Genomic DNA, 56,008 nt, shown 5'->3' on the forward strand with positions numbered 1-56,008 from the left:
GTTCCACGGCGAGCCCCACATCAGAAAGTGGCCCGAGGAGGATGGTTAGGGTGCGTCCCTCCGCCCAGGTGGCGAGCCGGCGCCGGTCGATGCTCGGCACCCGGCCTGCCTCGTGCGCGGAACTCACGGCCCGACAGAGCGCGGCATAGCCGCGGCCATCCGCGCCGTGGGCAAGCAGGGTCACCCGACCGAGCGGCCGGTGCTCATCGTCGTGGACGGCCAGGTCCGCGCCCAGGCCCGGCCGGATCCCGGCGGCCGCGCACGCCCGCACGTGCTTGACCGCCCCGTACAGCCCGTCCCGGTCGGTGAGGGCGAGGAAGTCAGCACCGGCGGCGGCCGCCTGGTCAACGAGGACCTCGGGCATGGTCACGCCGTAGTGCGGCGAGTACGCGGAGGCAACGTGGAGGTGCGGGAAGCTCTGTCGCATCTGTACCTCCAACCCCTGCTATCGAACGTTTATTCGATATGGGGAGTGTAGGTCTGGGCTCTGACACTGGCAAGGTCTATCTGCTGCGTCGCGGGTTCAGTTCCTCTGACTCGACGACACGGTGACGCCCTACTTGGCCAGAGCGCAACCGTCCTGGCGATGTCAGCAGTTTTGCTCGACCCCATCGGTGTTGCCGGTCTGCATGAGGACCTGGTCATGCCGCAACTTGCTGCTGGCAGCGAGGAAGCTTGTCTATTCGTCAAGTAGCGCGATGTTCGAGGGCCGAGGTAGGTTTCTTTCTCTCTACCCGGGCTGGTCTACAGCTCTGAAAGGGGGCTGGAGGCAGATGCCCGGCCACCCTTATGCTGTGGTCAGCTACGCGCACCTGTGGTGGCGGGGAAGGACACGCTGTGGCAGATCATACGACCACACCACAACCATCCGGGTGGTACCCCGATCCGAAGTCCGAGACGTCCAACCAACTGCGCTGGTGGAATGGAACCGACTGGACCGAGCATGTGAAACGCGATCTCCCTGTGGCCCCGCGCCTCAAGAGAACGTTCCTCATGATCACAGCTTCCAGTGTTAAGCGGCCAGTGTCCCGGTGGCGCTTCGTTGGGAGCTACATCTGTCTAGTCGTCGCGGTCGCTGCAACCGCCTACCTCATCAACCACTATTCGGTCCTGATCCCTAAGCTGTTGAAGTCGAACCCGGCGGACCCGGGTTGGGCGTCGCTCGGATTCTTTATGACCCCGATCATCATCGGTCCGTTCATGGTCATGCCTATGATCGCCTCGATCATCCTGAGGTGGACATGGCTGAACATCACCGGCCTTGCCGTCGTGCTGATGCTGCTTCCGGTTCCCTACGTGTTTGAAGCGCTTGGGATAACCAGATAATAGTGGTCCGTCTCTGCAGGGCGTGAGGTTTGGGGTGAATGGCGAGCCGATGACGGGGGAGCTGGGACCGCCAGTGAGAACCCTTTCTTGGTGCCTTAATGCCTGCCCCCACATGTCGACGCGTTGCCTCGTTAAACCTGAACATTGACTCGGAACGAGTCGTCGTTAACGCGTGGGCCGGGTCGCTTGGGCGCTTCGCGACGAGTGGTCGCTGGCCTGCGGTGAGCGAGGGCCCCCGGATTGAGTGCAGGTATCTAACATCTTCACCAGTCACGGAGGCCCTCATGCGGCACATTAATGTGAACGCGGCCTTTCGTGGGGAAATGCTCGACACCTGACGCGGTCAGAGAAACCGGTTGGGATGAGTTACGCCAAGCGTTTTGAGGGCGCGTGTGAGCATTTCTTCGATTCGTTCAGGGAGGTCGGTGCGTTCCGTGAGTCGATTGGAGATTTCCTGAACGCCGTAGAAGTTGGCGACAAGGTGCCAGGCCTCCTGGTCGTGGTCCAGGCCGACAGGTACCTCTTCGGCGGCCTCGGCCTCGCGGAGTAGCAGCCCGATGCGCGCGACCCAGCCGACATATGGTGTTGGCAGGGTGGCTGGGATCAGTTGGTACTCCCGCATCAGTCGCACTGCGGCCCGCACGCGGACGTCGTTTTGGAACGCGTCGGCCACGCCCCGGATTGAGGCGACGATCGCTTCCATCCCGTGAATGGGTGGGGCGTCGTCGAGCACGTTCGCGAATGGGGCTCGTGAGAACGCGGAACATATGAGGTCTAGGGCGATATCCGACTTGGCGCTGAAGTGGTACTGAACCTGACCCTTTCCGGTTGCTGCGGTCTCGGCGATGAGGCCAATCGACGCGCCTGCGTAGCCACGGTCGGCGAATTCAACGGCAGCGGCGGCCAGAATGCGTTCGCGCATCTCGGCCGACCGAGAATCGTGGCGTGCCAATCGTGCCTCCCGAGATTAAACAAAGTCCGAACCTGAACCGCTGCGGTGTTGACTCCGTGAACGAGGCCACATCCGGACGGACTTCATCGAGCGGTGCTTTACAAGCGTAGCCATGCCCCCCGAACGTCCGCGACTCAAAGTATTGTACGATCGTACAAGTCCCGGCGAGAATAACGTCTCGATGCAATGTGGGGATACCGGGGGGTCCGGGACGATGGCTTCCCCAGTCAGATTGATCTCTGACTGGGGCCGCCAACCCGACTGCGTCACGGGTGAAAGCGAAGAAGACGTTGGGTGTCTGCATCGCTGCAGTTGCGCCGCCGCTTCGAGCCGAACGGCTGCGCGCCTGCGCGACTGGGAGTTACCGAGTCGTAGCCGCGAAAAAGCCCCGGCGTCGCTGCACCTGGGGGAGGTGAGGAATCTGCCGGGGCCAATCCTTGTGGAGTGGGGGGACTCCGTCAATAAGGGTACGAAGGATCGTCTAAATACCGGCTGGGTGGACCCGCGTGTCGATGAATATCTATCAGACCGACTAGCCACCAAAAGAGACCACCTGGAGGTGTCGCCCGAACGTGGTTGCTGTAGACGGGACCGGAAGGGGTATCCGGACTCTCTGCGGGACGTCGGCCGCCTCGATCGAGAGGGGAACGCCTTGCGGGCATTATTCGTGAACGTCAGCTTCGGATGTTCGGAGTTTGCTCACGGGTCGGATCATCGCCATTCGCGGCCAGGCTTCGAGCCCTCGCGCAGCTTCTGTCTCCATTCGAGCGCCCATCGCGGGGCCCCAGTCACGTGGCAAGAAAGCACTGAAGCCGAGGCGCTTGTAGTATGGCGCGTTCCACGGAACGTCTCGGAATGTGGTCAGCGTCACGGCGGGGAGTCCGCGTTCCCGTGCCCAAGAGTCAGCGAGGACAATCAGTTGCGCTCCGATTCCCTGACGCGCATGCTCCGGGTGGACCGTGACCTGCTCAATATGGGCAGCTCCGTCAACCTGCTCGAGGAGCAAGTAGGCGACGATCACTCCGTCGACGAGCCAGACAAACGCTCCATGGTCCGTGACGAAGCGCTGAAAATCCTGCCTGCTGATCGGTTGATCATCGGCGACTATCGCCATATTGATGTTGCGGAACAACACGTCGGCGGCTCGCTCGATCTCGGTGATCTGGAAGTGGTCCTCGAGACTGGAAAGACGTCGCACCGTTCGATTCTCCCACTCCAGCTCAGGACCTACCGCAGGCCGAAGGACAGACCGGCGAGTCGCCCGGTAGTCTCACGCTTGACGTCGGCATGATGCTGGCAAAAGGGGAAAGATGCTCAATAACCTCACTGGTTGGCATGTTCTTGTCATCCTCGGAGTGCTCGCCACCATGGCTCTCGTCGTGGTCGCCATCATCGTTGTCGTCATCCGGCTCGTGAGAAAGAACGTTCGGCACCCGGTGACTTCGTCGCCCGATCCTGTTGAACAAATTCGGAGACTCGCACAGTTGCGTGACGAGGGACTCCTGTCCGAAACGGAATACGAAGCGAAACGTGCTGAACTAGTGGGTCGAATTTGACGCAGCACTGATCGATCGCTCAGCGGGACGAATTTGCGGTGCCACTCACACCAAGTAGCTGGATCCGACATTCATTCCACTCAGGGGTCTCTGGTGGGGTGAACTTGGTACTTGTGTATGCCTAGTACTAGGTCATATGCTGATGGAATGGCACACGATGCGCAGATGCTCAAGGGAGTCCTCTCCCTTCTCCTGCTGCGCCTCGTCGGTGACCAGGACGACTACGGATACGCTCTCGTGGTTCGCCTTCGAGAGGCCGGCTTCACGGAGCTGACAGAAGGCAGCGTATATCCCGCACTGACTCGTCTCGAGTCGGCTGGGCTGCTTGATTCGCGCCTCGTGCGGTCGGCCTCGGGACCGGCACGAAAGTATTACGTTCTCACCGCCGCCGGACAGTCCGAAGGGACTCGCGCACTCGACGCGTGGACCACGCTCACCGCCAACGTTGATCATGTCCTTGAGAGAAGGAATCCAGCATGAACGTTCTCGACCGCGCCCGCATCGTGGGCGCCACCCTGTCCTACGACCTGTGGCTTGACTTCGCCGGTGTCCCGGGCCGGAGACGGCGCGATCTGAGGCGTGAGCTCAGGGCCAACCTGGGTGACGCGACCGCGCTGGTCGGGTCGCGTAACGCCGTCCGAGGTTTGGGCGGCACCCGCGCGATGGCCGCATCTGCAAGCGTTCCAGATCCCACGCGCCCGCACTGGACAGTCGGATTCACGGTCGGTATGAGCCTCCTCGGACTTTCACTGCTCGCCGAGCTGCTCGCTGCACTGAGCTGGCTCGACGGCGCAATGGCTGCAACTCCCGACAGCCCGGTTACCGGGTCGATGACCTTCTTCCCCGGGTCGAGCCTCACTTACAGCCCGTCCGCCAGCGGCTTCAGCCTCTCGATCAACTTCGGCTGGGTTTGCCTGGCCGTTGGCTTCATCGCCTTCGTGCTTGCCGCACGGCCGTGGCGGCTTTTTGCCCACCGCGCGGTGTCGCTCTCGCAGTAACCAACCCTCTACGGGCTGTGACCTCGGGGTGCGCGCGCGAGTGCTGAGCTTTGCTTGCGTGTCTGTTGGCGCCCATCTCGGTAGCGATGGCTCCGCATCGAGTGACTGCGATCCGAGAGTAAGACTCCTCACCGACATCGAGCAATTACCTAGAGGTATTAGGCAAATACATTGCTACCCTAGGAAAAGGAGAAAGGTGGACGCAATGGCACGAATAGGGCTGACGACGCAACGCGTGACCTTCGCAGCGGCTGACCTAGCTGACGAGATCGGTTTCGAGGGCGTGACCGTCTCGGCTGTTGCGCGCCTCCTCGGCGTCAGGGACGCGAGCCTCTACTCACACATCAAGAATGTGCGGGACCTCCGGACGAGGGTGGCCGTGCTGTCGTTGGCCGAACTCGCCGACCGAGTCGCTGCCGCATTGGCTGGCCGTGCCGGCAAGGATGCGCTGGTCGCCTTCGCCAACGCCTACAGGGCGTACTCGAAGGAACATCCCGGGCGATACGCAGCAACACGGCTAGAGCTTGACCCTGAGGTGGCTGCCGCCAGTGCGGCGGGTAGGCACGCGTCGATGACCAGGGCCATCCTCCGGGGCTACGCACTCGAGGAGCCGGACCAGACCGACGCGGTGCGGCTGCTGCACAGCGTGTTCCACGGATACGTGAGTCTGGAACGTTCCGGTGGCTTTCAAAACACGCAGCGGGCAGCGGATGCATCGTGGTCCCGGGCCCTGGACGCCCTCGATATTGTCCTGAACAACTGGCCGCCGTCGGCCTGACGGTACCGTTTAGCGCTCCCCACTACTCGCGTTCCACGGATCAGCGACACAGACAGAGAAGGCATCCGCACCTCATGCTCCAACTCACCGCAACAGACATCCGGTCATCATTCATCAATGCTTCACTCAGGGAACGCAAGGCGCTCACCCTTCCCCGGGACCTCGAAAACCTGCCATGGGACAACCTCGACTACCTCGGCTGGCGGGACCCCAAGATCCCGGGAATCGGATATGTCATCGTTGAACTCGAGGAGGGCCTGGTCGGGATCCTGCTTCGTCAAGCCGACGGGAAGACAAGAACGCGGCCCCAATGCTCGTGGTGCGAAGACGTGCATCTCCCGAACGACGTGGTGTTCTTCAGCATCAAGCGGGCCGGCCAGGCAGGGCGCAACGGAGACACGGTCGGTACTCTCGTCTGCGCCGGCTTCGAATGCTCTGCAAACGTCCGCAAGCTCCCCCCGGTCGCCTACATCGGCTTCGACGTGGAGGCAGCACGACAGCGACGCATCGAAGCGCTGGGAACACACGTCCGCAACTTTGCACGTAGTGTCCGCGACGGAAAATGGGGCCGCCCGCAAGCTAACCCCCAATCAACGCAGAACTCAGGGTCGATTCGGTCAGGTGCCGACACCTCGGCGGGCAGGCCCTCTGGGAAGAGTGCAAGATCAGCGCGCGGAGTGGCTCCCCTGCGATGGGAAGTCATGGCCAAGCAGCCGACCACGGTTGCTTTCACGACCGAATACTGGATCACTCCATTGCAGTTCTGGGTTGTCGAGGCGCTCGATCGGACTGTCAACTTGAGATGCGCGACGCGACAGCACTTCGTTCCGAAATGTCTCCGTCAGCCGTTCGAGACCTTCTGAGTCTCCTGTCGTATCAAACTCGTAGATTGTGATCTCGACGGCCACGAACAGCTCGATCATGCGGAGTCTTTCGGAAAAGCGGATCCTGCTCCAAAACGGCGACTTGGACCATTCGTCAATTTCCGGATCGATGCCGATGCGCGGATTGAAGTGCAACTCTTCGGGCTCAACGTCACGATCGAATGTGAGGCATCCAAGGCGGCACACACCGTTTCGGAGGGTCCGCTCACCCCATCTGAATCGAGGTTCAGCGTCACGGGGCACTCCGACGACGGGCTCGGCCTCCGCGACTCTTGCGGTAGATACGGCTAACGTCCGGTGCCTGTCGATCCGCGCTAGTCGATTGAGCCAGCCCAAGTAGTTGCCGTCCGGGTCGGAGTTGAAGGGCTGCATGGTGAGGAGCATCTCGCGGTGATGCTCCGCCAGCGGCGCCAACCTGTACAGATTTCGCTTCCAAGATGAGGCGTCATCGTAGATCGGGTATTGCAGGGCTGATTCGCCAGGCGGGGGATACTTTCGTGACGTATGCACGGCAGCAGCCCAGACGACATAATCCAGAGCGCTCCGAAGGTTGTAGAGCCATTCCCCGAAGAGTAGCGAGAGCGCGGGCGGTATGGGCGATTCGAGAAGGACCCGCATCTCGTACTCCCTGATCGACATCCGGCGCAGGTCGAATTCGAAGGGGTGAGGCTCTAGAAATCTGTTCCACACGCGCGCCATTTCCGCAGAATGCTCCTTGGCACGTTCCACTCGCAATCGCGCGGGGTCAAACTCGAGAGAGGCCACACCTGAATGCTAGGCGCAAGTCGGAGATGCTAGCGTTTCGGCAGGTGATGAGTACATTGCACCCAAGTCGGTTCGAGCCCCTGCCTGGTTCGTGCAAGCGAGACGGGAACGCCTTGCGATTCAGGGTTGCGTGCCTGGGTACCTAGGATCACTTCATGACCAACCACGGTGAATTCCCGATTGCTGAGTTCGGTTTTCCAGGCCCGCTTCGGGATCGACTGATCGCCGCAATCCTGGCCGGCACGAAGACCTCCACAAGCTCGACCTTCGTGGAGTACTCGGTAGAGGACGAACAGCTGCCGATCGTCGGGAACAAGCAGACGGTTGTGGATTCAAGCGATGCCGCGGTGGCGATCATCCAGACGGTTGCGGTCGAGATTGTCCGACTTGCTGACGTCGGCCTCGAGCATGCGCGCGACGAGGGCGAAGGATTCGACTCCGTAGCCGCCTGGCGGCGCGGTCATGAAGCCTTCTGGCACAGTGCGGAGATGCGTGACTTCCTCAACAATTCAGACTTCACAGTTGATGACGAAACGCTCGTCGTACTGGAGCGTTTTCAGTTAGTCGAGGCGCTCCGCCAGGCCGCACCGTAGTACTCGTACCGGCAGCCCAAGGTGGGCAATGTGAGGTGACTAGAGCCCGTGGATCGAGTAGCGACGATCGATCCCGGCTGAGGCCCGTCCCCAGTCGCTTCCCGCAACGCGGTCCTGGTGTGCTTTAAGCGCAGAACTGTCCTGGAAGCACTCGTCGACCTGCCACACCATAGGATCGACGGTCGGGGCGACACGGAATGAGATGCACCCGGGCTCCGCGCGCGTTCGAGCCACGTGATCCGAAAGATGCTCAGCGAGTACGGCCGCCTGATCCCGATCGTGGCAGGTAAGTTGACCACTCAGGTGCACTTGGCTCATGCCATGAGCGTATATGCCGGCCGGAGAGCCGTGCCGGGAGTGTCGTATCCTGCGTGTCCCGTAAGCCGGACCCTCATGGGCACAGAACCAAGGTCCGTGCTGCGGTGAATGAGCTGTGCATGCGAGAGCGGAATTTGTGCGGCCGAGTGTGGGAATCGACACAAAACGGCCAGGGAGCTTCTAATGAAGAGACCGTCCCGTTTGCCCCGACCGAGATAATTCGCAGTCAGGCGCGTCTACAGGAACGCCCATCCCATGAATAGTGGCCTGAACCTCACGCCCGCCGCCTCCACATCCGAATGACGTTGTCCGCAGCCTCTGCCTCGACCACCACCCGCTCCCGTTCTCGCTCCGCAGCCTGGCGGGCCCGGACTTTCCCTGCCACGTCCAGCAGGTCCCACATCTGTTCACCGGTCACTGACACCCCGCGGGCGCCGATGCGCCGGGTTCGGCCGCGGATCAGGGCGGTGGGTCCGGATCATGCTGCCCCGACCTGCGCCTTCGCGTCCTGGAAGAACACCACAGCGGCATCGGAAACACTCCACCCATCAACCGCGTTCACAAGGCCTATGATCTGCTGCCTGGTTCCCTCCCCCCTGGGATTCCATGACTACTTCCGTTCGCTCGGGGCGCCGCGAAGCAGGCATTGATCCTTGTCTGGATCTTCGGCGATGTTCAGGGTCATCCGGCCAGCCGGTGAGGCGTTGCTCATGCTGTCTGCCTATACCCGGCGCCGCTGCCGGGAACCGCTGACAAGAAGGAGAATTCCCGCAATGAGCATCGGCATCCCCGTGACGAAGAAGAAGCCGCCCCCGAGCAGGTTCCACGATCCCAGGGCAGCGATCGGCAAAGTGCCCTGGGAAACGTAGAACATGACTATCCAAGCGACGCCGAAGAAGCCGCCCAGGATGGCAAGCACGAGCAGTATTGCACCCGTAACCGTGCGCCCCGTCCCTGCGGACTTGTCCATGGCGATGGCGATATTTGACACTGTGGCCCCCAAGATTTTGTTCAGTTGATCAGCATCAGTACCGAGCAAAACGCCAAAGAACGGATGGGAAGTCGCACAGCCCCATCTCAATTTGAAGTCGATCCACAAGAGCGGGAAGAGACAGCTCCTGCGACCCTTCTTGGTCCGGGCCGCGCATGGCTGGGCGACCCCGGTTCCGATGCTCCGATTCGGCTTTCGACTCTCGTGCTCTCGGGCTGTTCGGCCCAGCCTCCACCGACCAAAGTCTGGCGGGACGACTTCCTGTGCCGTCCGTGTCTCCGACGCCACCAGTACACCGACCAGGCCGGGCAATGTACCCCCCGCGGCAGTTTCGATCTGCGCTGGTGCGTGCTGAGGGAACGCCGTGCGCGAGGCCGCCGATTTCGGCGTCGGTCTTACGGCAGGACGGTGATCCGTCCCTCCGTCGTCGCGTCGACGACGCCGAGCGACTTTGCGTGGGCCATGATCGCCTCCGCGTCGCTTGGCGCTCCCGAAGCTGGGACCAGCACTGATCCTCCCGAGAACCCGGCGACGCCGTCGCCGCCACCGACGACGTAGTTTGTTACCGCCACCGAGTACGTGGATGCGACGTCGATTGGTTCCCCGGCGACCCGGACGTCGCTTACGCGTGAGCCGACGGCAGCACTGGGGGAGTAGGAGTAGGAAATCCCCGACACCTGGGGGAAGCCGCCTCCCAGAATGTCCACGTGTCCAACGCCCTGCTCGAGTGCTGCGACGATCCCGGCCCCGGACGCCTGCACGACCATGACTTTGTTATCGAAGGGTGCGATGGAGTACGCGTCCCGCGTGGTGAAGTCCGGCCCTGGTGCCTCTGCGCGCAGGCCACCACCATTCATCCACCCGATCTGGGTGCCGTGGTACGCGCGGAAGGCATCCGCAACCCAGTTGCCGAGAGCTGTTTCCTGGCGGCGGGCGGCGTTCTCAGGGTTGAGCAGCGGGGTCTGGACAGTGGCGAGGACCGTGGAGAGGTTGGCCGCCATATCGGCCTCGTAGAACTTCTCGAGCTGGTGCAGACTCGGGTCCGNTCCGGGGTGACCGTGTGGTCCACCTCGATCACGGACGGGGCGACGATGTACTCGCCGCCCTCTTTGGTGATGTCGAGCCGGATGAGCGAGCCGATGTTCCCCTCGGGAGCCATCAGAGGGACCGCGCCGGAGTAGGAGATGACGGACTCGTACTCAGCCATCTCCTCGCCGAAGATGGCATCGATCTCCGGTACGGCCTGCGCCAACACCCGGTTGTCGTCCATCGAGTGCTGAGTCACTGCCACCACGACGTCCACCTTCTCTGTCGCTGTCATGTCAGCCACGGCGGCCCGTGCGGCTTCGACGGGATCGGTCTCGTCGAGCTGGTCGCTGGCCAAGGTCGTATCGATGGCGTCGGTCAGGCCGATGAAGCCCACTCGCACCTTGCCGATGCGCTGGACCTCCCACGTGCCTCCCGCCACGAACGGCTCGCCCTCAGCGTCGACCAGGTTGGAGGTGATCCACGGAAACTCCGACGCGGCAACGAGCTCGCGGGCGATATCGATCCCGAAGTCGAAGTCGTGCTGGCCGAAATTCGCGAGGTCTACGCCGATCTTGTTGAAGGCGTCGACCATCGGGAACCCCTTGTAAAGCCCGCCGAAGAGCGTGCCTCCGGCCAGATCGCCGCCGAAGACGACGGATGTCGCTGGATTGTCCTCACGCACCGTGTCGATCGCAGCGGAGAGACGGGCGACACCGCCGCGGTCCTGTCCGCCGGAGAGTACCGGTCCGATCTCGTGGGCGTCGTTAAAATACAGCAGGGTCGCGGAATTCGACGCGCGCGGGTTGGCGGCATCGGCGCCCTGATCGGGCGGGGCGGCCTGGGCCTGGGCCGGTGCAGACGCCGCCAGTACTATCGCAAAGGCCGGAATGGACAGGAGTCGGATCAGGGGGCGCGTCAAGGTGTGGTCCCTTCGAATTCGGAGCGTGCGTACCCGACCAAGGTCCCCGCAGGGTGTGAACGTGACCTCTCCTGCCAAGGTCATTTCAACGTCCTAATGATTAACAACTGACTTCACACTTTCCAGCGCGGCGGCTTCCAAAATAGCGGAACTCCTGATGGTCTGGTTTTTACTACACGGTGCAAGAACGGTGACGCCGACCGCGGACTTTCGCGCTCTCCCGGTAGGTCAGGCGGCTCGGGGGCGGGTTGATGAGGGCGTCCACGATTTGTGGGGTGAGGCGCTGCAGGCCGGAGATGGCATTTATTCGTTGGCGCCACAGGGTTGAGCGTAGTTCGGCGAGGTCGTCGCCGTGGGTGGGGATGTACCAGCACCAGATCTCGTTGTAGACCCAGAACGAGAGCGCATCGGCTGCTCAGATGCTGGCGGGTGATGTGCGCGCAGTGTGACCGGCATGGACGACGACCTGGGTGTGCCGAACTGTCAACGATGCTTGGTCCGTATGGTGATCTTGGGCACCGATGAAGGCCCTTTCTGATGCTGCCCGGAGTGCGGATTCGTTCGCTTCGTGTGACGTTGGCCGTCCTCGCACTACCCAGACAGCGCCGGGTTGATCCCATTGCTGACGAGGCCGAGGGCAAGCTAGTTTCAACTGCATGTGCGGCAGATACGTGGTCCCCAATACGACAGACGAGCTGCTGAGCCTCTTCGACGCCACCGGCGCCAACGCCTCCGACTGGAAGCCCTCGTACAGTGTTGCCCCCACGGACCCGGCACCTATCGTGCGCGAATGGATCCACGACGAAACAGTGCAGTAACACAGCCTGAGCGTTGAACGGTTGTCGCGCTAAAGGTACCTGAGGGCGAATCCTCAACGGGCGAGTCATGCGGGCACGTCCTGCCCAAGCGCGATGCGCAACCCAGTCGTCGCGGGGGAGTATCCGCAGGGCGTCCCTCTTGCGGATCGATGGGACTGCCTACCCAAGCTGCGATTGAGCGTTGGATGCGCTGCCTAACGGCGTATCGCTGTGCCGTCGGGCCTCTGGCCAGATAACCTCTGGCCAGATATGTTGCTCTGCCCCTACAGTGAAGTCATGTTGCACTCAACTCGGCAAGGCTCCGGTAAGCCACTCCTGCTGATCCATGGGGTCGGTTCCAGTATTGGCAACTGGAACCCGGTAATCCCGGCGCTGGCCGCTGAACGTGATGTCATCGCCGTCGACCTCCCCGGCTGCGGCGAATCCGCGCCGCTGACCGGCGAAACCACCATTGCCACGCTGACCGATTCCGTCGAAGCCTTTATCCGCGACGCGGAACTGGGTGACCTTGATCTGGTAGGCAGCTCCATGGGCGCCCGGATGGTAATGGAAATGGCACGCCGCGGGCACGCTGGCACCACGGTCGCACTGGACCCTGGTGGATTCTGGAATGACCGCCAGGCAGCGATCTTTGGTACAAGCATCAAGGCATCCGTCGCACTGGTGCGCCGCATCTAACCGGCGCTCCCCTTCCTCACGGGCAACCCTGTGGGTCGCACGGCCCTGTTTGCACAGTTCTCCGCCCACCCCTGGAAGCTGCCACAGGATCTGGTCCTGCACGAGCTTCGCGGGTTCAAGACATCGACCAGCCTGGACCCGGCTCTCAACGCGCTGATTCACGGACCCCGCCAGGAAGGCGCACCGGCCGGTTCACTCAAGGGCAAAGTGGTCATTGGATGGGGGCGGAAGGACAAGGTCACCGTTCCCAGTGAGGCGGCGCGGGCCACGGAGCTGTTCCCGGATGCAACGCTGCACTGGTTCGAAAACTGCGGTCACTTCCCGCACTGGGACCAACCAACGGAAGCGGCGCGCCTGATTCTCGATAGCACCGGCTGAGCTGCGGCTGAGCGCCCGGGCGGAGCCACCTACGGCTGAGTTGGCTTCAGAAAGGTGGAACCGGCGACGGCTGGGGATGATGCATGCAGGGAACAGCATCAGTTTCCCTGCTCGGGCGCGACAGCGGGCAACTTGATCGGAGATGTTGATTCGTGCGCCTCGGCGTCCGGGCCGCCAACCGTGACCGGCACGCCGCCGGAATCCGCAGGGCGGGATGCTGCGGTCGTTGGAGCCGGTGACGGGCCGGTACCGTCCGCTACTTTCTCCACCCGCACAGCCGCATTTTTGAACAGGGGCTGCTTGGATACCGGATCCCACTCTGTCATCGTCAGTTCGTTGGCTGCGGTGGGGTGACCGTCCGGACCGGGTCGTCCCGAATCCCAATAGCCGTAATGAAACGGTGCGAATACCGTACCCTCGCGCACATTGCTGACGCGGGCGGGAACGACAAGTGCACCGCGACGGGAGGTGACTCGTACAGTGTCACCCTCCACGATATCGAGCCGGCCAGCATCCAACACCGAGATCTCTAACCACGCCGACGGTGCCGCGTTGTTGAGCTGCCGGGCACGACCGGTGCGAGTGCGCGTGTGGAACTGGTACGCCGTGCGGCCGGTCGTGTACCGCAACGGAAAGTCGGCATCCGGCTCTTCGGATGGTGGCGCATAGGGTGCAGCCTTGAAAACGGCGCGCCCGTGAGTCTCCAGCGCACGGAACGCCTGCTCACCGGCCGAGGCACCGGTGAGCAGGTCATGGCCGAACGTTTCGCAGTCGTCTGGCTCGGTGGCGAAGACGCCGTCACCGTAGAGTCGAACTGTTCCCTCCGGATGCTCGTCGTTACACGGCCACGGAATGCCGCTTCCTCCTCGAAGTCGCGTGTAGGTGATGCCGGTGTAGTCACACGGGCGGCCTCGGCTGCAGTCCTGCCACGCGCGGAATCCGTCCTCCGGTCCGGCCCAGTCGAGAAGTGGCGCGCCCGAATTCGTGCGAAAATTCATCCGCGCCGAATAGTCAAGAAAAATATCCAGATCGCTCCTTGCCTCACGAGGCGGCTCGACGGCCTTGTCGGAGAGATGCACCGTACGATCCGCGTTGGTGAAAGTTCCTGTTTTCTCGCCCCAGCCCGCGGCCGGCAGCACGACATCGGCAAACAGCGCCGTTTCGGTGAGATAAAGGTCCTGCACGACGAGGAAGACGTTCTCTTGGCCGAGGATGGCGCGGATACGTTCCAATTCCGGCATCGAAATCGCCGGGTTCGTCGCCGAGATCCAGAGAAACTCGATGTTGCCTTGCTCGACATACTGAAAGATTTGCATCGCATGGGTTGGGGGAGCTTGGTGCGCAATGATCGAAATATCAACGTCCCATAGGGTCGCGAGCTCGCGGACGTGCTCCGAATTCTCCCAGTTGCGGAATCCGGGAAGGTCTCCGTCCGCTCCGCACTCCCGGTTGTTCTGCGCGGTGGGCTGGCCGTTCATCTGCAGCACCCCGCTTCCTGGCGCGCCGAGTTTTCCTCGCAGCAAGTGCATATTGTTCACTTGACACGATGCCGCGGTTGCCTGCGCCGACTGGTAGAAGCCCTGCAAAACGGTGGAGAGCACTCGGGCGCTCGTGCCGAAAATTTGTGCAGCTTCTCGCACATCGTCGACCGAGACACCGCAGGTTTCAGCTACTGCGTCTGGCGTCCATGGTTCCACGACGGCCCGCAATCTGTCGACTCCGATGGTGTGGGCCGCGATGTAGGCCTCATCAATCCATCCGTTCATGAACAGTTCCCGGATCAGACCATTCATCAGTGCCTGGTTCGTCCCTGGACGCACCGCAAGGTGCACGTCCGCGACCCGCGCCACCTCAGTCTCACGCGGGTCGATACAGACAATACGTGGCCGGTCGGGCCCGGCGATCCGATCGAGCACCCTCGCCCACAGCACCGTCTGCGTCTCGGCCATGTTGTGCCCGAATAGGAACATCGCATCACATTCGTCGATGTCGGCGTAGCTACCAGGCTGGCCATCCGCACCAAAGCTCTCCTTCATCGCCGCCGCCGCGGTCGCCGTGCACAATCGGGTGTTGCCATCCATGTGCGGGGTACCGATACCAGCCTTGCCGAGAATTGCCAGCGCGTAGTACTCCTCGAGAAATAATTGGCCGCTGGTATAGAACGCGTGGCTCAGTGGACCCTTGTCCGCCAAGAGCTGCCTGCTTCGCTCGACGATCCGGGACATCGCCGTGTCCCAGTCGGTCTCGACCAACTCGCCACCGATCCGGATGAGCGGACGAGTCAGCCGGTCGCCGTTCGACATACCCTGCCAACTGCCGAAGAGGCCCTTCGGCCCGAGTCGCCCATGATTGACGGTGTCGATGGCTCGACCCAGCACTCCGACCATCCGCCCGTCTTTCACCGCGATGTCGCACGCGCAGCCATTGCTGCACAGCGTGCAAGCCGACTGCACCCAACGATCAACGTCGTCCTCACCGAGGCCATCAGCCAACTTCTGATCAACACGCACCGGCCACTTCTCGCCGCGGCCAAAAGGCGTCCTGGTGCCCCAGATGTCGCCGATCCTGTCCACCATCACAACACCCTCTTCCGCTCCGACTTGTAGTCTGCGCCCGCGAGCAGCCCAGATCAACGTCCAGACGAGACTCATCCACAGTGCCCCGACACCGCCGTCGGTGAAGTGAAGCCGACCGTTTCGAGGGTCAAGTAGGCGAATGCCATGTTCTCGCCCCGCAGGTAGGGAACGATGACCTGAGCGACACGATTCATGTTTCGGTACAGCAACCTTCACCCGCACCACCCCTGGCTCACTGAGAAGGCAATATTCAGCGGTGGTTCAATGAGCGCGAGCGCGGGGCTAGCCATCATTATTGAAAGCCCGTGCTGCCGCCATGACGCCGCGCGCTCGACCGGTGGACAGCACCTCGGCCAGGGACTCGTCATCCAACTGGGGATTCATCCCTAGGAGCCACGCACGAGCTACTTTGCCCGGTTCCACCGCGAGCGGTAACTCAACAACTTGGAACGTATCGCACAGCAGCTACTCGCTCGTCTACGGCGGATGAACCGTTCCGTTGGCCCACCGTATGAGACCCCGCGCGTTCTTCGTGACGATCACCCCGAGCAGTGCCTGACCAAGTTGGGACTGCAAAGCACCAACGATGTCGCTGACTCCACGTCGCCCTCATCCGCCTGATATCCGCAACCGTGCCGAGGCTCAGAAACTCCAAAGCCGCGCCCGTCATGGGATCAATTGCAATCGGCGTAGATGAAAAGAGAACCCCAGCACCGCGATGGCGAGTGCCCGTAAGACGTTCCCAAACGCCACCCAGCTGCTCAACGCCGGCTCGAAGCACTGGCGGCGAATTCTGTGCCCCATGAAGGTTCCGCTTACGGACATGCCAGCCAAGACTTGCGTTCGGTTCGATCCGTAGGATTACGCTCATGCTCCCAACCGCTGAACTCGCAGTGCCGACGGCCGAAGACCTTGAGCTCGTTGAACTCGCAAGAGAGGTCATCGACGCGAACACGGACGCCGGGCCCGATGAAGATGGTGCACACACTATGGGCGCGGCAGTTCGAGACGCCGACGGCCGCATGTTCGCTGGGGTGAATCTGTTCCACTTCACCGGCGGTCCGTGCGCCGAGCTGGTTGCACTTGGCGCGGCGCGTGCACAGGGCGGGCGAGAAATCACGACAATCGTCGCTGTTGGCAATCACGGGCGCGGTGTTGTCGGACCGTGCGGTCGTGACCGGCAGGTCCTTTTCGATTACTACCCCGGCATCAGGGTGCTTCTTCCGACCGCCGAGGGTGTTCGTGTCGCCACCATTGAGACCCTGATGCCGTTTGCCGCGTCATGGACTATGAAGGGCGGCACTCAGCAGTTCGACGAAGAGCGTTTCCGCTGACGACCGGCGGAATCGATTGAGGTTCGCCTTGCGGACGGGGAATCCGAGTTTGAGGAGCGACGCTAAAATCCCTGTCATGGGGATTCGTCAAACATTTGCGCGTGCTCTACGGCCAGGCACGCGAGTGCGGATACTGAGTGATCCGATCTTCGGGGGCCCATTCAGCGAGCCCTGCTCCGGGACCGTCCAGTCGTCTGAACGAGCGCACGGTCTCACACCGGCAGCGGCTCGGGAAAGCAAGTTCGTCTATTGGATCGAGTTCGACACGCCGCAGGTCGACAGGGACGGTGACGGCCCATATTCCGCCTCGCAAGTATTGTCCACATACGTCCGTGCGGTCTGATTAGCTGGAACTGCGACTGCGCCCCTAACTACGCGGGATCGTCCGGTAGCCGTTCGGCTTTCGGACGCAGTTCGTCTGCCATTCAAGAACAGCACGCCTGTCGGTGCTGGGATCTACCGTCGTCTCATGGCAGGCAATCAACCGAAACATCCGCGCCACCACTACGCCAAATTCAAAGATCCACCTAATGACCGCGTGCGCATCGAGATGTTCCTGGAGGCAATCAGCGACTACGCGAGCCTCCAAGCAACGTTTCCACTACCGGAGTTTCCCTCCGAAATGAGGATCACATCAGCGACGGTATCTACTGGATTGTGAACCTACACGCGGCGCTCTTACGCAAGTTCTTTACCACAGGCGAGCAAACTGAGGTTCATCGGGTGATCGATGCCGCTCGACGCCAAATGAGGCGCGAGGATGGACGCATATCGACCCATCTCAGCGAGGTGGAAAAGTATGCGCGAGCGGACAGCGTCCCGTCCCGTCTGGCTCAAAGCTTCGACGGAAACGCGACGCCGGTCTGGGAACGTGTGCTCATCGAGCTCTACGGTCGACATCTCCACAACGACTTCGGCAAATGGCACGCATCGAAACGGTTCCCGCACCGAAGCAACACCGTGCCGATGTACGAGTGGTGCGGAGCCGCGGTGATTGTCTTGGACATGCTCGTAACCGTCATCCGCGACGGAGAACGGGCGGGGGTGATCGACCTTGATGATGACAAGGCGGCCTACTTCACCGAAAGCGGAGCATTGAATCGCTAATCATGTGCTGGGCACAGGCGATTGGAGTGAATTGACGACTGCGATGATAAAACCATTCGAGAAAGAGGCCGCGCATGGCGATAGCAGGACCTGGGGATCTTCCCACTGCGTTGGACGTCCTGGAGACTGCTCTTGGCTCGCGTCCCACGCCAATGCAGCTTCGCAAGCTCACGATTCCAGAACTCGATGACTTGGCCGGTCTCTTGGGAGAGTTGTCTGAGGCACAGAGCAAGGACGCAATTCCTGGGGGCGCCTACCTCGTTGGTGGTTGGCTCGGCACCTACTGGAGCGAGCCCTTTCTCCGGGGCGACCTAAGTAGATCCCTGCTTTATTATTCCAACCTCCTAGTCCTTGACCCGCTCGCTGACTACTTTGACGATCGGTCGCGTCTGCCGACGACTCACCCGATTCGAGTGCGTAGGCCAGAGGATGCAAAATTCAACACCGTCACATCCGGTCCGGCAATATGGAGCACACATGGTACATTTATGGCGTTTAGGGACGACCCGGACAGGGCGGTCGCTCGCTTCGCTGCAATAGTCGAAAATCTCTACTCGCTGGAATCGCTAATTAAGAGCGGCGTCGTGGTTCTCCGAAGCCAGTGGCCGATTCTCTCCGATCGCAGAGACGCTTTGGCGACTTCGGTACGGCACGACGTTCGCTCGCAGGCAATGCAGTCACTGGCGCGCCAGCCCTCTACAGCAGATGACGCATTCGCCGTCTGGGACAACCTACGTGGATTGTCATTGAGCTTCTCCGGCGGCGCAATTCCCAGCGACGAGCCGTGGGAAACCCAGCATATTTTCTACTACCTGGCCAAGACCCTCGCCATCGCAGACGCCTCAGGAGCACAATACGTGCCCTCAACCGAGCGAGACCTCGAACTCCTGCGCACAAAGGTGGGCTCGGCTGCGCGGTTCACCCACCCGGGAGACTTTTTGGAAGAAGTGGCCAGAGTGGTCGTTCCGTCATTCGATGTACCAATAGCTCGGGCGGTCGAGATGAGGGAGTCTTCATCAGGCTTTGAGGACTGGCGAAGCACGCTAGATCGAATTCGCCGGGCGGGAGCCGCTGACAATTCAGAGGAACTTCGAGAGAGAGTTCAGGACGAACTGCGACCGGCCGTTCGTGCCGTCGAGGCAGAACTTGGTCGCTCCTCACTTCTCTCGTCACTCGACAAGACGGGATCCGACTTCATCTTCACAGGCGGTCTGGCCGCAGTGGCTGCCACCGTCGGCGGTGGGAACCCCTACGTGGCGGCTAGTGCCGCCGCCGCCTCGGGGCTCGTGAGCTGGATTCGGCGAGCATATGGGCCGCGATCGCAAGGCGGTCCCGATGCCGTGCTAGCTGCTCTCGTGCGCAGATCGAAAAAGAGCTGATTTCCTAAACGATGCATAGGTGCTCGTTACCCAGGCAGTCATCAGGTAGGCGTTTCCCGGTCCGACTCTCGCATTCAAGGTTGGTCTTTGGGACAAACCGCTCTAAGGCTGCCTATATCTTCCCTGCCACGGTCTGCGCCTCGACTACCGCGTGATGCTCGCGTTTATAGTTTCCTGGCCGGTGTCCATGTGCACAGGGGAGAACCTCGAGGCCGGGTATGCAGGGCGGCGCGCGTTCGGCTCCCACTCTGCGACAGGCACAGTCACGATCTGGAGCGGCTTCGGGTCATCAAATACAGGGTGAATCCGGTGCCATCGTCTGCACTTGGCCAAGAACGGTGCGCATCTCACTGAGAACCTCGACTCGTGCGTAGTCCTCCGTGTCGGCGAAGCTTGCGATGCGCTGCAGTTCTCCGCCATCGAGCGGCCGGAATGTCAGGGACGCCATGAACTCACCTCGTTGACGCAGCTTCTGGGGAGCAGGAACGACGACGGGGTCGCCACTTTCGCCGGGCGCCAGGTTCTCTTCGGTCACAGTGCCACCGTACTGGGTAGATACTTGTCTCTCGGCTACACGCCGGGGCTGATGATGCGCTCCATCCAGTCTCTCGGGCGTATAAAGCGAAGAACCCGAGATCGGAGTACAAGTTGTGCGCATCGTTGGACGGGAGCGCGCTGTCGCAGCGTCCCGTAAGACGTTGGTCCACGAAACAGTCCGTTTTGACGGCTGCGCTTCCCTTCCCGTGGACAGCGGCATCGGAGTTTCCCGCTAGTCGAGACCTGCTGAGGCGATTGACATGTCGGTTCGGTGGGCGATGATCGCGGCGTGGGGTCGCTTGCCCGGATCGGTTCGAGTGTGCACCTCGTGAACCTTGAATCCTGCGGTCTTAAGCTGTGCGCTCATCTCGCCGACGGGCCAGAAATACGCGGTGGTGACGGCGTGCGGAAACGGCACGAAGGCGTCGCCCTCGAAGAAGCCGACGAGGAGACTGCCGCCAGGTGCAATGCATCGAGCGAACTCACGTAAGACCGATGTCAACTCATCGGGGGCAAGGTGGATGACGGAGTACCAAGCAAGGACTGCAACTGCGTACCCGTCTGGGACGTCGAGATCGCCAAGTGACCCGATTCGGAATGAGACCGCCGGAAATCTTGCTTTCGCTCGCCCGATAAATTCTTGAACCTGATCGACGCCCTCCGCCTCGACACCGAGCTTCCTGAGGAAATCCGTCCAATGTCCAGGACCGCATCCCGCATCGATTACCGGCCCCCGCAGGTCGCTCGCCCACTGGGCGACAAGCCGCTGATCCGATTCGTGTGTATTCGCCATCGAGCCGAGCAGTGCCGTGTACTCCTCAGCTCGATCGGCATACGCCTCTCGAACCACATTGCCAGTCACGGGATCGAGTCTAAGAGGATCCTCGTTGGGGTTCCGCATTCAGCCCTTAGGTTGGGGGGATGGATGAAGAGGTTCTGGCCGGGGGAAACTCGAGCACGGTCGTGCGGGTAGGCGACACCGTTCACCGCCCCGCCGGACCTTGGACTCCCGCGGTACATCAACTTCTGACCACACTCCTCGCGGCGGGAGTTGCGGAAGTACCTGAGCCCTTTGGCCTGGACGAGCAGGGCCGCGAAGTGCTCTCCTGCCTTCCGGGAATAGTCGGCAACTACCCAATGCCCAGCTGGATCTGGTCGACCACGATCCTCCACGAGGCCGGGTCTTTGCTTCGACGGGTGCATGACGCCAGCGCACCACTCGCGAACTCGGCCACCGTATGGCAGCTGCCGGCCCACGAGCCAGTCGAGGTGGTGTGCCTGAACGACGTCGCACCGTACAACATGGTCTTCCAAGACGGGCACATCACCGGTCTTATCGACGTGGACATGGCCTCCCCCGGGCCTCGGATTTGGGATCTCGCCTACCTCGCCTATCGGCTCGTCCCGCTCGGCGAGTACGCAGACGATGACGCTCCGGGCTGGGATGCTCGCCCCGGCCGGCTCGATGCGCTCATTCGTTCCTACGGCCATGAGTTCGACCAGGCTGCCGTTCTTCGGGCTGCAGCAGACCGCTTGGAGGATCTTGCCGCTTTCACGGATCAACGTGCCGCCGACACGGCTCGCCGTGATTTCGTGGAGCATGCCGCACTATACCGACGCGATCGCGTCCGAATTCTCGAAATGATTGCAAGCCAGTGGGCCTCGTGAACGCAGATATACAGGTAATCCAAGTCAACGATCCGCGCCTGCAACACCAAACCCAGGCGGGGTACGTCGTTGTCGGCGAATCGTGGGGCGCCCGCCTGCGCCTGAGCGATCCGCCCGACGTGACGGTGCTGAACGCGGCGGTCGTGGCGGCAACGGACCAAGGATTCCTGATCGAGGAACTCGACGCCAGCTGGGCGCCTCAGGTCACAGCGCTCGAAGCTTTGAATCACGCCGATTACCCCTACACGCCAGCGACGGCCGTGCCGCAGCGCGACGAGTCCGACGTACTCGAACTGTGGAGATCCGGGTGCCGCCTATTTGGCGCCATAAATGACGGGCAACTCGTGGCCGTCAGCGCACTTTGCCTGACTACCGCGCGCGCAGAAACCGAATTCACGTCCGTCCACCGCTCTTACCGCCGCAGAGGGCTCGCCGTTGCCGTCAAGGCCGCATCAATCACAGCCTCGGCCGACGCCGGCGTCAGGATCTTCGGCACGGGTGGTGCTCAAATCAACTCCGGCAGCATCCGCATGAATGAACATCTCGGCTATGCCGTCGAAGAACGCTGGCTCAGCCTCACGATGCCGCAATAGATCAAGAACACGCGCCCGGATGAGGTTCCCCGTAAGGGACGACAGCGAGTGTCGAACTCGGTGCGGATGAGTTGTGTGCGAGCGCGGAAAGCGACATAGGCTGGGCTCGGGGCGCACCCGCGCGAACTGGATATACCCATCGGCCAAGAACGTCTCCGGCCGGCAGCTGCCGCCACACTCCGGGCAGAGGTGCTTGCCCTTGTCCGTGCGAGGAAACACTGCTCTAGATTCCCGTCAACGCAGCGTATTTCCCTGAGCCGTTCAGTGCGGCGTAGAGCGTCTGGCGCGACACCCCGAGGTCGCGGGCCACCAACGCCTTCGGCACTCCAGCGTCGATCCGCTCGCGTGCCTGTGCGATCTGGCCCAGTGCGAGCTTCGGAGCCTTCTCGTATTTCCCGTCCCGTTTCGCGATGGCGATGCCCTCTGCCTGCCGCTCGCGGATGGTCTTGCGCTCCAGCTGGGCGATCGCGGCGAGAACCGTGAGCATGAACTCGCCCTGAGGGGTATCTGAATTCAGAGCGGGATTGTCGACGAACTCCAGCGCGACGCCCTTCGCTTTGAGCTGTTCGACGAGTGCGAGAAGGTCAGTCGTCGAACGTGCGAGGCGATCCGGTGACTTCACGCGCACCTTGTCGCCATCTCGCACGTAGGCGAGCATCTCCTGGAGCTGTGCCCGATCATGGGCGTTCTTGCCCGAAACCTTTTCGGAGTACATCTTGTCCACCGCGCCGAGCGCTTCTACCTGCCGCACTTCGTTCTGGTCGGCGGCGCTAACTCGCACGTAGCCAACGACCTGTCCTTTGTGTCCAGTCATGTTTTAGATCCCCCGTCGCTTCTGTCCAATTATATAGGACATTCACCCTGATTGACGCGACTCTCGGGCGATCTGGACCTGCTCAATTGGGTACACCCTGGTGGACATTGGGGGGTCGTCTGAGGCCGGGAGAACGTTGGCGTCGCATAGCTCCGGCGCCACTCGCGCGGTCATTCTGGGGTCGAGACCGGGATAGTGGCGGTCAGTACTTCGGCGACGTGGGGTCCGGAACTTCGGGCGGGACGAATCCCGCGTCACTCGGGTGGTGGTAGAGGCACCTAGTCGCAGTCTTGGCGGTCGACCGATTGAAATACTGCTCGAGCCGGACAGTGCCCGGGCGGATCTGATCGAAGACACCCAGTTGCGCTCCTTGCTGTCGGTCGAAACCGGAGATCTGAATCTTGTCTCTCATCATCAAGCCGAGCTTGCGACTGATCGGATAGAGCACCTCCTTCGCGACCGCGAAGGGCGCGCCGGCCCAGCGTCCAGCGTCGTAATCGAGTGGCGGAATAGAGCTGACGGGCGAGTCTGACGTTATGAGCGAGCGATTGGTGAATCGCACCAAGTCCCATGGACGGTCCATTAACTGAGGCATCCACTCTTCGGCGAGCGTCGCGATCTGGTGTGCATGCATGTCGGTGGATGTCATCGCGGAGCCGTCGCCGTTGGTCCCGATGGCGCCCGAGGCCTCCAGAGCGCCCCGATACCGGGGCCCCTCACCAGCTGAGCTGCAATGAAGAATGACAACTGTCGACGTTCAAAAAAGCTCAGCGGCCACTGCCCGTCGATGATTCTCTTAAGAATCGCCGCAGCGTCACCCTCGACCACGGCAAGCGCGGTTTCGAGCGCGAGCGGTCCGGAGAGATGGTCGGGTGCAAGCCGGTAGAAGTGGGTCTTGCTCGCGGCTTTTCTCACGGGCGTCGAGAACCGTCTTCCATCAGACACCTGCACGGCGACCAGCCGCTCTGACCGGGCGAATCCTCGCAGGTAGAACTGCGGAACAACATGGTGGCGTTTTGGATGGTCGGGCACGGTAATCCGGTCACGTCACGAGCGCGTGGCAAATCAAGCGTGGAAAACGAATTACGCGGGCACGATCATTCCTTAGAACAGACAGGAACATGACACTCAGCCCACCCCTCTAGCCCAGGTCCGTCTCCGTCCGTATGCTTCAAGGATGACAGACTTCAGCACAGGCGACCGGGTCAGTTGGGCGACGTCTCAGGGGCGAACTCAGGGGGAGGTAATCGAGAAGAAGACGAGCGATTTTGACTTCGCGGGCAAAACGTTCCACGCCTCGAAAGATGACCCTGCATTTATCGTGAAATCTGAGAAAACGGATGCCGAAGCCGCGCATAAGGCTGGTGCCCTTCGCAAGCTGTCGCCACGTTAGGGGCAACTCAGCGCGCGACCGTGGCCAGCACCATGCGCCGCCTGGGTTGGTGAGCATCAGCCCCAAACGCTGGCGCACCACCACGGTCAGCCAAACCGAGGACGCCTATCCGGTCGTCGCCGTCAAACGGCAGTGGGATACCGGGGCTCTGAACCAGGTCTGGTGGGCGATATCACCTACCTGAGGACCTGGGAAAGGTGGCTGTATTTAGCCACCGTGATCGACGCGCACTCGCGCCGCGTGATCGGCTGGGCCATCGCCGACCACATGCGAACCGACCTCATCCAGGACGCCCTGATCATGGCCATGGCGCTCTGCGGTGAGCGGCCCGAGCAGGTGATCTTTCTTTCCGATTGCGGCACCAAATACGCGTCAGCGCAGATCACCGCGTTCGCTAAAGCGCAGCGCATCACCCGGTCGATGGGCTCCACCGGGGTCTGCTGGGACAACGCGATGGCGGAAAGTTTCTTCGCCACGCTCCAGACCGAGTTCTACCACCGACGCGTCTAGCCCAGCAACAACAAGGTATCCCGGGAAGTCGGCGCCTGGATCGAAGACCGCTACAACCGGCGCCGCCGGCATACCTCCCTCGGCCAGATCAGCCCCGTCGACTTCGAACTGTAATACTCAAACCAGAACGCGGTCTTCGCTAAAGCCGCGTAACCCCGTGTCCACTAACCGTGGGCAAGGCCACAAGGCGCTCGCTCAGCGAACCGGACCGGCGATCCGCTCGTCGTGACAAAAACTCGACCGGCTCAGCCTGTCGCTGGAGAACCTCCTCGATCTATCGAACTCCCTCCAGGAGTTCGGAGACACGGGCCCCACGATCTACCGGCGCCGGGCCAAACCATGAGCCTCGGCCGTCCGCTGGAGAAAGAGTCAGCAGCTCATCGACCTTGAGCAGCGACATTCCCGCTGGGGACTACTCCCCGATTCGGCAAATCGGGAGATCGACAAGATCGGCGACTTCGGACAGGCGACGGCGGGGGTCGTATCCGATGTCGCATCGGACGTCGGAAATGCCGTCTCTGATGGCGCCGAAGCAGTAGGCGACTTCGTCGAGGATGCGTGGCCATGGTGACCTTGCCCCGTCGGCCTGAAAGAATAGGACCATGACAGACGCCACCACGTCGATGCCGAGCATCGCCGAAGACGTCCAGCTGATGCTCCAGCAGAGGCCGGGACAGCTCGAACCCGACCAGATCATGCCGGGCGCCGGCGCTTTGATCGAACTCGCGCTCGAAGGACGCATCCGGACAGACCCGAAGGCCGGATTTCTAACCGAGCCCGCTGACAACGCCCGCCTCGTGGTCGTCGACGACTCGCCGACCGGGTCCGCCATGTTGGATGACGCCCTTGCAGCGGTATCTGCTCGGCGACGACCCCCATTCGCCTACAAGGTGCTTCAGCCGGTGACTGTCGCCGTGGTGCCCCACCTCTATGTGGCACGCGTCGAGCGCGGGGTCGTACGCGAAACCGGCGGCTATCCGACCGGACGTGATCGACTCGAGATCGCCGACGAGTCTGTGTTCTTCGAGCGCAAGTCCGTTCTGGCGCGGGCGCGGACCCTGCCAGCAACGGTATCGGATCCCCGAATCGGGGCGGTCATCGACCTGCTGCGTAACAACGGCACGTACCGTGGAGAGTCGGGTCTGCTGTCGATCATCGCCGGGGACTGTTACCCCCCAGCGACGAGGGACGTCATCTCGTCGATACTTCGCGGCGTCCGCCATATGTCCACATCGCAATGAATGCGTGACCGTACGACTTTCCACGGGAGAGGATGAACATGACCGATACCGAAACGATGACCCCCACGTCTTCGTTACCCGCGACGCCGGCGTCCCCGAATGTGGATGACATCGGTTTCTGGGTGCACGAACTGCAGTATCTGTTCAGCATCTCGCCTGCAGACAGCGCGGATCGGCAAGGGCTTCGGTGTTCTCGGTTCTCGGGGTCGGTGTGGGCGTTCTCAACATGGCTACCGGCGTCAACGGGATGTCGGACGGCGACGTCAGCTCAGACGACAGGTGGGCTCTCGCCGATGGTGTCGCGGGAATGATCACGAGCATCGGTTCGTTCTTCCCTCCGCCCGCGGGAGAGGTATTTGCAGGTGTCGGCGCGGCCTATACCGCCGGACGCTGGGGTCGGATCGCGAAGGCCAATGAAGAGGGCGGCGACGTCATCAAAGCCATGATCGGGAGCATCGGCGCGAACCCACGGAAGGGCGCCACCCACACCCGCGCTGACATCCTCGACGAGCTGCTCATCGACGATGTGGCGGCCCTCGGTGCGTCCCAATATCCCGGCGGGTTCCAGTCTCTAGGACCATGCCCCATGTTGCCCCACGTCAATTCGCCCAGGCGACCATCCATACGGGTTTTGTCTAGCAGCCGGGAGACCAGTCCGACAGACCCCCGAACAAGTGTGTGAGTCGCAAAGCTAAGCGGCGGTATCGCGTTGGCGCATTGTGGCCGGTCGTGCGTGTTCCCAGTCTTCCTCGTCAGTCTCAGCGCAGATCGTCGAGACCGGTATCGCTGGCGTAGGCGGTGAGAAATACGCGCGTGGCCTCCGCTGCTTGGGCCCTCATTGCGGTGGTCGTCGGGATGGCCTCGTCGCCCAGGAGCATGGCTTCGTTGACCAGCGCGGCGAGTACCAGCCAATTCAGGGTCGTGGCTGCTACTGCTGGGCTCGGTGTGCTCAGGAGTCCGCGCTGTACGAGCTTGGAGATGACGATGGCCAATGATTGGATCGATCGTTGGGGACCGTTTTCGAATAGGGCTTGGGCCAGTTCGGGGAAGCGGCTGACCTCTCCGCTCACTAGGCGTCGTAGGCGGAGCAGCCTCGGTGTCATGACGATTCGCATCTCGGTGACCTGTCGAACAAGACGGTCGTCTTTACCGTGACCGATTCGAACATGGTGACGCAGACGTTCTCCGCGACGACCAACGCCAGTGGAGTGGCCAGCATCACCGTGCCGCTCGCCTCGAGCGTGTACGCGGTCAAGGCCGAGTTTGCTGGCAACGACTACTACCTGGGATCTGCGACTGCTGCCGACACGCTGGTTACCGTCCAGGCCACCGGGGCCAAGGTGACCGGTGGCGGTTGGACATCCATCTCGACGGGCCGTACGTCATTCGGGTTCAACGTGATCCCCGAAGCCACCGGCTTCAAGGGACAGTTCCAGTTGCGCGCCAAGGCCGACAAGGCCAAGTTCCACGGCAACACCGCGATCAGCCTGGTCGTCTCAGGGAACACGGCGACGTGGACCGGCGGCGGGAAGTGGAACGGCACCGCGGGCTACACCTTCCAGGTGTCGGTCGTGGACAACGGGGCCTCAGGGGGGAAGAAGGGCGACACGATCAAGGTCGTGATCAAGAACCCCTCCGGTACCGTGGTCTTCACCACGGGTTCGACGCCGGTGGCCCTCAGGGGCGGCAACATCACCATCCACTGAACCGAGGAGTTGTGCGGCCAGTTGGGTGCTGGCCGCACAACCTCTGCGCGGGTGACGGCAATGGCTCTGACTGCGGGCTCAGCGCGGCCAGCGACGCGGAACATGGGCGGTTCTGCGCCGACACCGTCTGACCGAAGCGTAGAGACGACCAACGCCACCGCGGTGACCTATACGGGAAGCGCGCGCAGCGCCACAGGGGTGGCGCAATAATCGCTGTCCAATCGTGGCGGGCGCCTGCCGCGGGATCCTCGGCACAACGCGTGTCCAATCTGGTCGTCGGGCTTGGTGACCGCGAGGGATGCTGCGGTTGCATAGTTGGGTGCAGATGACCCGGCACGGGTACGCCTTGTCCGCGCGGACCCGGTCTGGGCATCCTTGGAAGGCAACACGGAAACCTTCAGTTCGGCGAGCAGTCGGGGTAGCGCGGGGGAGTCCCCGGACTCGGCAACGGGGTCAGCGACAAGCCTTAGGAGCGTGGGCCAGTCGTAGCAGTGTCTAAAACGCCGGTCGCGTTCCCGGGCTTTGGTATGGGGTCTGGAAAACTACTTGTGAGCGATTCGGATGGTCTGTTTCCCGCGACGAAGCTTGAGCATGTTGACCTGGTCGTGGATGACGGTGTTGAGGCTGGCGCGAATGTGAATAAACGGTTTTGAGTGTTCGAGCCGGCGGCGGTGATGTTGGTGCCACATCGCTGGTTGAGTGGTTGCCGCAGAATCACCTCTCTCCCTTCATCGCGGATATCGTCGAAACCCAGCTCGACCTGACGAAGGTTTACGCGTCGTATGCAAAGTCGAAGGGACAGCCGCCGCATGACCCCGGGCTGATGGTGCGTGTCCTGCTCTACGGGTATTGCGTCGGGATCCGGTCATCGCGGGAGCTGGCACGGGTCCGCGTGGATATGGTCGCGTTTCGCTGGTTGGCCGCGCAGCAGGCCCCAGATTTTCGTTCCATTGCCCAGTTCCGGAAACGCCACCTCTCCAGCTTGGGGAACGTGTTCTTGCAGGCGTTGGAACTCGGCCGCACTGCCGGGATGGTGTCGCTCGGGCAGGTCGCGTTGGACGGCACGAAGGTGTGCGCGAACGCGTCCCTGCGCAAGGCGATGAGTCACGGTCGGTTGACAGAGAAGCAGAAGGTCCTCGCCGCTGAAGTCTCCGCGCTGCTGGCTGACGCGGACGCGATCGGCGTTGCCGAGAATGCGCGGTTCGGGAAAGACAAACGCGGCGATGAGTTGCCGCCGGAGCTCGCGCGGCGGGAGTCCCGCCTGGTGAAACTTGCCGAGGCGCGCGCTGCATTGGAGGCCGACGCGGCCGCTCTGGCTCGGAAGGACGCGGATAAGAAAGCCCGGGACAAGACTTTAGTGTCGGGCTATTCATGCATGGCTACGACCTATCACAAGGCGAAATAATCCTGCTTAAAGGGTACGTAACCCCGTCGGCGAGGTCCTTACGCGGTTGGCTATTTCGCGAGGAATGCGAGTACGTGCTGGTTCCATTCGTCCTTGTGCGAAACGGTGACCCCGTGCGGGGCGTCTGTGATCACGACGAGTTTGCTGCCGGCAATGGCCTCGTGAGTACGTTTGCCACTCACCTCGAATGGCACGATGGTGTCGGAGTCACCGTGGATGACCAGAGTCGGCACCGTGATTTTCGTAAGGTCGTCGCGGAAGTCGGTAGTGGAGAATGCGGTTACGCAGTCGAGCGTCCCCTTCGGCGATGCCAGTTGAGCGATGTCGAGATTATAGGCAATCTGCTCGGAGCTAACCTTTGGAGTGTTGACCGGGGACGGCTTGCCGGCGGTGAAGAACATCTGCAAAAATTCGTGCAGGAACGCCGGCCGGTCTCCGGTCAAGCCGTCGTGGAACCATTGAGCCAAATCGGCGTCGACGCCCCCGTCAGGGTTGTCATCCGATTTCCAGAGGTAAGGCGGCACGGCGCTGGCGAAGACGAGCTTGGCGATGCGGGCGGTGCCATAGGTACTGACGTATCGAGCGAGCTCTCCACCGCCCATCGAGAATCCGACGAGGGTGACCTCCCGCAGATCGAGGGTATCGATCACGGCCTTCAGGTCGGCGGCGAACGTGTTGTAGTCGTACCCATCCCAAGGCTGTGACGACTGGCCGAACCCGCGACGGTCAAAAGTGATGACCCGGTAGCCGGCCTCGACCAGTGCGGGTACCTGCCCCTCCCAGGACCTACTACTCAGGGGCCAACCGTGGATCAGTACGACGGGCTTACCGGCTCCGACGTCTTCGTAGTGCAGTTCGACGTCGGGACCGTTGTGATCCGGGGCGGTGATGAAGGGCATGGTCTCTCCTCTTAATCGGGGCGGTTCGTTGGAGGCAATCGAAATGTGCTATAGAGACAATAGGGGTTCGCTGGGAGAACGCTGAGCTGATGAGCACAGAGGCAAACCGTGTCACCATCACCGCTCCGCGGAAGGGGCAGCTTAAAACCGTCGGACGCCGAAACGAATTGCCTGGCGAGCCGCAGCCCTCCACGCACGGCGCACTTCCTTGCGGACGCTGCTGAAGTACGTCTTCTCAACCGACGTCAGTGCGAACACTTAGCTCTACTATCCATGGCGTCCTGGATTAAGAAGTGAGGTGTTTTTGAGAAACCCGGTTCAACCCTGTTTCCCAGGATGACAGTCTCGTGTTAGGTGTTGACCATCCGCGTTCACGGGCACCACTAGCGGACTGCAAGGGCGATATATAGAATCTCCCCATGGCAGCTGCTCCAGTGCCTGCCGGTTTGGACGGAAAAGCGTCGGACACCATGTTGGCGCTAGGCCGTTTTTTCACTCGGTGGGACCAAACAGATGATGGGCGCGCAGTGTTCCGTGAAGGCGGGCGCAAGGGCGATGTGTTCTACCGCGACCGGTGGAGCCATGACAAGGTGGTGCGTTCCACCCACGGGGTGAACTGCACGGGGTCGTGTTCGTGGAAGGTTTACGTTCGGGACGGCATTATCACTTGGGAGTCGCAGCAGACGGATTACCCGTCGGTGGGCCCCGACAGTCCGGAGTACGAGCCGCGGGGGTGCCCCCGTGGTGCGGCGTTCAGTTGGTACACCTACTCACCCACGCGGGTGCGGTATCCGTACGCCCGTGGAGTTCTCGTCGAAATGTACCGTGAGGCGAAGGTTCGTCTCCAGGACCCCGTGCTCGCTTGGGCCGACGTTGTGGACGACCCTGAACGACGTCGTTGCTACCAGCAGGCGCGAGGGAAGGGCGGGCTCGTCCGGATTCCGTGGCAGGAGGCGATCGAAATCGCCGCCGCCGCCCACGTCCACACGATCAAGAAGTACGGTCCGGATCGGTGTTCCGGGTTCTCCCCGATCCCGGCCATGTCTATGGTGTCGCACGCGGCGGGTAACCGGTTCATCCAGCTCATCGGCGGGGTGATGACGTCTTTTTACGACTGGTATGCCGACCTTCCCGTGGCCTCTCCGCAGGTGTTCGGCGACCAGACAGACGTGCCTGAATCAGGTGACTGGTGGGATTCCACCTATCTGATGATGTGGGGATCAAACGTTCCCGTGACGCGCACGCCTGACGCGCACTTTATGGCGGAGGTGCGGTATCGCGGCACAAAGGTGGTCGCGATCAGCCCCGACTATGCCGACAATACGAAGTTCGCCGACGAGTGGCTGCCCGCCCAGGCCGGCACTGACGCGGCGCTTGCGATGGCGATGGGGCACGTGATGCTCAAGGAATTCTTCGTCGACCGGCAGGTGCCCTATTTCAGCGGCTATGTGCGCCGCTACACAGATCTGCCCTTCCTTGTCCGGCTCGAGGAGCACGCTGGCGGTGGGCTGGTGCCCACGAAATTTTTGATGGCGGCTGACTTGCCCGACAAGGCGCATATTCCGGATGCTGCGTTTAAAACGGTCTTGCTTGACTCAGCCACTGGCGCTCCCGTGGTGCCCAATGGTTCCATCGGCTACCGGTACGGTGAAGCGGGTAAGGGCAAGTGGAACCTCGACCTCGAGGGTGTCGACCCGGCGTTGAGCCTTCTCGACGAGTCCGTCTCAGGCCAGCCCCCGGAGACCGCTGAGATCCGGATGCCCTGCTTCGAGGCACCCTCCGGGGAGGGGTCGATCGTGACTCGCGGCGTTCCCGTCCGGCGAGTGGCCGGGCACCTGGTAACTACGGTGTTCGACCTGATGCTCGCTCAATACGGGGTTGGGCGTCCAGGACTGCCGGGCGACTGGGCGACCGACTACGACGACGCGTCGACGCCGTACACGCCGGCCTGGCAGGAGGAGATCACGAGCGTGCCGGCCGCCGCGTGCATCCGGGTGGCGCGAGAATTTGCCCGCAACGCTGAGGAATCGAAGGGGCGGTCCATGATCATTATGGGGGCCGGTATCTGCCAGTGGTTCCACGGTGACGCCACCTACCGTGCGGTTCTCTCGCTCGTGATGCTCACCGGATGCATGGGGCGAAACGGCGGCGGATGGGCGCATTACGTCGGCCAAGAGAAAACCCGTCCGATCACGGGATGGATTTCTCTCGCTAACGCTCTGGACTGGAGTCGACCGCCGCGCACCATGATCGGTACCGGGTATTGGTACATGCACACCGACCAATGGCGCTCAGATGGGTACTCGGCCGACTCGCTCAAGTCCCCTCTCGCTGATGGGCACTTCGACGGTATGCACACCGCGGACACGATCGCGCAGTCGAACAGGCTCGGTTGGATGCCGTTCTACCCTCAGTTCGACCGCAACCCGCTCGACCTCGCCGACGAGGCGCAAGCGGCGGTGGATGCGGGGGAGGCGCCCGACGCCCCCACCTGGATCGCCGATGCCCTCAAAAGCAGGCGGCTGACCCCCGCCATCGACGATATCGACGCTCCCGAAAATTGGCCGCGCACCCTGGTGCTCTGGCGCTCCAACCTTTTCGGCTCATCTGCCAAGGGCAATGAGTACTTTTTGCGCAACCTTCTCGGCACTCACAACAACGTGATGGGTGCCGACCACATGAACGCTGCCCGACCGCGTGATGTGAACTGGCACGACGAGGCTCCGGAAGGAAAACTGGACCTGCTCGTCTCAGCTGATTTCCGGATGACGTCAACCACACTGTTGTCGGACATCGTCTTTCCGGCTGCAACTTGGTACGAAAAACACGACCTTTCCTCTACCGACATGCACCCCTTCGTGCACGCCTTCAGCCCCGCAATCGACCCACCGTGGGAGGCGAAAACCGACTTTGACACGTTTCGACTGCTCGCCGAGGAGTTTTCCCGGCAGGCGGTGACGCACCTCGGCACCCGACGGGACCTGGTCAGTGTGCCGCTGCAACACGATACGCCGGGGGAGATAGCGCAGCCGGGTGGAGTGGTGCGCGACTGGCGGAACACCGATATACCGGCGGTCCCCGGTCAGAATATGCCTGTCTTCTCGATCGTCGAACGGGACTACACCGCTATCGCGGAGAAGCTAGCCACGGTTGGACCCCTCGCGGAGGAACGCGGTTTCACCGTGAAGAACATCACCTATCGGATGGGGCACGAGATCGAGCGGCTCGCCCGAAGCAACGGGGTGATGCTCGGTGGCGCGGGGAACGGCCGCCCGGCCATCGATACCGATGCGAAGTTCGCCCAGGCCATCCTGAGCTTTTCCGGCACCACCAATGGCGAACTGGCCGTGCAGGGGTTTCGCGAACTGGAAGAGCAGACCGGCATGAAGCTCGTCGACCTTGCCGAGGGATCCGAAGAGAAGCGGGTGACCTTTGCGCAGACGCAAGCGGGGCCCGTCCCTGTCATCACTTCGCCTGAGTGGTCCGGGTCGGAGACTGGTGGGCGTCGATATTCCCCGTTCACGATCAACGTCGAGCGGCTGAAACCCTGGCACACCCTCACCGGCCGGATGCACTTCTTCCTCGACCACGACTGGATGCGCGACCTCGGGGAGGCCCTCCCGATTTACCGACCACCGCTGGATATGCAGCGCCTGTTTGGCGAACCTCGGTTTGGCCCGAACGGAACCACCGAGATCACAGTGCGCTATCTGACTCCGCACTCGAAGTGGTCGATCCACTCAGAATATCAGGACAACCTTTTTATGCTGTCTCTATCGAGGGGAGGACCGACGGCTTGGATTAGCCCCATGGATGCGGCGGCCATCTCGGTCTCTGACAATGACTGGATCGAGTGTGTCAACTTCAACGGCGTGTACGTGTGCCGCGCCGTGGTCAGTCATCGGATGCCCGCGGGAGTCGTTTACGTTTACCACGCGCAAGAGCGCACAATCGATGTACCCAAGTCGGAGGCGACGGGCCGCCGGGGCGGAATTCACAACTCGCCCACCCGCCTGCTCGTCAAACCCACCCACCTCATTGGCGGGTATGCGCAGCTGTCGTACGCCTTCAACTATCTGGGCCCTACCGGGAACCAGCGTGACATGGTCACCACAATCCGAAAGCGTTCCCAGGAGGTGCGGTACTGATGCGCGTGATGGCTCAAATGGGCATGGTGATGAACCTCGACAAATGCATCGGGTGCCACACCTGCTCGGTGACCTGCAAACAGGCGTGGACGAATCGCGCCGGAACCGAATATGTCTGGTTCAACAACGTGGAAACCCGGCCGGGGCAAGGGTACCCGCGTCGCTACGAGGACCAGGAACAGTGGAAGGGGGGTTGGCAGCTAAACAAGAAGGGCCGACTTGTGCTGAAGGGGGGCGGACGCCTGAAGAAGCTTTTCGGAATCTTCGCAAGCCCCGTGCAGCCCGAGTTGAAGGATTATTACGAGCCCTGGACCTATGACTATAAAACACTGATCGACGCACCGCTGGGAGACGACTTCCCAGTGGCCCGCCCGAAATCCTTGATCACGGGCGAGGACACCAAAATCAGTTGGTCGGCGAACTGGGACGACGACCTCGGCGGCGCCCCTGAGATGGGTCACCTTGACCCCATCGTGGAGAAGGTGCGGAGGGAGTCGGAGGACAAGATTAAGTTCGCCTTTGAACAAACTTTTATGTTTTACCTTCCGCGGATCTGTGAGCACTGCCTCAACCCTTCCTGCATGGCATCGTGTCCATCCGGTGCCATCTACAAGCGCGTGGAAGACGGCATTGTGCTCGTCGATCAGGACAAGTGCCGCGGTTGGCGCCAGTGCATCACCGGCTGCCCGTACAAGAAGATCTACTTCAACCACAAAACCGGCAAAGCCGAGAAGTGCACCTTCTGTTATCCGCGGGTGGAAATTGGCCTCCCCACAGTCTGCTCCGAAACGTGTGTCGGGCGCCTCCGCTATCTCGGCTTGTTCCTCTATGACGCCGACCGCGTCACCGACGCCGCAGCGGTGACGGATGTCACCGACCTGTACGAATCGCAGATGGACGTGCTCCTCGACCCGAACGACCCCGAAGTGGCCGCTGCCGCCCTTGACCAAGGCATTCCCAGCGATTGGCTGGACGCCGCACGGAAATCGCCCGTGTACGCTCTCGCGAAGGTGTACAAGGTGGCGTTACCGCTGCACCCGGAGTATCGCACGATGCCCATGGTCTGGTACGTGCCCCCGCTGTCTCCCATTGTCGATCTCCTGAGCGAACAGGGCCACGATGCCGAAGACAACGGCAACCTCTTTGGCGCCATCGACGCGCTGCGCATTCCCGTCGAGTACCTCGCCGAACTTTTTACCGCTGGCGACACCGACAAGATCACCGAGGTTTTGCGCAAACTCGCGGCGATGCGCGCCTACATGCGCGGCATCACGATGGGACAAAAACCTGACCCGTCGATCCCAGCGGCTGTGGGGATGACGCCAGGCAACATGTATGAAATGTACAGGTTGATGGCGATCGCAAAGTACGACGAGCGCTACGTTATCCCCAAGGCGCACGTCGAGCAGGCGCATGACCTGGAGGAGATGGGCTGCTCGGTCGATTTCGAGGGCGGGCCGGGCATGTACGAAGACTCGCCGTTCGGGGAGGCGAGTGGTCGACCGACGCCCGTCGCCGTGGAGAACTTCTACGCGCTCAAAGATCGGCAGACCTCCGACACTCCCGCCGGCGAGCAGTCGCTCCGGGGCCGCGTAAACCTCCTCAACTGGGACGGCAACGGAAGCCCCGTGGGTTCTTTCTCCGAGAAACGCGACCAGCCGCGCGCTGCACCGCCGTCACCGGCTGATTTGCGCCCACCGACGGATGGCGGTGCGCTGTGAGGCGCGACCGGGCTGCAGCTCATAGCCTGGCGCAGCGGGTCTTCTACCAGGCAGCCTCGTGGTGCCTGTCGTATCCGGACGCTCAACTCGTGGGAAGGTGCGAGTTGATGCGGTCCGCACTGGCCGAACAGGGCCCGGCAGCACCTGATCTCACCGCGGTCATCGCGTACCTTGAGAACACCGCGATCGGCACCCTTCAGCGCTCCTACGTTGAAACGTTCGACCTCAGTAAGCATCATCCGCTCTACCTGTCCTATTGGACGGATGGCGACACCCGGCGCAGGGGCGACGTGCTGGCTGCGTTCAAGCAGGTGTACCGGGGGAGCGACTATCTGACCAATACGCACGGTGAGTTGCCCGACTTCTTGCCGCTGGTGCTCGAGTTCGCGGCTGTGGCCAGCCCAGTAGCAGGCCGGGACCTGCTCATCCAGTACCGGCCCAGCGTCGAAATGCTCCGGCTTTCACTCACGGAGCACGGGTCGCCGTACGCCACCGTGATGGACGGCATTTGCGCCACACTGCCAGGCCCCTCGCCCGCCGACCGGCAGGCCGTGCAAGCCATGGCCGGCGTCGGCCCCCCCGCCGAAAGTGTCGGACTTGAACCGTACGACCCGCGCCTGCTTCCTTTGAACGCGAGCTCGTGATGTGGGACGTGCTGCTCTGGGGAATTCTCCCCTATGTGATGGTGGCGATCCTGATCAGTGGAACTATCTGGCGCTACCGTTACGACCAATTCGGTTGGACCACCCGCTCGTCCCAGCTCTACGAATCCCGGCTCCTGCGCATTGGATCGCCCATATTTCATTTCGGGTTCCTCGCCGTCATCGCCGGGCATTTCTTCGGCCTGGTGATCCCGATGTCCTGGACACTCTTTTTTGGGATGAGCCAGGACTTCTATCACCTCAACGCTCTGCTGGTCGGCGGCGTTGCGGGGGTCTGCACTCTCGGTGGCATTGTGATCCTGATCTATCGGCGCCGCAAAACCGGGCCGGTCTTCATGGCCACGACCACCAACGACAAGATGATGTACATCGTGTTGACCGCCGCGATCGTCCTGGGGCTCTGGACCACCCTCGCTAGCGTTTTCAGCGGCGAGCATGGCCACAACTACCGTGAAACCGTGTCGCCCTGGTTTCGTTCGCTTTTCATTCTGCAACCAGATATCGCGGCCATGGCCGCAGCTCCGTTCTCCTTCCATATTCACACCCTCGTGGGCATGATTTTGTTCGTCGTGTGGCCCTTCACCCGGCTGGTGCACGCCTTCACCGCACCTCTGCACTACCTGTTCCGGCCCTACATCGTCTACCGGTCCAGAGATCAAGAGCCCGGGCAGATTCGGCCGGTGCGCCGCGGGTGGGCGCCCATCGGAACCCAGGATCGCACCCGGGACAAACGCTGATCGGAGGTGCGGGTGATGGGCACACCGATGGGCTCGAAAATGACTGCACGGCGGAAGGCACACCACAGCAAGGGTGTGAACCTCACCCTCGCGACTCTCACCTCCGTCGTGTGCTTCTGGGCGTGGACGAGTGTCTCGCCGCTCGGCATCCGCTATACCGAGTCGATGAATCTCTCGTCGGCCCAGACGTCTGTACTCGTGGCGATGCCCATACTCGTCGGATCGATCGGCCGCATTCCAGTGGGCGTGCTCACCGACCGATTCGGCGGACGCCTCCTATTCACACTGGTACTGCTTGCATCCGTCCCCGCCCTCTTGCTCGTCGCGCTTGCCGGAACCCTCAACGCATTTGCCTTCCTGGTCGTGGCAGCGCTGTTGCTCGGCGTAGCCGGAACCGTGTTCGCCGTGGGAATTCCATTCGTGAGCCAGTGGTACCAACCATCCCGCCGAGGCTTTGCAACCGGCGTCTTCGGGGCAGGGATGGGCGGCACCGCAGTGTCGGCCTTCTTCACTCCACGTTTGGTGGAATGGCTCGGATACGTTCCAACTCACCTCATCATCGCGACGCTCCTCCTCGTCACCGCAATATGCGTATGGACACTTATGGCAGAGGCCCCCGGATTCACGGCCAGCACTGATCCATTCCTTCCCAAGCTCACCGCGGCGGCGCGGCTCAGCGTGACGTGGCAGATGAGTTTTCTCTATGCGCTGGTCTTCGGCGGATTCGTCGCTTTTTCCACCTACCTGCCCACGTATCTCCGCCAGATATACGATTTCGACCTCACTGCCGCGGGGACACGAACGGCTGGGTTTGCGGTTGCCGCCGTTATTCTCCGCCCCATCGGCGGAATTCTTGCCGACCGCATCGGTCCGAAGCCAGTGGTAATCGGGTCGCTGGCGGCGGTGGCCGTTCTCGCTTGGGTGGTGAACCTCCGTCCCGATGGCGAGATCCCCGCCGGCCTCACCTTTGTCGCGATGGCGTCTGCACTCGGTCTCGGTGCTGGGGGAGTGTTCGCCTGGATCGGGAGGAGCGCACCGCCCGCCAGAGTGGGGGCGGTGAGTGGCATCGTCAGCGCTGCCGGTGGGTTAGGCGGATACTTCCCGCCACTGGTGATGGGGGCCACCTACAACGCTGCGGAAAACAGCTACGCGATCGGACTAATTCTCCTCGCTGGTACCGCTCTGGCCGCTCTGATTTTCACGATCCTTTTTGTGAAAAACCGACCGTCTGCCACCACGACTCAGTGACATTTCCAAAGACCTACGCCCGCTCGTTGGTGTCGCCCGTCGCGTTGTTTGACGGTGGCGGGGTCACCGTCGATGACGTCGACCGGGTTTGTTAAAGCCTTGTCGGAAGTTTCCGGTGCGAGGTAGATGGCGTGACGGCGTGGATGGTGTCGTTGGCGAAGTGTGGGTTGGACTGGCCGGCAGCTTCGAGGTGCTGCGGATGCAATCGGTCGTATCGGCTGCGTTCATCCCGATCATTGTCCCGGGTGGAGATGTTTCGGTCTGGCGCTGGGAGCACCGCGAGTTTGAGCTCACCGACGCCGAAGTGTGTGCTGCCCGATAAGGCGTATCGCGATGTGCGATCCGGTGTCCATGTCGACGTTTGTGAGCATGCGGAGCATTTTGAGGTGGGTGTCGGCGAGCAGGTGTGCCTCACCGATGACGAAGGGTATGAGCTAAGTAGGGCATCCGCTCCGCGAGCGATGTTGTGATGCAGCGACGTAAGTGGCGCTTGCAGACTGGCTTCATGACGCTCTGCCAGCGAGCGCCCGGGTCGACCTTTGCACGTCCGATTAGCTCTGGCAACTCGAAGTCCACTGGTGTGACAGGCCCGATCGAGGAGTGGCGCCGGCGGCGGTGCCGCGACAGAAGTCTCGGCCAAGGGTGGTGGCGGTGGTGGAGGTCTTCTATTTCTTCGGACAGATCTCGCCATCGTTAGGCGTTTCCTGGTCGTGGCGACAGTTCTTCGGGAAATGATTTCCACCCCCAATCGACGCCGGCGATGGCGGACGGCCGATGTCGACGAGGCGGACCATGCGGGTGATGGTGAAATTGATCTCTATTACGCCAATCGATTCATACGCCAGGCCCTCGTATTCGATGCTTCCTGGTGGAAGAAGGTCGACGCTTTTTTCAAGCACGCCCTGTCCATCTTCAGATCCGCGTCTTCTTGCCGTAGCCGCTGCAGCTCGGCCCCTTCAGACTCCATCACTTCGGCCCGTCGGGTTTCGTTGCGTGCCTTGAACGCGGTCACCATGCGGCCCAGGGTTGCCTCGTTGACTCCGCTCTCGGGTGACGGTCGCGATCGCTTTGCCGGTGGTGATGATCAGCTTCACGGCCTCGTCTGCTTACTCAAAAGTGAACTCCCGACGTGATCTTTCCACAGTGAACAGTGTGTCCTGTGAGTTGTCGGCCACCAAGGACAGGGCCACTCTTGACATATAGGGCCTGTACGCACAAACTCTATTGAAGAATACTCGTTTATGTTTTCGCTCCGATATGTTTTCGAAACTACCTCCTAGTAAGGGACTTTGATGAATAAGAAAACAGCAGTGTTTTTTGTGCCCGCGTTTGCTATTGGTGTCGCCGTATTGACGAGTGGTCCAGCCTTTGCAGCCACTGGTGACGCGTCCTACCAGGGGACGCTCGATGCGATTAACGGCAGCAACGGCAGCGGCACCATCTCCGTTGAGGTTTCCGGTGACCAGGCCACAGTCACCCAGACCGTCAAGGGTCTGGCCGAGACCTTCGACGGTAAGCCGTACCCGCACGTCCAGCACATCCACATCGGTGCGAAGGGGGAATGTCCCACCACGGCAGCTGACACCGATGGAGATGGTGTGATCAGCACGACCGAAGGTCAGCCGTCCTACGGAGAGATTGGCACAACGTTGTCCACGAGTGGCGACACGAGTCCGGCGGCCGGAACTGATCTAACGCTTGCCGGGATGGGTGCAAACTACGACTACAACCGAACCTTCACTCTGGATTCCGCCACCGCGGCCTCGCTGGAGGCAGGCACGGCGGTTGTGGTGGTCCACGGGCTAGACCCGGCCACGTTGACGAAAGCAGCACAGGACGCAAAGAGTGACTTGGTTCCGAGTCTGCCCCTGGCAGCAACGTCGCCGGCTCTGTGTGGCGCCCTGAGCGCGTCGCAAGCGAACATGCCTGACGGTGGCGTGGAAACCGGCGGTGGCAGCACTTCAAGCGGTGCTGACATGGGCCTTCTCGCCCTCGGTGCCGGGTTCCTGACCGCGGCAGGTGGCGCGGTGATGATTCGTCGGCGTCTTGCCGCACGAGGCTGAGATCGGTTCGATCCCCGGTGATTATCCCGGCTGAAAATCGTCGTCGCGGTAGCCGACTGGCTACCGCGGCGGCGGTTCTGCTCTTCACCGTCGGCTGTACGGCGATCGGTTTCGCCCTGTGGGGCAACCCTCCTCCTCCACGGCCGCCTGCCTCGGCTGCCGTGTCAGCCCCATCGCAGGAGCCCGTCTCCGTTACACCCTCACCGGAGCCCATCTCAGTTCCGCCGACTCCGCGGGTTGACCAGGTTGTCGGCCCGACCTTGACCGACTCCGAGCCCACTCAGATCAACGTCCCCGCGATTGAAGTGGACTCTGTCCTGATGCAATTGGGACAGAATCCTGATGGCACGGTGCAGACGCCGTCGTTGGACGAGGCCACGCCGGCCGGCTGGTACACCGGTTCGCCCACCCCTGGCGCGATCGGACCTTCCGTCATCCTGGGTCACGTCGACTCCAGGGCGCAGGGGCGCGCGGTGTTTTACCGACTTGGCGAGATGCGTCCCGGCGACGAGATTTTGGTTACCCGAGCCGATGCGACAGTGGCGGTATTCGTGGTCGACGGAGTGGAGAAATACCCGAAAGATGACTTTCCGCAGTTCGCCGTCTACGGCAACACCGATCATGCGGGATTACGGCTGATCACCTGTGGTGGAGAGTTCAACGAAACCACTCGTACGTACCCAGATAATGTTGTTGTCTACGCCAGCTTGGTGTCCAGCCATGCGGCGTAGCAGGGCTATGACGCGTACCACCAGGCCCGACTGGCTGCTTGCGATCGCGGTGGCTTCCACGGCTTTGCTGGTTGGATGCGCCACCACCTCCTCTGGCGCCGTGGACACAATGGCCCCCGGAATGTCCATGCCAGGCACGTTACCCTCCCCGATTCCGCAGTCGAGCTCGGCAGGCAGCGCGGACGCAGGACCGTCCGCAGCATCACAGATGATTTGTGGCACCGAAACACGCGACAACATCACACGTGCGCTGGCTCTCGCCGCTTCACCACACTCCGTCGACAGCTGGATCAATCGGCAATACACCTGCACGTACCATTTGACTGATGGAGAATTCGTGATCTCGGTGCAGGAATCCTCGGACGCAGCGTCTGCCCGCAGCTACTTCGACACAATGCAAGGAAACCTTGCCCCAGTCCAACCCATTGAAGGACTCGCGAATCTCGGATTGCCTGCTTACGAAACCAAAGGCGGCGTGGTCGTCTTCCTTAAAGACAACATGACGTTACAAGTTGACGCCAGAAAGTTGACGGATAAGATCGGGCCGCATGGCGTCACCCGCACCGCGTTTTCCTACCAAGTAGCTACTGCCATCCTGGGCTGCTGGACCGCACACTAGTCCGTCCGCGCGTCGAATTAGCCAAGCCCGGGCCGCCTATAACGGGACTCGCGTCCTATGATCCAGCCGGGGGTTGGTGGGGATCTGTCTGGGCACCAGGGACTTTGTCCTTGCGCATGCCAGAGGCGTAACAGTGCGAAGACCATGCCGCTTGGAGAAGGATTGTCGCCCAATGCGCCTTCGTGAATCGCGAAACGGGGTTCCAGAAGATCACGGGTGTACATGGTTGACTGGGCCGTGCCCATTCCTCGTACCCGCTGTTACCGTGATGATGTCCTCATCGACGAGAACTTTGCGCTGGCCGATGTGTCCGAACATTTTGAGTTGCCCAACTCCGTGGTTTGGGCGGACCTCTGTACCCCGGATGGTGCCGACCTCGCACTACTAACTGAGGAGCTGGGTTTGCACGAGTTGGCCGTCGAAGACGCCACGAAACTGCGTCAGCGGCCGAAGCTCGATCACTATCCCGATCACTCGTTCTTGTCTGGTTATGCTGTCGGCTTCGATCCGGCCTCGAAAGCGGTTACCACCGACGAGATTGCCGCTTTCATTACGGCCCGTGCACTGGTTACCGTGCACAAGGAGGAGAGCATCGATTTGGACGCTGTGGTTGCCAGATAGGACTCTTTCCCGGACTTGGCGAAGCATGGTGTCGCCTTCCTGTTGCACGGACTGTTCGACTAACTCGTCGACGGGTACTTCGAGGCGGTAGAGGCCCTCGACGAGGAGATCGAAGAGCTCAAGAACCAGCTGTTCGTGCCCTCGGCCGACCAGGAAGCCCTGCAACGGAGTTCTTTCGCGCTCCGGAAGAGCCTGGTAACGCTTCGGCGGGTGATCCTGCCGATGCGCGAAGTGGTGAACACGCTCCTCCGCCGCGACCTTCACCTTGTGGCCGACGAGATGGGTCCTTACTTTCAGGATGTCTACGACCATGTACTGTGCGCTATGAAATGGACGGAGAGCCTGCGCGACCTCGCCACGAGCATCCTCGAAGCGAATTTGGCCCTCCAGGGAAACCGGCTCAACGTGATCACCAAGAAGGTGACCGGTTATGCCGCCATCATCGCCGTACCGACGGCCGTCACCGGCTTCTACGGCCAAAACGTGCCCTACCCCGGGTTCAGCGAGATTGGAGGCTTCTTCAGCTCGGTAGCGTTGATCGTGGGCTTCTCCACGCAGTTGTTTTTCCTCTTCAAACGCAACGACTGGATCTCGGATCCTGACCCGCACTCACGTGCGGTGCTCTCCCGCCCCATCCTGATCGACGCCCTGATGGCACGCCGTCTTTGGGCTCTGCTCACACACTTTCTCGCACGACTGAACGGTGGGTCACGACCATGGCATTGATTGACAACGGCATCTACGTAGCCGGACACCGCGCCGAGAGCCCCCGCAGGCTTGAGGAAACGTACCAAGCCCTCAGCGAGAACGCTGGCATGGCGTAGATCGGACTCTACAGACCGGACGCCACCGAGATACGGTCGGTTGCCAGCGAATTCGATCTCCGCCCGCCGGCCATCAACGAGCCAAGCTCGAGCGGTACGAATCCACGTTGTTCCTCGTCTTGCGCCCCGCACGATACATCGACGAGAAGGAAGAGGTGGAATTCGGTGAGCTTCACCTCTTCATCGGCGAGGACTTTGTTGTCACCGTTCGCCACGCGGAAGCGACGGCCCTCAGCCGGATCAGACATCGCCTCGAGGCGAATCTCCCGCTTCTTGCGAAGGGTCCACAAGCCGTGCTGTACTCCATCCTCAACGAGGTAGTCGATGAGTATGCACCCGTCATCGCCGGACTCGAGAACGATATCGACGAAATCGAAAACCAACTCTTTGACGGCGACCCCAGCGTCTCCCGACGCATCTATGACCTCTCCCGGGAAGTTATCGAGTTCCAGCGCGCGGTGCACCCCCTCCTTATCGGGATGCTCCAAGCGCTCCTCCGCGGCACGGAAAAATACAGGGTCGAACTGGAGCTCCAACGTTCCTTCCGCGACGTCTTGGACCACGCCATCCGCGTCGTCGATCGAGCGGACTCATTCCGCGCCATCCTACAAAACGCACTAACCGTGCACTCCACCCTGGTGAATCAACGGCAGAATGACGAAATGCGCCACATGTCTGAGACGAGCCTCGCTCAGAACGAACAGGTCAAGAAGATTTCCTCCTTGGCGGCCATCCTCTTCGCCCCAGCCTTCGTTGGCACGGTCTCATGAACTTCGACTTCATGCCCGAACTGCACTGGACCTTCGGATACCCGATCGCACTCGGAGAGATGGTCTTCCTTGGCGTCGCCCTGTACGTGGTCTTCAAGAAAAAAATGGCTGTGACCCGCGCTCGAGGCCGACAGCACTTCGAGCTCAGATCTTTGCCCTGAGCGTGCGGCGCTCGCTCGTGTGTGGCTCACAATAGAGGTGTTGTTCGCATTCGATAGATCTGCTCTCACGGTCTTGTGACCGGCGCGGGCGGGATGGAAGATCACAGTGGATTCATTGGACGTTCCGGTCATCCCGGCGAGCGTTGCCAGTCCCGACCGTTCGGCGGCTCCAATGAGCGGCCTCGCGCGGTGGCTGCTTCGGAACCGCGTGCAGCCCCTCGGGCCAGAGAGCCCCGCAGATACCGCGACGAAGCGTCCCTGGTGGATGGTCATGTGTCTGACGGGCGTCGACTACTTTTCGACGTTGTCGTACCTGCCGAGCATCGCCGTGCTCGCTGCCGGGGCACTGGCGCCGTTGGCGACCCTGTTGATCGTTGCACTGACCCTGCTGGGGATGTTGCCGATGTACCGGCGGGTGGCGAAGGAGAGCCCGCACGGCCAGGGTTCGGTGGCGATGCTCGAGCGGCTCCTCCCGTTCTGGAAGGGCAAGTTCTTCGTGCTGGTACTTCTGGGCTTCGTCGCAACGTCCTGGATCATCACGATCACCCTGTCGTCGGCGGATGCCACGGTCCACCTTCTTGAGAACCCATATGCGCCCAGCTTCCTCGAGGGGCATGCCGTGACGATCACGATCGTCCTGCTCCTCACCCTCGGCGGCGTCTTCCTTCTCGGTTTCAGCGAAGCTGTGGCGGTTGCCATCCCGCTGGTGGCGGTGTATCTCACCCTGAATGCCGTCGTCATCGGCGTCGGCCTCTACGACGTCCTCACGGATCCAGCCGCTCTCGCCGGATGGACAGACGCCCTCACCTCCCGCGGCGGGGGGTTCGGTGATCTTCTCGGTCCCGCCATCATCGCTTTCCCGCTGCTCGTGTTGGGTCTGTCCGGATTCGAGACCGGGGTGAGCATGATGCCCCTGGTTGCCTCGGCAGGGAAAACCACCGAGGAGCGCCTGGCTTCACGCATCCGCAACACCCGCAAGCTCCTGACCGCGGCGGCCCTGATCATGAGCGCCTACCTCCTCTCGAGCACCTTCGTCACCACCCTCCTCATCCCCGAGGAAGCTTTCGAAGACGGCGGCGAAGCCAGCGGCCGCGCACTGGCGTACCTGGCCCACGAACTCGTCGGAAACACCTTCGGCACCGTCTACGACGTCAGCAGCATCCTCATCCTGTGGTTCGCGGGGGCGTCCGCCATGGCCGGCCTGATCAACATCGTCCCGCGCTACCTACCGTCCTACGGCATGGCCCCCGAGTGGAGCCGCGCCGTACGCCCCGTGGTCCTCGTCTACACCGGCATCAGCATCGTGATCACGATTGGCTTCAACGCCGACGTCAACGCGCAGGCCGGCGCCTACGCCACCGGCATCCTGGCCATGATGGTGTCCGGCGCCATCGCCGTCACGATCTCGGCGATCCGACGCCACCAGCGCCGAGCCAGTATCGCATTCACCATCCTGACCCTGATCCTCCTCTATGCCCTCGGCGAGAACATCCTGGAAAAGCCCGACGGCATAGCCATTTCGGCGTTCTTCATTCTGGGCATCATCGTCGTGTCACTCGTCTCCCGGGTTTCACGCACCACCGAACTGCGGGTGGAAACGGTCGAACTGGACGAACAAGCGCGGCGCTTCATCACCGACTCGCTCGTCTTCGATGGCGCGTTGAACCTGATTGCGACAAAGCCCAAACCGGGCAAACAGACCGATTATGCCGGAAAGGAGACGGAGCAGCGGGGGATGAATCCCGTGCCGGGTCGTGCCGACGTACTGTTCCTGGAGATCGAGGTGGTGGATCCGTCTAGTTTCAGCGAGACGCTCCATGTTCGCGGTGAAGAAGTCAACGGGCTTCGGGTGCTGCGAGCCCAGAGCCCCGCGGCTCCGAACGCCATCGCCGCCATCCTCTTGGCATTGCGCGACGCATCCGGAGTGCGACCTCACGCCTACTTTGAATGGTCAGAGGGCAACCCCCTCGGGCATCTCCTGCGCTACCTCCTCCTCGGCCAGGGCGATACCGCACCCGTCGTGCGCGAAATCCTTCGCCAGAGCGAAGCTGATCCGGCACGCCGACCCGGAATCCACGTCGGCGGCGGCTGACGGCGCCCCGTACGGCGACGGTTCAGAGAAATCTGCACGGTCAGGAAATCGTGACTCACGCAGGGCGGTTCGTCTCCCCGTCGAGCCAGAGCGTATCGGATGCGTCGTTGTGGACGGTGCCGGTGCCCACCTGCCTGGTGTCGATTTTGTCGCCGCGCATCGGGCGTGGCCTTCAATGACGGCAGAGGGCTCACCTACTCGGCCTTCGGATACCCGGCGGCGGCACCGTTCACCGGCAACACCCTGCAGTCCTGCTCCGGCACCGCCACGGACGCCCCATTCGCCCAGTTCGAATCGCAGGGCATCCCCTGCGACATGACCGGTGGATCATCCGGCGGCCCGCGGTTCATCGGCAGCGGTTCGGCCGGCTATCAGAACTCGGTCAATAGTTTCGGCTACAACAACGTCGCGAACACCATGCTCGTGCCGTACTGGGGATCGGTGATCGAGAGCGCCTATGCTGCCGCCGCCTGAACCTGACCGGCATGACGAACCCGGCTCCGGAGCCGTCGCGCACGAGAATCTGACCGCGGACCCGTCCGACGCCCCGGATGCGCGCGGCGCGACCACGAGCGATCCGTCTCAACCCGGACGGCACTCGCCTTTCGGATGAAGTACCGGGGCAACCAGAACCGACGGACGTACAGTAGAACCACCTGCGGGACAGCACCGGCAAGTCGGGGGTCCGCCGCATACCGCGGTATGCGGCGGACCCGTGCTGTCATCCGGGGTCGAGGCCACGGGGACAGCCAGGGAGCCGATCGCAACCTCTCAACTTGTTCCGCAGCGGTGACAGGGATCGGGAACCGTCGAGGATCATTGACTGCTGAGGGTCTGGGAATGGCTCGAAGACCGCCCGCTTGATGAGGCGGTGCGCATCGAGGGTCGCAAGGAGCACCCACGAGAGTGGCATCGGCACGAGGAGATCGACAACCGCTTGAGCAAGGATGCGGCCAGGACCCACGCGGAGCTGTCGGTCGAGGGTTATCAGAGCTTTCGTTTGCGACGTGCTGAGGGGTGCCTGGGTGTAGGGAGCGCGGTTCGTGTCGGACCGGAACAGGGATGAGTAGTCCTCGGTGGCCACGGATGCGTGCTTCGCCAGGGTGACCCGCGCGACCGGCTTGTGGCGCATCGACGTCTTCAGGTCCATCTCGTCATAGCTCCCGCCCGGGAATAACTCAAACGACGCCAAGTACCCGAGATGTTGACCATTGCTGGGATGATGCCGAGGAGTGCGAGCACGGCGATGATCTTGCATGAAGAGTGTGATCAGAATCGGCGGGCACGTCAGGAGAAGAAAAACGAGGAAGGCCGTGGTGATCGGGTTGGCGAGATCAGGCTGTCGTCTATCCCGTCAACTGAGCGCCCAACCACGCTGCCAACGAAGGCCGGGGCGGCAGCGGCAACCGTCGGACCCCACCAAGTCTCGGCCCGGTATTCGCTCGTCCGGGCTCGATCGCGATGGACGCAAGGCCCGCACTCAATGTGCATCTTGTGAAGATCCCATGACTTCATCGTGCACCCTCGACCGGGAGATGCGTAATTCCCGTTCCGTGCTGGTCGCTGACGAAAGCGATGGGCAGAGTGCGCAACTTTCGGTGACAGCAACGCCTTGATAGGCAGCTCCCGACGGTGAGACACTGGAGACTGTGAACCTCAACGATGAATTGCAGGCCGTCGAAAAAGTGGTGGATCGACTCACGAAAAGATTCCCAAATGTGCCACGGTCGAGCGTTGAAAGAGCTGTCCGCGAGGAGCATCAGAACTTCTCCGGCCGCCCGATACGTGACTTTGTTCCCGTTCTCGTCGAACACGGGGTCAAGGAACGCTTACGCAAACAGTGAGCCACGGTTCAGCGGGATAGTGCGCGACCACCAGTGGTGCCCGTTGCGCCTTACTGGACATCCCGGATCATGAACACCGGGAAGTCGGCTGTTATGGTTTCGAATGCCGAGATTGGCTCCGACTGATCGACCGGAATGTGCGGTCGGGCGCCGGGTGCTTGCGCCAGGTATGACTTGGTAATCGGTGCGCGGGCATCCGCGCGAACCTCTTCAAGTAGCACCGGTCGCCTGCGCCCCGCGTGGATGACGGCGCTCCCATTCGCGGCCCGCACATTGCGCACCCACCGCGAGCCCTGGCCCAGCATCGAAACCACGTACTCACAACCTTCGTAGCGGGCCACCACGAGCGGCAGGGTGAGCAGGGTGTGCGACTTCGGATTGACGGTCTCGAGGCTTACCGTGCCGTGGCCAACGATACCGAGCGAGAACACCATCGCGCTTATTCGGTTCAGGAAACGCGCCCACCGGTTCGGGCGCCCGCCGGCGTACATGCGCCGTAACGAGTCTCCACGGATCATGTCGGGTCGCCGCTGATCTTGAAGTGGGTGTTGTGCACGAATTTTGGCCTGAGTGGTGTGCCTCTCTCGTTTTCCGACTGACACCATCGTTGCGGCTGTGTCGCTCGGGCGAGCTGACAGTACCATCGCATCATGGCGCGACCATTGCCAGTGAATAGCCGATACCGAAACCGTAGAGGACGGTACACCGTCGCCGATCTTGATGACGTGCACCAATGCCAGGGCGCGACCGCGGCCAAGGGATGTCCTACTTCAGCGAATCGACGATCACCAGCTCGATCAGACAACGAACCCTCACAGCGTTCTCGCGATCGGTGGTAGGTCGATCTGTATGCTTTGCATATGACGGCGCCGCAGATCTATGTCACTTTCCCCGGTACAGCGCGCGAAGCGCTCCGCTTCTACGCGGATGTTTTCAGTGGAGAGCTCACCCTGCATACCTACGAGGATTTCGGTCGCAGCGACGGCCCGCCCCACAACATAGCTCACGGAGTGCTCGAGGGCGTAGTTGTATTGATGGGATCCGATGCAGCCGCAGGTGAAAAAAGTGTTCGGCTTGATGGCGTCAAGCTCTCATTGCTGGGCGCCGCCGAACCGGAAATTCTCCACGAGTGGTTTGACAAACTCGCGATGGGCGGCCAGATCGTTGACTACCTTGCCCCAAAGCCTTGGGGTGCTTCGGATGGCCAAGTCATCGACCGTCATGGACTGCACTGGCTCATCGGATACGAACTCGGGCAATGAGCGGCCCACAACGCTCGATCGTGGAGAGCGACAAGGTCCTCGTGGGGATCGATCTGGATGTCCCTCCCTGTTGAACCCCTCCGACAAGTGTTCTCGATCGCTGCTGATCTCCACCGAGCTTGCCCCCTGTCGCCCTCTTGGAGTGCCTCGAAGCGGATGCCGTGCCCGGCCCGTCCGCGGCGGCCCGACCGGTCCCGACCGGACATGCTCGCCGTCAGAGACCTGATCACCAACGGTGGCCAACAGTAAGTCGTGATCAACGCACCGGCTGTCCGCGAGTGCCCACCCGCATATGGGCGTCGAAGCCGGGCAACTTATTGCATCGGGTGCACCCCGTATTTCGCCTCGAGCGTGGCATCCGTCACAATCTCTGGCCTGGATATGCCGCGACAGGTCTGGCAGCGCATCACGCCGGGTCAGCGAAGTACCGACGACCACGGCGAGAGGCACCCAAAGCCTGAGCGAGGCTGTGAAGTCGCGAAGCCGAGGGGTGCCTGACGGCAGGCTGAGAGCTTAGGGCTGCGAACTCCACACCTAAAGTTCCCTCAAAACAAATCTGCCGAAGTTCACCTGTATCACCCCGTTACGCGGACAACGAGTTGTCCTGACTCGAGCCTGTCGACGTGCACCGGCATCGGTGGCGGCCAAGTACGGATGACTTTGCCAGCTATAACTGAGCATCTGTCCAGAAAGTGAGTGCAAGCTGGAGGTTTCGTCCATGCGGCTTCATCTGGCCGTGAGTCCACCGATCAAGGTGCGCCGAGGATCGTGTAGCCCGGCCGCATCGCATTTGGAAGTCATGCGCTCTGCTTCACCCCGTTCACCTCTGACCGCCCGGCGAGAAATGAACGCCAAACGTAGACGTTCGCGCACCAGATCCGTCGCTGTCGGCACCGGAGCAGCTCTCGGTCTCCTCGGCCTGATCATGGGAATCGGTGCGGTGTCACAGGCATCCGCGGTAAATTCTGCCGGCATCGCCGCGACGACGGAGCTCTCCGAAAGCACCGGTTTGCATCACGAGCAGCTCAGTGTCTACTCCGCCATAGCCACAAAAACCGCCCATGACCGGGCGGAGAGCACCCTCAGTGACGCCGGAACGGTGATCACGGCCATGGCGAACAAGGTGGATCCGACCCCACTGGCGTCATCCGTCGCCGCGCTCGGGGACTACAAGTCGTTGGAGACGGACACCGTCATCGAGCTCACCGAACAGACTCAGGAGGCGGCCGACACGGCCCGTTCGGCTGTGGCCGAGGTAGACCGAGCCGCCGCCGAGGCCGCAGCAGCGGCCGCCGCCGAGGCCGCTCGCGCCCAGGCCGAGGCTGCCGTTCAGGCTCAGGCTCAGGCGGACGCCCGGGCCGCGGCCGCGGATGCGTCGCGCGATTCCGCTCCAGCTGCTGAGTCCCAGCCCGACGCCGGCGGCACCACGCCCGCCGAGGCGAAGGCGACGGCCCGGGCGATGGCAGCCTCCAAGTACGGCTGGGGCGAGTCCGCGTTCTCCTGCCTCGTACAGCTCTGGAACAAGGAATCCGGCTGGTCGTACACGGCCAACAACCCCAGCGGCGCCACCGGAATCCCTCAGGCCCTGCCCGGGAGCAAGATGGCCACGGCGGGATCCGACTGGGCCACGAACGCGACGACGCAGATCTCCTGGGGTCTCGGCTACATCAAGGCCGGGTACGGCACTCCGTGCGGAGCCTGGGCGCATTCCGTGACCAACAACTGGTATTGACCGCACCTGACCTGACCCGACCGGGGCAACGGATTTGGGGGTGAGCCGCAGGTCGAGGTGGAGGGTCATGCTCCTGGCTGCTCCACAGTCGAACGGGTGGAAGGCTCAGTGTGCGTTGAGGCGGGCCCCTGCATCGATCGTCGTGCGCGGTGCGCGAGCCGGGGCCCCCGCACGCCGCTGACTCTGGCGAGCGACCTCACGCAGGTCCCACAGATTCTCCCGGGTGACGGAGACAGTCGGGCATCACCTCCCCATGCCGGACCCCTGCACCGGGGTGCCATCCAGCAGTGACGCATCGGCGAGGATGACCCTGCCGGGGTGCACGGAGAAATACCGGGGGAGCCGGTCGAGTTTGGCGGTCAGGTCGACCAGCAGGTCACACTGATCCGACCATCGCACGTCGGCGGCCAGCTCGGCCTCCCGTCGACGGCGCGGCGGAAGGCGCGCGCGACGATGCGCCATGGCTGTTTGGCGATCGCGTCGATCATCTCGCCCAACAGGCTCAGGGCCAGGCCGGCGTACCGCACGGTGCCCCGGCCGCGGTAGGCGTTCGTCATCGACATCAGGCTGACCCGGTCGGCGCCAAAGAAACCTGTGCGAGTCAGCCGACTGCTCCCGGCCGTCTGCGTGCGATGAAGAACGGTCGCACCGACACCAGGTAGAAGGCGACGAGCGCGGCCAGCAACCCCGATGCGGATGCCCCGACGGCGACGCCCCAGAGCAGCCGGGGCCCGTTGCCGGGCACGATCACGCCGGTGATGTCGGCGTTCACGGGCGGCTCCGTGGGCATCATCGCCGGAGTCGGCGTGCTGGTGTTCTCCGGCTCGTTGGTCGTTCCTGCGCGCTCGCCTGGAGCGGGAGCAGAGGTCGGGGCTGGATCCACGTTCTTGGCAGGTGGGGCTTCCGACGGTGCCCCCGCCGTCGCCGACGGTGGAACGACAGCCGGCGTGGACTGTGGCCCGGCCGAGGGGGCCGGCTCTGCCGGGGGAGTGGTGGCGGGTTCCTCAGGTGCTGGCGAGGGGAACTTGGTCGGAGTGAGAGTGGGAGGGGGCGGCGGAGTCGGTGTCGGTCCGGGGGTGGTTTCACCCTCGGTCAGGGCCACACACCGTGACTCCCCGTCGACATCGACGATCGGCACGGTTTCGCCCGGGCACTCGTCGGCGGAGACGCGCGTCGCACTCGGCATCACGGTGCCGAGCGTCAGCAGGAGAGCGATCCCGGCCGTCAGCCCGGTCGCGGCAATCAGGGTGGTGAGTCGTCGATACACAGCTGATCCAGGTTCCGTTCGATGGTGCCGTGATTGTTCTGGTTGAACCGAGTCTGCCCTCGGTCCCCGGACGCGTCCAGTGCCCGGGACCACCGAAGTGGCATGTGTGCCCGTCAGCTCGAATCGGGTCGCCGCGCCTGAGCCCCGGGCGGCCCTCGACAAAGCCGAGGGTCGGCGGCAGAATCGGACGAGGCGGACCCGCAGGAGGTATTCGCCGGGTGGGAGCCTCATGTTCACGAATCGGAGCGAGGCCGGCCGACTGCTGGCCGAACCACTGATCGAACGACTGACCGAGCTTGAGGCGCACGACCCGGTGGTCTACGCCCTCCCGCGGGGCGGTGTGCCTGTGGCGATCGAGGTCGCTCGGCGCCTGCATGCCCCGCTGGACCTCATCCTGGTGCGCAAGATCGGGGCCCCGGGCTATCCGGAGGTCGCGATGGGGGCGGTCGTCGACGGTGCTAGTCCGCAGGCGATCGTCAATGAGGACGTGCTCGCCGCCACCGGGGGCGACTCGATGGGTTTGGCCCGGGCCCGCCGTCGCGAGCTGGCCGAAATCGCACGACGTCGCACCCTCTACCTCAATGACCGCTCGCAGATCAGTCCGCGGGGCCGTGTCGCCGTCGTCGTGGACGACGGCCTCGCGACGGGAGCCACGGCCAAGGCAGCCCTCGCGGCCCTGAAAGGGCAGGGCGCCGCACTCACGGTGCTCGCGGTCCCGGTCGCACCCGCCGAGCTGCTCGGGGAGATGCGGCAGTATGCGGATGTCATCGTCGTGCTGCACGCCCCGCAGGAGTTGTGGGCAATCGGGCCCTTCTACACCGACTTCCACCAACTCTCAGACAACGAGACCGTCGCCCTGCTGCAGGAGGCGTGGGCTGAGGCCGACGCCACTCCACCGACAGACGGCCGGACGAACTGACGGTCATATGACGGATGCTTTTCCCGCCGGTACGGTCCCGAACCGGCAGAATGGGCAGGTGCACCTTCTGGCGAGTCGAACGGGAAACGGGGAGATCCTCGTGCTGTCACTCGACGCCGAGGGCAACGTCGCGGGGCCAGCACTCCGTTTGCCTTCACACGAATTCCCCGGCTATGTGCTCGGTCAGGAGCGAGACCGGCCCCGTTGGGTGTGGGAGGACACGGCCCGCATCTACCCGCTGCTCCTGGCGGCCGGAATCAGGGTGCACCGCGCCCACGACTTGCGCCTGTGCCACGCGATCCTGCGCCAGTCGTCGCTGACCCAGGCAAGCGCGCTGGCCCGGGCGGAGCCGAGCCGCTGGGATCGGGCGGTGGCCTTCGAACCGGCCGCGTCCGCATCCGGGGTGACACTCTTCGACCTGTTCGACAGCGACGGTGACAGCGCCGCCGGCAGCGACACCGAGACCGCCGCCGACGGCGTGACCGGCCGCGACGCCGGCAGCGCGGCCGCCGGGTTCGGTACGCAGGCGGAATACCGGCGCCAGCTCGACGCGGTCCGCGCCTCTGCGGAGCCCGGCCGCCTCCGCCTGCTGCTCGCCGCGGAATCGGCCGGGGCGCTGATCGCCGCCGAGATGCAGTTCGCCGGCCTGCCGTGGCGCACCGACGTGCACGACGCTCTGCTGACCCGCGAACTCGGCCCCCGCGTCGCCCCGGGCATCCGGCCCGAACGCCTCGAAAACCTCGCTCGGCGCATCCGTGACGCTGTTGGCGAACCCGGTCTCAACCCCGACTCCCAGCCCGATCTGATGCGGGCACTGCAGAAGGTCGGCCTGAAGGTGACGTCCACCCGCGCCTGGGAGCTCAAGGAGCTCACCCACCCTGTGATCGATCCGCTGCTCGAATACAAGAAGCTGGCCCGGCTGCTCAGCGCGAACGGCTGGTATTGGATGGACACCTGGATCGTCGACGGCCGGTTCCATCCCGAGTACATCCCCGGCGGGGTGGTGACGGGCCGCTGGGCCACTCGGGGCGGGGGAGCCCTGCAGCTGCCCAAACAGGTGCGCGGCGCAGTCGTCGCCGATGCGGGCTGGAAGCTCGTGGTCGCGGACGCCGCGCAGCTCGAGCCGCGTATCCTCGCCGCCCTATCGGCCGACACGGCCATGGCCCAGGCCGGCCGAGGGACGGACCTGTACGCCGGGATCGTCGCCGGGGGCGTCGTGGAGACCCGCGACCACGCCAAGGTGGCCATGCTCGGGGCCATGTACGGCGCCACCAGCGGGGAGAGCGGGCGCCTCCTGCCCCGGCTCGCGAAGGCCTTTCCGAGGGCACTGGCCCTCACCGAAACGGCCGCACGCGCCGGGGAACGCGGCGAGAGCGTGACGACACGGCTTGGGCGTTCCTCCCCGCGGCCCGGGGAACGCTGGCTGGCCACCCAGGCCAAGGCCTACGACCCCGGGGCGACGGATGCCGACGAGCGCCGGGCCCGTAGTCAGGCGCGAGACTGGGGCCGCTTCACCCGCAATTTCATCGTTCAGGGCAGCGCCGCGGAATGGGCGCTGTGCTGGATGGCGGAGGTGCGCCGGGAACTGCGAATGCTGCCCCAGGGTGCCCAGGGTTCCCAGTGGGCCCAGGGTGCCTCCGGGTCGGAATTCGACCGGGCCCCGCACCTGGTTTTCTTCCTGCACGACGAGGTCATGGTGCACACGCCCGCCGCGCTGGCAGATACCGTCGAGGAGATCATCCGGCGCGCGGCGGATACCGCCGGCCGGCACTTGTTCGGCGATTTCCCGGTCGATTTCCTGCTCACCGTTGCGACGGTCGACAGCTACGCGCAGGCGAAGTAGGTGCAACCACCGCAGAGGCGACGGCAGCTCCGACGGTGCGTGTCGCCCAAGTCAGGCGACGGATGCCGGTCGTCGTCCGCGCTTCGGCCGCACATCGTTCAGACCGTGCCGAAAACCCGCGGCGTGGCCGTCCTCGAGCAGCGCGTCGACGTCCCGAAGCCAGTCCAGCGCAGCGGCGGACAGCGCGGCCCGGGCGGCGCCCGCCAAGCGCTCCGCGCCCGTGGCCGCGGCGTCCATGGTCGCAGTCTCGGTAGTTGACTGCCACCGCCGGCGGTACCGGGCAACGATGCCGCGCGCATCGATGCCAAGCACCTGAGGATCAGGGAGGGAGATGGCGATCAGGACCCGGTCGACCAGGTCGCTCCACTCGTTGCCGGGAGCGCTCTCGGTATCGGCCAGCCAGTGGAGCGCCTCGGCCTGGCCGAGCGCGGTGATTCGGTACAGCGGTAGGCCGTCTGCGGTGCTGCCGGCCGATTCAACGGCCGCCTGTTTAACCAGCCGCTCAAGAGTGCCGTAGATCTGCCCGACGTTGACCGCCCGCCGACCGGCCGTTCGAGACTCCAGCTCGCCATGAAGCTGGAAGCCATAGGCCGGACCGA

At 62.6% G+C, this 56,008-nt stretch carries 59 protein-coding genes and 4 pseudogenes (1 of these 63 cut by a window edge); 41 read left to right on the forward strand and 22 right to left on the reverse strand.

The window, feature by feature from the left end; all coding sequences use genetic code 11:
* The coding region (locus E3T25_RS02060) for a PHP domain-containing protein (protein WP_134371838.1) at positions 1-427 on the reverse strand (427 nt) is incomplete at its 3' end.
* Positions 428-837: 410 nt separating this feature from the next.
* Here E3T25_RS02060 and E3T25_RS02065 point away from each other — a divergent pair.
* Positions 838-1,326 (forward strand): DUF2510 domain-containing protein, encoded by a 489-nt coding sequence (locus tag E3T25_RS02065; protein WP_241980535.1) that lies wholly within the window; start codon positions 838-840, stop codon positions 1,324-1,326.
* Positions 1,327-1,669: 343 nt separating this feature from the next.
* Here the strand turns inward: E3T25_RS02065 and E3T25_RS02070 are convergent, their stop codons facing one another.
* Both E3T25_RS02070 and E3T25_RS02075 read right to left on the reverse strand, forming a co-directional pair.
* Positions 1,670-2,248 carry a TetR/AcrR family transcriptional regulator gene (locus E3T25_RS02070; RefSeq protein ID WP_134371842.1) on the reverse strand — a complete coding sequence of 193 codons (579 nt, stop codon included), beginning with the start codon at positions 2,246-2,248 and terminating at the stop codon, positions 1,670-1,672.
* Between the two features lie 691 nt (positions 2,249-2,939).
* Positions 2,940-3,476: a GNAT family N-acetyltransferase gene (locus E3T25_RS02075; protein ID WP_134371844.1), complete on the reverse strand. Its 537-nt coding sequence runs from the start codon at positions 3,474-3,476 to the stop codon at positions 2,940-2,942.
* Between the two features lie 112 nt (positions 3,477-3,588).
* Between E3T25_RS02075 and E3T25_RS02080 the strand changes: the two genes are divergently transcribed.
* From E3T25_RS02080 to E3T25_RS17240, 5 genes and pseudogenes are all read left to right on the forward strand, one after another.
* Complete coding sequence (locus E3T25_RS02080; RefSeq protein ID WP_134371846.1) at positions 3,589-3,834, forward strand: SHOCT domain-containing protein; 246 nt, start codon at positions 3,589-3,591, stop codon at positions 3,832-3,834.
* Between the two features lie 147 nt (positions 3,835-3,981).
* Positions 3,982-4,314: a PadR family transcriptional regulator gene (locus E3T25_RS02085; RefSeq protein ID WP_134371848.1), complete on the forward strand. Its 333-nt coding sequence runs from the start codon at positions 3,982-3,984 to the stop codon at positions 4,312-4,314.
* Positions 4,311-4,832 (forward strand): hypothetical protein, encoded by a 522-nt coding sequence (locus E3T25_RS02090; protein WP_134371850.1) that lies wholly within the window; start codon positions 4,311-4,313, stop codon positions 4,830-4,832. The genes E3T25_RS02085 and E3T25_RS02090 overlap by 4 nt, the downstream gene beginning before the upstream one ends.
* 205 nt (positions 4,833-5,037) lie before the next feature.
* Positions 5,038-5,610 carry a TetR/AcrR family transcriptional regulator gene (locus E3T25_RS02095; RefSeq protein WP_134371852.1) on the forward strand — a complete coding sequence of 191 codons (573 nt, stop codon included), beginning with the start codon at positions 5,038-5,040 and terminating at the stop codon, positions 5,608-5,610.
* Positions 5,611-5,684: 74 nt separating this feature from the next.
* Positions 5,685-6,149 (forward strand): annotated as a pseudogene (locus E3T25_RS17240) (FBP domain-containing protein); the annotation flags it as partial.
* 126 nt (positions 6,150-6,275) lie between these two features.
* Here E3T25_RS17240 and E3T25_RS17245 read toward each other — a convergent pair.
* Positions 6,276-7,259 carry a hypothetical protein gene (locus E3T25_RS17245; protein ID WP_241980549.1) on the reverse strand — a complete coding sequence of 328 codons (984 nt, stop codon included), beginning with the start codon at positions 7,257-7,259 and terminating at the stop codon, positions 6,276-6,278.
* Between the two features lie 155 nt (positions 7,260-7,414).
* Between E3T25_RS17245 and E3T25_RS02105 the strand changes: the two genes are divergently transcribed.
* Positions 7,415-7,852: an ASCH domain-containing protein gene (locus E3T25_RS02105; RefSeq protein ID WP_134371856.1), complete on the forward strand. Its 438-nt coding sequence runs from the start codon at positions 7,415-7,417 to the stop codon at positions 7,850-7,852.
* Between the two features lie 39 nt (positions 7,853-7,891).
* Here E3T25_RS02105 and E3T25_RS17250 read toward each other — a convergent pair whose 3' ends face one another.
* The 3 genes from E3T25_RS17250 to E3T25_RS02120 all read right to left on the reverse strand — a co-directional run bounded on the left by E3T25_RS17250 (position 7,892) and on the right by E3T25_RS02120 (position 10,162).
* Positions 7,892-8,170, reverse strand: a complete 279-nt coding sequence (locus E3T25_RS17250) for a putative quinol monooxygenase (protein ID WP_134371858.1) — start codon at positions 8,168-8,170, stop codon at positions 7,892-7,894.
* A 721-nt stretch (positions 8,171-8,891) separates the two neighbouring features.
* A complete protein-coding gene (locus tag E3T25_RS02115; protein WP_241980536.1) occupies positions 8,892-9,161 on the reverse strand; it encodes a cell division protein CrgA in 270 nt (89 codons plus the stop codon).
* A gap of 395 nt (positions 9,162-9,556) precedes the next feature.
* Positions 9,557-10,162: a 5'-nucleotidase C-terminal domain-containing protein gene (locus tag E3T25_RS02120; RefSeq protein WP_134371860.1), complete on the reverse strand. Its 606-nt coding sequence runs from the start codon at positions 10,160-10,162 to the stop codon at positions 9,557-9,559.
* Positions 10,163-11,765: 1,603 nt separating this feature from the next.
* Between E3T25_RS02120 and E3T25_RS16610 the strand changes: the two genes are divergently transcribed.
* The 3 genes from E3T25_RS16610 to E3T25_RS17260 all read left to right on the forward strand — a co-directional run bounded on the left by E3T25_RS16610 (position 11,766) and on the right by E3T25_RS17260 (position 12,983).
* Positions 11,766-11,927 carry an SOS response-associated peptidase family protein gene (locus E3T25_RS16610; RefSeq protein WP_166785022.1) on the forward strand — a complete coding sequence of 54 codons (162 nt, stop codon included), beginning with the start codon at positions 11,766-11,768 and terminating at the stop codon, positions 11,925-11,927.
* Between the two features lie 276 nt (positions 11,928-12,203).
* Positions 12,204-12,605 carry an alpha/beta fold hydrolase gene (locus tag E3T25_RS17255; protein ID WP_241980537.1) on the forward strand — a complete coding sequence of 134 codons (402 nt, stop codon included), beginning with the start codon at positions 12,204-12,206 and terminating at the stop codon, positions 12,603-12,605.
* A 30-nt stretch (positions 12,606-12,635) separates the two neighbouring features.
* Positions 12,636-12,983 carry an alpha/beta fold hydrolase gene (locus tag E3T25_RS17260; RefSeq protein WP_241980538.1) on the forward strand — a complete coding sequence of 116 codons (348 nt, stop codon included), beginning with the start codon at positions 12,636-12,638 and terminating at the stop codon, positions 12,981-12,983.
* 98 nt (positions 12,984-13,081) lie between these two features.
* Here E3T25_RS17260 and E3T25_RS02130 read toward each other — a convergent pair whose 3' ends face one another.
* Entirely contained in the window at positions 13,082-15,559 is a 2,478-nt protein-coding gene (locus tag E3T25_RS02130; RefSeq protein ID WP_134371956.1) for a molybdopterin oxidoreductase family protein, read from the reverse strand.
* A gap of 71 nt (positions 15,560-15,630) precedes the next feature.
* A complete protein-coding gene (locus tag E3T25_RS17610; RefSeq protein ID WP_255453037.1) occupies positions 15,631-15,753 on the reverse strand; it encodes a hypothetical protein in 123 nt (40 codons plus the stop codon).
* Between the two features lie 675 nt (positions 15,754-16,428).
* Between E3T25_RS17610 and E3T25_RS02135 the strand changes: the two genes are divergently transcribed.
* The 4 genes from E3T25_RS02135 (at position 16,429) to E3T25_RS02150 (ending at position 19,379) form a co-directional block, all read left to right on the forward strand.
* Entirely contained in the window at positions 16,429-16,893 is a 465-nt protein-coding gene (locus E3T25_RS02135) for a cytidine deaminase family protein (RefSeq protein ID WP_134371862.1), read from the forward strand.
* Positions 16,894-17,362: 469 nt separating this feature from the next.
* Positions 17,363-17,554, forward strand: coding sequence for a hypothetical protein (locus E3T25_RS02140; RefSeq protein WP_134371864.1), 192 nt, complete (start codon positions 17,363-17,365; stop codon positions 17,552-17,554).
* A 62-nt stretch (positions 17,555-17,616) separates the two neighbouring features.
* Positions 17,617-18,000 carry a hypothetical protein gene (locus tag E3T25_RS02145; protein ID WP_134371866.1) on the forward strand — a complete coding sequence of 128 codons (384 nt, stop codon included), beginning with the start codon at positions 17,617-17,619 and terminating at the stop codon, positions 17,998-18,000.
* A 152-nt stretch (positions 18,001-18,152) separates the two neighbouring features.
* On the forward strand, positions 18,153-19,379 hold the full coding sequence (locus tag E3T25_RS02150; RefSeq protein WP_134371868.1) for a hypothetical protein: 1,227 nt from the start codon (positions 18,153-18,155) through the stop codon (positions 19,377-19,379).
* A 289-nt stretch (positions 19,380-19,668) separates the two neighbouring features.
* Here the strand turns inward: E3T25_RS02150 and E3T25_RS02155 are convergent, their stop codons facing one another.
* Together E3T25_RS02155 and E3T25_RS02160 are read right to left on the reverse strand one after the other, a co-directional pair.
* Positions 19,669-19,914: a hypothetical protein gene (locus E3T25_RS02155; protein WP_134371870.1), complete on the reverse strand. Its 246-nt coding sequence runs from the start codon at positions 19,912-19,914 to the stop codon at positions 19,669-19,671.
* Between the two features lie 234 nt (positions 19,915-20,148).
* Positions 20,149-20,778: a class I SAM-dependent methyltransferase gene (locus E3T25_RS02160; protein WP_241980540.1), complete on the reverse strand. Its 630-nt coding sequence runs from the start codon at positions 20,776-20,778 to the stop codon at positions 20,149-20,151.
* 59 nt (positions 20,779-20,837) lie between these two features.
* Between E3T25_RS02160 and E3T25_RS02165 the strand changes: the two genes are divergently transcribed.
* Together E3T25_RS02165 and E3T25_RS02170 are read left to right on the forward strand one after the other, a co-directional pair.
* Entirely contained in the window at positions 20,838-21,584 is a 747-nt protein-coding gene (locus E3T25_RS02165) for a phosphotransferase (RefSeq protein WP_134371874.1), read from the forward strand.
* Complete coding sequence (locus E3T25_RS02170; RefSeq protein WP_134371876.1) at positions 21,572-22,177, forward strand: GNAT family N-acetyltransferase; 606 nt, start codon at positions 21,572-21,574, stop codon at positions 22,175-22,177. Before E3T25_RS02165 ends, E3T25_RS02170 begins: the two co-directional genes overlap by 13 nt.
* 223 nt (positions 22,178-22,400) lie before the next feature.
* Here the strand turns inward: E3T25_RS02170 and E3T25_RS02175 are convergent, their stop codons facing one another.
* From E3T25_RS02175 to E3T25_RS17620, 3 genes are all read right to left on the reverse strand, one after another.
* Complete coding sequence (locus E3T25_RS02175; protein WP_134371878.1) at positions 22,401-22,991, reverse strand: recombinase family protein; 591 nt, start codon at positions 22,989-22,991, stop codon at positions 22,401-22,403.
* Between the two features lie 202 nt (positions 22,992-23,193).
* A complete protein-coding gene (locus E3T25_RS17615) occupies positions 23,194-23,640 on the reverse strand; it encodes a DUF4238 domain-containing protein (RefSeq protein ID WP_134371880.1) in 447 nt (148 codons plus the stop codon).
* On the reverse strand, positions 23,637-24,023 hold the full coding sequence (locus E3T25_RS17620) for a DUF4238 domain-containing protein (protein WP_166785021.1): 387 nt from the start codon (positions 24,021-24,023) through the stop codon (positions 23,637-23,639). The genes E3T25_RS17615 and E3T25_RS17620 overlap by 4 nt, the downstream gene beginning before the upstream one ends.
* 145 nt (positions 24,024-24,168) lie before the next feature.
* On the opposite strand from E3T25_RS17620, the gene E3T25_RS02195 reads away from it, so the two are divergent.
* The 5 genes from E3T25_RS02195 (at position 24,169) to E3T25_RS02210 (ending at position 26,817) form a co-directional block, all read left to right on the forward strand.
* On the forward strand, positions 24,169-24,384 hold the full coding sequence (locus tag E3T25_RS02195; RefSeq protein ID WP_104101798.1) for a hypervirulence associated TUDOR domain-containing protein: 216 nt from the start codon (positions 24,169-24,171) through the stop codon (positions 24,382-24,384).
* A gap of 49 nt (positions 24,385-24,433) precedes the next feature.
* Positions 24,434-24,568: a hypothetical protein gene (locus E3T25_RS17625; protein WP_255453036.1), complete on the forward strand. Its 135-nt coding sequence runs from the start codon at positions 24,434-24,436 to the stop codon at positions 24,566-24,568.
* Positions 24,547-24,894 carry a DDE-type integrase/transposase/recombinase gene (locus tag E3T25_RS02200; RefSeq protein ID WP_166785927.1) on the forward strand — a complete coding sequence of 116 codons (348 nt, stop codon included), beginning with the start codon at positions 24,547-24,549 and terminating at the stop codon, positions 24,892-24,894. The genes E3T25_RS17625 and E3T25_RS02200 overlap by 22 nt, the downstream gene beginning before the upstream one ends.
* A 602-nt stretch (positions 24,895-25,496) precedes the next feature.
* Positions 25,497-26,135, forward strand: a complete 639-nt coding sequence (locus E3T25_RS02205; RefSeq protein ID WP_134371884.1) for a GPP34 family phosphoprotein — start codon at positions 25,497-25,499, stop codon at positions 26,133-26,135.
* 211 nt (positions 26,136-26,346) lie between these two features.
* Positions 26,347-26,817, forward strand: a complete 471-nt coding sequence (locus E3T25_RS02210; RefSeq protein WP_134371886.1) for a MazG-like family protein — start codon at positions 26,347-26,349, stop codon at positions 26,815-26,817.
* Between the two features lie 76 nt (positions 26,818-26,893).
* On the opposite strand, the gene E3T25_RS02215 is transcribed toward E3T25_RS02210, so the two are convergent.
* Entirely contained in the window at positions 26,894-27,250 is a 357-nt protein-coding gene (locus E3T25_RS02215; protein ID WP_134371888.1) for a TetR/AcrR family transcriptional regulator C-terminal domain-containing protein, read from the reverse strand.
* A 36-nt stretch (positions 27,251-27,286) separates the two neighbouring features.
* On the opposite strand from E3T25_RS02215, the gene E3T25_RS02220 reads away from it, so the two are divergent.
* On the forward strand, positions 27,287-27,841 hold the full coding sequence (locus tag E3T25_RS02220; protein WP_134343055.1) for a post-COAP-1 domain-containing protein: 555 nt from the start codon (positions 27,287-27,289) through the stop codon (positions 27,839-27,841).
* A gap of 649 nt (positions 27,842-28,490) precedes the next feature.
* Entirely contained in the window at positions 28,491-29,246 is a 756-nt protein-coding gene (locus E3T25_RS02225; RefSeq protein WP_134371890.1) for a transposase, read from the forward strand.
* Between the two features lie 50 nt (positions 29,247-29,296).
* On the opposite strand, the gene E3T25_RS02230 is transcribed toward E3T25_RS02225, so the two are convergent.
* Positions 29,297-30,145 carry an alpha/beta fold hydrolase gene (locus E3T25_RS02230; protein ID WP_104101834.1) on the reverse strand — a complete coding sequence of 283 codons (849 nt, stop codon included), beginning with the start codon at positions 30,143-30,145 and terminating at the stop codon, positions 29,297-29,299.
* Positions 30,146-30,564: 419 nt separating this feature from the next.
* Between E3T25_RS02230 and E3T25_RS02235 the strand changes: the two genes are divergently transcribed.
* The 6 genes from E3T25_RS02235 to E3T25_RS02260 all read left to right on the forward strand — a co-directional run bounded on the left by E3T25_RS02235 (position 30,565) and on the right by E3T25_RS02260 (position 38,983).
* The gene (locus E3T25_RS02235; protein ID WP_134371892.1) at positions 30,565-34,293 is read left to right on the forward strand and encodes a nitrate reductase subunit alpha; all 3,729 of its coding nucleotides are present in this window, start codon (positions 30,565-30,567) and stop codon (positions 34,291-34,293) included.
* The gene (narH, locus tag E3T25_RS02240) at positions 34,293-36,014 is read left to right on the forward strand and encodes a nitrate reductase subunit beta (protein WP_104101839.1); all 1,722 of its coding nucleotides are present in this window, start codon (positions 34,293-34,295) and stop codon (positions 36,012-36,014) included. The genes E3T25_RS02235 and narH overlap by 1 nt, the downstream gene beginning before the upstream one ends.
* A complete protein-coding gene (gene narJ / locus E3T25_RS02245) occupies positions 36,011-36,658 on the forward strand; it encodes a nitrate reductase molybdenum cofactor assembly chaperone (protein WP_104171073.1) in 648 nt (215 codons plus the stop codon). Before narH ends, narJ begins: the two co-directional genes overlap by 4 nt.
* On the forward strand, positions 36,658-37,413 hold the full coding sequence (narI, locus tag E3T25_RS02250; protein ID WP_104101842.1) for a respiratory nitrate reductase subunit gamma: 756 nt from the start codon (positions 36,658-36,660) through the stop codon (positions 37,411-37,413). Before narJ ends, narI begins: the two co-directional genes overlap by 1 nt.
* A 27-nt stretch (positions 37,414-37,440) precedes the next feature.
* Complete coding sequence (locus tag E3T25_RS02255) at positions 37,441-38,661, forward strand: MFS transporter (protein ID WP_134371960.1); 1,221 nt, start codon at positions 37,441-37,443, stop codon at positions 38,659-38,661.
* Between the two features lie 139 nt (positions 38,662-38,800).
* Positions 38,801-38,983 (forward strand): hypothetical protein, encoded by a 183-nt coding sequence (locus E3T25_RS02260; RefSeq protein WP_134371894.1) that lies wholly within the window; start codon positions 38,801-38,803, stop codon positions 38,981-38,983.
* Positions 38,984-39,326: 343 nt separating this feature from the next.
* Here the strand turns inward: E3T25_RS02260 and E3T25_RS02265 are convergent, their stop codons facing one another.
* Positions 39,327-39,560: a hypothetical protein gene (locus E3T25_RS02265; RefSeq protein ID WP_134371896.1), complete on the reverse strand. Its 234-nt coding sequence runs from the start codon at positions 39,558-39,560 to the stop codon at positions 39,327-39,329.
* Positions 39,561-39,953: 393 nt separating this feature from the next.
* On the opposite strand from E3T25_RS02265, the gene E3T25_RS02270 reads away from it, so the two are divergent.
* The 7 genes and pseudogenes from E3T25_RS02270 to E3T25_RS02300 all read left to right on the forward strand — a co-directional run.
* Entirely contained in the window at positions 39,954-40,724 is a 771-nt protein-coding gene (locus E3T25_RS02270) for a hypothetical protein (protein ID WP_104171074.1), read from the forward strand.
* 260 nt (positions 40,725-40,984) lie between these two features.
* Entirely contained in the window at positions 40,985-41,455 is a 471-nt protein-coding gene (locus E3T25_RS02275; protein WP_198412883.1) for a class F sortase, read from the forward strand.
* A gap of 7 nt (positions 41,456-41,462) precedes the next feature.
* Entirely contained in the window at positions 41,463-42,074 is a 612-nt protein-coding gene (locus tag E3T25_RS02280; RefSeq protein ID WP_134371900.1) for a hypothetical protein, read from the forward strand.
* Positions 42,075-42,296: 222 nt separating this feature from the next.
* Positions 42,297-43,421: pseudogene (locus tag E3T25_RS17270) on the forward strand (magnesium transporter CorA family protein).
* Positions 43,412-44,450, forward strand: a pseudogene (locus tag E3T25_RS02290) (magnesium and cobalt transport protein CorA). The pseudogenes E3T25_RS17270 and E3T25_RS02290 overlap by 10 nt, the downstream one beginning before the upstream one ends.
* Before the next feature lie 172 nt (positions 44,451-44,622).
* Positions 44,623-46,542 carry an APC family permease gene (locus E3T25_RS02295; protein WP_241980542.1) on the forward strand — a complete coding sequence of 640 codons (1,920 nt, stop codon included), beginning with the start codon at positions 44,623-44,625 and terminating at the stop codon, positions 46,540-46,542.
* A 156-nt stretch (positions 46,543-46,698) separates the two neighbouring features.
* A pseudogene (locus E3T25_RS02300) lies at positions 46,699-47,016 on the forward strand (trypsin-like serine peptidase); the annotation flags it as partial.
* A gap of 247 nt (positions 47,017-47,263) precedes the next feature.
* Here E3T25_RS02300 and E3T25_RS02305 read toward each other — a convergent pair.
* Complete coding sequence (locus E3T25_RS02305; RefSeq protein WP_134371904.1) at positions 47,264-47,692, reverse strand: hypothetical protein; 429 nt, start codon at positions 47,690-47,692, stop codon at positions 47,264-47,266.
* A 499-nt stretch (positions 47,693-48,191) separates the two neighbouring features.
* On the opposite strand from E3T25_RS02305, the gene E3T25_RS02310 reads away from it, so the two are divergent.
* The gene (locus E3T25_RS02310) at positions 48,192-48,386 is read left to right on the forward strand and encodes a three-helix bundle dimerization domain-containing protein (protein ID WP_134343049.1); all 195 of its coding nucleotides are present in this window, start codon (positions 48,192-48,194) and stop codon (positions 48,384-48,386) included.
* Between the two features lie 50 nt (positions 48,387-48,436).
* Here E3T25_RS02310 and E3T25_RS02315 read toward each other — a convergent pair whose 3' ends face one another.
* Positions 48,437-48,820, reverse strand: coding sequence for a nitroreductase family deazaflavin-dependent oxidoreductase (locus E3T25_RS02315; protein ID WP_198415627.1), 384 nt, complete (start codon positions 48,818-48,820; stop codon positions 48,437-48,439).
* Between the two features lie 426 nt (positions 48,821-49,246).
* Between E3T25_RS02315 and E3T25_RS02320 the strand changes: the two genes are divergently transcribed.
* Together E3T25_RS02320 and E3T25_RS02325 are read left to right on the forward strand one after the other, a co-directional pair.
* Positions 49,247-49,648 (forward strand): VOC family protein, encoded by a 402-nt coding sequence (locus E3T25_RS02320; RefSeq protein WP_134371906.1) that lies wholly within the window; start codon positions 49,247-49,249, stop codon positions 49,646-49,648.
* An 844-nt stretch (positions 49,649-50,492) separates the two neighbouring features.
* On the forward strand, positions 50,493-51,380 hold the full coding sequence (locus E3T25_RS02325; protein ID WP_134371908.1) for an aggregation-promoting factor C-terminal-like domain-containing protein: 888 nt from the start codon (positions 50,493-50,495) through the stop codon (positions 51,378-51,380).
* A 359-nt stretch (positions 51,381-51,739) separates the two neighbouring features.
* On the opposite strand, the gene E3T25_RS02330 is transcribed toward E3T25_RS02325, so the two are convergent.
* Positions 51,740-51,937 carry a hypothetical protein gene (locus E3T25_RS02330; RefSeq protein ID WP_134371910.1) on the reverse strand — a complete coding sequence of 66 codons (198 nt, stop codon included), beginning with the start codon at positions 51,935-51,937 and terminating at the stop codon, positions 51,740-51,742.
* 44 nt (positions 51,938-51,981) lie between these two features.
* Entirely contained in the window at positions 51,982-52,647 is a 666-nt protein-coding gene (locus E3T25_RS02335; protein WP_134371912.1) for a hypothetical protein, read from the reverse strand.
* Between the two features lie 229 nt (positions 52,648-52,876).
* Here E3T25_RS02335 and E3T25_RS02340 point away from each other — a divergent pair, with 229 nt between their 5' ends.
* Together E3T25_RS02340 and E3T25_RS02345 are read left to right on the forward strand one after the other, a co-directional pair.
* On the forward strand, positions 52,877-53,566 hold the full coding sequence (locus E3T25_RS02340) for a phosphoribosyltransferase (protein ID WP_134371914.1): 690 nt from the start codon (positions 52,877-52,879) through the stop codon (positions 53,564-53,566).
* 58 nt (positions 53,567-53,624) lie between these two features.
* On the forward strand, positions 53,625-55,409 hold the full coding sequence (locus tag E3T25_RS02345; protein WP_233191458.1) for a bifunctional 3'-5' exonuclease/DNA polymerase: 1,785 nt from the start codon (positions 53,625-53,627) through the stop codon (positions 55,407-55,409).
* A 51-nt stretch (positions 55,410-55,460) separates the two neighbouring features.
* Here the strand turns inward: E3T25_RS02345 and E3T25_RS02350 are convergent, their stop codons facing one another.
* Positions 55,461-56,008: the 3' portion of a PadR family transcriptional regulator gene (locus tag E3T25_RS02350; protein ID WP_134371916.1), read on the reverse strand. Its footprint extends 37 nt past the window's final position; only the last 548 of its 585 coding nucleotides appear in the window; its start codon lies off the right edge, out of view; its stop codon occupies positions 55,461-55,463.

Source organism: Cryobacterium sandaracinum, assembly GCF_004403415.1.
Classification (GTDB): domain Bacteria; phylum Actinomycetota; class Actinomycetes; order Actinomycetales; family Microbacteriaceae; genus Cryobacterium; species Cryobacterium sandaracinum.

Excerpts from the sequence above, each read along its gene's own strand:
- E3T25_RS02070 (WP_134371842.1), bottom strand. The coding sequence starts at position 2,248 with ATGCGCGAACGCATTCTGGCCGCCGCTGCCGTTGAATTCGCCGACCGT.
- E3T25_RS02080 (WP_134371846.1), top strand. The coding sequence starts at position 3,589 with ATGCTCAATAACCTCACTGGTTGGCATGTTCTTGTCATCCTCGGAGTG.
- E3T25_RS02085 (WP_134371848.1), top strand. The coding sequence starts at position 3,982 with ATGGCACACGATGCGCAGATGCTCAAGGGAGTCCTCTCCCTTCTCCTG.
- E3T25_RS02090 (WP_134371850.1), top strand. The coding sequence starts at position 4,311 with ATGAACGTTCTCGACCGCGCCCGCATCGTGGGCGCCACCCTGTCCTAC.
- E3T25_RS02095 (WP_134371852.1), top strand. The coding sequence starts at position 5,038 with ATGGCACGAATAGGGCTGACGACGCAACGCGTGACCTTCGCAGCGGCT.
- E3T25_RS02105 (WP_134371856.1), top strand. The coding sequence starts at position 7,415 with ATGACCAACCACGGTGAATTCCCGATTGCTGAGTTCGGTTTTCCAGGC.
- E3T25_RS17250 (WP_134371858.1), bottom strand. The coding sequence starts at position 8,170 with ATGAGCCAAGTGCACCTGAGTGGTCAACTTACCTGCCACGATCGGGAT.
- E3T25_RS02120 (WP_134371860.1), bottom strand. The coding sequence starts at position 10,162 with ATGGCGGCCAACCTCTCCACGGTCCTCGCCACTGTCCAGACCCCGCTG.
- E3T25_RS16610 (WP_166785022.1), top strand. The coding sequence starts at position 11,766 with ATGTGCGGCAGATACGTGGTCCCCAATACGACAGACGAGCTGCTGAGC.
- E3T25_RS17255 (WP_241980537.1), top strand. The coding sequence starts at position 12,204 with ATGTTGCACTCAACTCGGCAAGGCTCCGGTAAGCCACTCCTGCTGATC.
- E3T25_RS02130 (WP_134371956.1), bottom strand. The coding sequence starts at position 15,559 with ATGGTGGACAGGATCGGCGACATCTGGGGCACCAGGACGCCTTTTGGC.
- E3T25_RS17610 (WP_255453037.1), bottom strand. The coding sequence starts at position 15,753 with ATGAATCGTGTCGCTCAGGTCATCGTTCCCTACCTGCGGGGCGAGAAC.
- E3T25_RS02135 (WP_134371862.1), top strand. The coding sequence starts at position 16,429 with ATGCTCCCAACCGCTGAACTCGCAGTGCCGACGGCCGAAGACCTTGAG.
- E3T25_RS02140 (WP_134371864.1), top strand. The coding sequence starts at position 17,363 with ATGGCAGGCAATCAACCGAAACATCCGCGCCACCACTACGCCAAATTC.
- E3T25_RS02150 (WP_134371868.1), top strand. The coding sequence starts at position 18,153 with ATGCAGCTTCGCAAGCTCACGATTCCAGAACTCGATGACTTGGCCGGT.
- E3T25_RS02165 (WP_134371874.1), top strand. The coding sequence starts at position 20,838 with ATGGATGAAGAGGTTCTGGCCGGGGGAAACTCGAGCACGGTCGTGCGG.
- E3T25_RS02175 (WP_134371878.1), bottom strand. The coding sequence starts at position 22,991 with ATGACTGGACACAAAGGACAGGTCGTTGGCTACGTGCGAGTTAGCGCC.
- E3T25_RS17615 (WP_134371880.1), bottom strand. The coding sequence starts at position 23,640 with ATGACATCCACCGACATGCATGCACACCAGATCGCGACGCTCGCCGAA.
- E3T25_RS02195 (WP_104101798.1), top strand. The coding sequence starts at position 24,169 with ATGACAGACTTCAGCACAGGCGACCGGGTCAGTTGGGCGACGTCTCAG.
- E3T25_RS02205 (WP_134371884.1), top strand. The coding sequence starts at position 25,497 with ATGACAGACGCCACCACGTCGATGCCGAGCATCGCCGAAGACGTCCAG.
- E3T25_RS02215 (WP_134371888.1), bottom strand. The coding sequence starts at position 27,250 with ATGCGAATCGTCATGACACCGAGGCTGCTCCGCCTACGACGCCTAGTG.
- E3T25_RS02230 (WP_104101834.1), bottom strand. The coding sequence starts at position 30,145 with ATGCCCTTCATCACCGCCCCGGATCACAACGGTCCCGACGTCGAACTG.
- E3T25_RS02235 (WP_134371892.1), top strand. The coding sequence starts at position 30,565 with ATGGCAGCTGCTCCAGTGCCTGCCGGTTTGGACGGAAAAGCGTCGGAC.
- narH (WP_104101839.1), top strand. The coding sequence starts at position 34,293 with ATGCGCGTGATGGCTCAAATGGGCATGGTGATGAACCTCGACAAATGC.
- narI (WP_104101842.1), top strand. The coding sequence starts at position 36,658 with ATGTGGGACGTGCTGCTCTGGGGAATTCTCCCCTATGTGATGGTGGCG.
- E3T25_RS02255 (WP_134371960.1), top strand. The coding sequence starts at position 37,441 with ATGGGCTCGAAAATGACTGCACGGCGGAAGGCACACCACAGCAAGGGT.
- E3T25_RS02270 (WP_104171074.1), top strand. The coding sequence starts at position 39,954 with ATGAATAAGAAAACAGCAGTGTTTTTTGTGCCCGCGTTTGCTATTGGT.
- E3T25_RS02280 (WP_134371900.1), top strand. The coding sequence starts at position 41,463 with ATGACGCGTACCACCAGGCCCGACTGGCTGCTTGCGATCGCGGTGGCT.
- E3T25_RS02295 (WP_241980542.1), top strand. The coding sequence starts at position 44,623 with ATGAGCGGCCTCGCGCGGTGGCTGCTTCGGAACCGCGTGCAGCCCCTC.
- E3T25_RS02305 (WP_134371904.1), bottom strand. The coding sequence starts at position 47,692 with ATGGACCTGAAGACGTCGATGCGCCACAAGCCGGTCGCGCGGGTCACC.
- E3T25_RS02315 (WP_198415627.1), bottom strand. The coding sequence starts at position 48,820 with ATGGTGTTCTCGCTCGGTATCGTTGGCCACGGCACGGTAAGCCTCGAG.
- E3T25_RS02320 (WP_134371906.1), top strand. The coding sequence starts at position 49,247 with ATGACGGCGCCGCAGATCTATGTCACTTTCCCCGGTACAGCGCGCGAA.
- E3T25_RS02325 (WP_134371908.1), top strand. The coding sequence starts at position 50,493 with ATGAACGCCAAACGTAGACGTTCGCGCACCAGATCCGTCGCTGTCGGC.
- E3T25_RS02330 (WP_134371910.1), bottom strand. The coding sequence starts at position 51,937 with ATGACGAACGCCTACCGCGGCCGGGGCACCGTGCGGTACGCCGGCCTG.
- E3T25_RS02340 (WP_134371914.1), top strand. The coding sequence starts at position 52,877 with ATGTTCACGAATCGGAGCGAGGCCGGCCGACTGCTGGCCGAACCACTG.